The 57,671-nt window shown below is 56.0% G+C and carries 55 protein-coding genes (2 of these 55 only partly in view); 22 read left to right on the top strand and 33 right to left on the bottom strand.

What is annotated here, in order from left to right; genetic code table 11:
• Nucleotides 1-280 carry the 3' end of an HAD family hydrolase gene (locus AAC620_RS07290; protein WP_340243883.1) on the top strand. 347 nt of this gene lie to the left of the window's left edge, so 280 of the gene's 627 nt are visible here — the last part of the coding sequence; its start codon lies beyond the left edge, outside the window; it ends in the stop codon at nt 278-280.
• Entirely contained in the window at nt 277-1,200 is a 924-nt protein-coding gene (locus AAC620_RS07295; protein ID WP_340243884.1) for an ornithine cyclodeaminase family protein, read from the top strand. Before AAC620_RS07290 ends, AAC620_RS07295 begins: the two co-directional genes overlap by 4 nt.
• Here AAC620_RS07295 and AAC620_RS07300 read toward each other — a convergent pair.
• On the bottom strand, nt 1,197-2,474 hold the full coding sequence (locus AAC620_RS07300; RefSeq protein WP_445322452.1) for an MFS transporter: 1,278 nt from the start codon (nt 2,472-2,474) through the stop codon (nt 1,197-1,199). The genes AAC620_RS07295 and AAC620_RS07300 overlap by 4 nt on opposite strands.
• Before the next feature lie 99 nt (nt 2,475-2,573).
• Here AAC620_RS07300 and zapE point away from each other — a divergent pair, with 99 nt between their 5' ends.
• Entirely contained in the window at nt 2,574-3,656 is a 1,083-nt protein-coding gene (zapE, locus tag AAC620_RS07305; protein WP_340243886.1) for a cell division protein ZapE, read from the top strand.
• A 63-nt stretch (nt 3,657-3,719) separates the two neighbouring features.
• A complete protein-coding gene (locus AAC620_RS07310; RefSeq protein WP_317657133.1) occupies nt 3,720-4,337 on the top strand; it encodes a TetR/AcrR family transcriptional regulator in 618 nt (205 codons plus the stop codon).
• Here AAC620_RS07310 and AAC620_RS07315 read toward each other — a convergent pair.
• Complete coding sequence (locus AAC620_RS07315) at nt 4,334-4,840, bottom strand: GNAT family N-acetyltransferase (RefSeq protein WP_340243890.1); 507 nt, start codon at nt 4,838-4,840, stop codon at nt 4,334-4,336. The genes AAC620_RS07310 and AAC620_RS07315 overlap by 4 nt on opposite strands.
• Nucleotides 4,841-5,008: 168 nt before the next feature.
• Between AAC620_RS07315 and rimP the strand changes: the two genes are divergently transcribed.
• Genes rimP through infB form a run of 4 tightly spaced genes read left to right on the top strand, consistent with a single transcriptional unit; the run spans nt 5,009 to nt 10,343 of the window.
• Nucleotides 5,009-5,593 (top strand): ribosome maturation factor RimP, encoded by a 585-nt coding sequence (rimP, locus tag AAC620_RS07320; RefSeq protein WP_340243892.1) that lies wholly within the window; start codon nt 5,009-5,011, stop codon nt 5,591-5,593.
• A gap of 6 nt (nt 5,594-5,599) precedes the next feature.
• Nucleotides 5,600-7,195: a transcription termination factor NusA gene (gene nusA / locus AAC620_RS07325; protein ID WP_340243894.1), complete on the top strand. Its 1,596-nt coding sequence runs from the start codon at nt 5,600-5,602 to the stop codon at nt 7,193-7,195.
• A 23-nt stretch (nt 7,196-7,218) separates the two neighbouring features.
• Nucleotides 7,219-7,857 (top strand): RNA-binding protein, encoded by a 639-nt coding sequence (locus AAC620_RS07330; protein ID WP_340243896.1) that lies wholly within the window; start codon nt 7,219-7,221, stop codon nt 7,855-7,857.
• Nucleotides 7,854-10,343, top strand: a complete 2,490-nt coding sequence (infB, locus tag AAC620_RS07335; RefSeq protein WP_340243897.1) for a translation initiation factor IF-2 — start codon at nt 7,854-7,856, stop codon at nt 10,341-10,343. Before AAC620_RS07330 ends, infB begins: the two co-directional genes overlap by 4 nt.
• 47 nt (nt 10,344-10,390) lie before the next feature.
• On the opposite strand, the gene tspO is transcribed toward infB, so the two are convergent.
• The 3 genes from tspO to AAC620_RS07350 are packed head-to-tail and all read right to left on the bottom strand — an operon-like array spanning nt 10,391 to nt 13,488.
• Nucleotides 10,391-10,861 (bottom strand): tryptophan-rich sensory protein TspO, encoded by a 471-nt coding sequence (gene tspO, locus AAC620_RS07340; RefSeq protein ID WP_340243898.1) that lies wholly within the window; start codon nt 10,859-10,861, stop codon nt 10,391-10,393.
• An 18-nt stretch (nt 10,862-10,879) separates the two neighbouring features.
• Nucleotides 10,880-11,902: a 15-cis-phytoene synthase gene (crtB, locus tag AAC620_RS07345; protein ID WP_340243899.1), complete on the bottom strand. Its 1,023-nt coding sequence runs from the start codon at nt 11,900-11,902 to the stop codon at nt 10,880-10,882.
• Entirely contained in the window at nt 11,899-13,488 is a 1,590-nt protein-coding gene (locus AAC620_RS07350; RefSeq protein WP_340243901.1) for a phytoene desaturase, read from the bottom strand. The genes crtB and AAC620_RS07350 overlap by 4 nt, the downstream gene beginning before the upstream one ends.
• A gap of 171 nt (nt 13,489-13,659) precedes the next feature.
• On the opposite strand from AAC620_RS07350, the gene crtA reads away from it, so the two are divergent.
• The 4 genes from crtA to bchO are packed head-to-tail and all read left to right on the top strand — an operon-like array spanning nt 13,660 to nt 17,955.
• Nucleotides 13,660-14,382, top strand: coding sequence for a spheroidene monooxygenase (gene crtA / locus AAC620_RS07355; RefSeq protein ID WP_340243903.1), 723 nt, complete (start codon nt 13,660-13,662; stop codon nt 14,380-14,382).
• On the top strand, nt 14,379-15,383 hold the full coding sequence (bchI, locus tag AAC620_RS07360) for a magnesium chelatase ATPase subunit I (RefSeq protein ID WP_340243904.1): 1,005 nt from the start codon (nt 14,379-14,381) through the stop codon (nt 15,381-15,383). The genes crtA and bchI overlap by 4 nt, the downstream gene beginning before the upstream one ends.
• Complete coding sequence (locus AAC620_RS07365; protein WP_340243905.1) at nt 15,380-17,089, top strand: magnesium chelatase subunit D; 1,710 nt, start codon at nt 15,380-15,382, stop codon at nt 17,087-17,089. Before bchI ends, AAC620_RS07365 begins: the two co-directional genes overlap by 4 nt.
• Nucleotides 17,086-17,955 (top strand): alpha/beta fold hydrolase BchO, encoded by an 870-nt coding sequence (bchO, locus tag AAC620_RS07370; protein WP_340243906.1) that lies wholly within the window; start codon nt 17,086-17,088, stop codon nt 17,953-17,955. The genes AAC620_RS07365 and bchO overlap by 4 nt, the downstream gene beginning before the upstream one ends.
• A gap of 52 nt (nt 17,956-18,007) precedes the next feature.
• Here bchO and AAC620_RS07375 read toward each other — a convergent pair whose 3' ends face one another.
• The 15 genes from AAC620_RS07375 to bchF all read right to left on the bottom strand — a co-directional run bounded on the left by AAC620_RS07375 (nt 18,008) and on the right by bchF (nt 33,868).
• Nucleotides 18,008-18,451: a c-type cytochrome gene (locus AAC620_RS07375; protein ID WP_340243907.1), complete on the bottom strand. Its 444-nt coding sequence runs from the start codon at nt 18,449-18,451 to the stop codon at nt 18,008-18,010.
• A 91-nt stretch (nt 18,452-18,542) separates the two neighbouring features.
• A complete protein-coding gene (gene hemA, locus AAC620_RS07380; protein WP_317657119.1) occupies nt 18,543-19,754 on the bottom strand; it encodes a 5-aminolevulinate synthase in 1,212 nt (403 codons plus the stop codon).
• On the bottom strand, nt 19,751-20,590 hold the full coding sequence (gene puhE / locus AAC620_RS07385; protein ID WP_317657118.1) for a putative photosynthetic complex assembly protein PuhE: 840 nt from the start codon (nt 20,588-20,590) through the stop codon (nt 19,751-19,753). The genes hemA and puhE overlap by 4 nt, the downstream gene beginning before the upstream one ends.
• Nucleotides 20,587-21,705, bottom strand: coding sequence for a magnesium-protoporphyrin IX monomethyl ester (oxidative) cyclase (gene acsF / locus AAC620_RS07390; RefSeq protein WP_340243909.1), 1,119 nt, complete (start codon nt 21,703-21,705; stop codon nt 20,587-20,589). Before acsF ends, puhE begins: the two co-directional genes overlap by 4 nt.
• Nucleotides 21,702-21,998: a hypothetical protein gene (locus tag AAC620_RS07395; RefSeq protein ID WP_317657116.1), complete on the bottom strand. Its 297-nt coding sequence runs from the start codon at nt 21,996-21,998 to the stop codon at nt 21,702-21,704. Before AAC620_RS07395 ends, acsF begins: the two co-directional genes overlap by 4 nt.
• A gap of 3 nt (nt 21,999-22,001) precedes the next feature.
• Nucleotides 22,002-22,475 (bottom strand): photosynthetic complex assembly protein PuhC, encoded by a 474-nt coding sequence (gene puhC / locus AAC620_RS07400; protein WP_340243912.1) that lies wholly within the window; start codon nt 22,473-22,475, stop codon nt 22,002-22,004.
• Nucleotides 22,476-22,488: 13 nt separating this feature from the next.
• A complete protein-coding gene (gene puhB, locus AAC620_RS07405) occupies nt 22,489-23,127 on the bottom strand; it encodes a photosynthetic complex putative assembly protein PuhB (RefSeq protein WP_317657114.1) in 639 nt (212 codons plus the stop codon).
• 30 nt (nt 23,128-23,157) lie between these two features.
• On the bottom strand, nt 23,158-23,919 hold the full coding sequence (gene puhA / locus AAC620_RS07410; protein ID WP_340243914.1) for a photosynthetic reaction center subunit H: 762 nt from the start codon (nt 23,917-23,919) through the stop codon (nt 23,158-23,160).
• 26 nt (nt 23,920-23,945) lie between these two features.
• Complete coding sequence (locus AAC620_RS07415) at nt 23,946-25,367, bottom strand: PucC family protein (RefSeq protein ID WP_340243916.1); 1,422 nt, start codon at nt 25,365-25,367, stop codon at nt 23,946-23,948.
• Complete coding sequence (bchM, locus tag AAC620_RS07420) at nt 25,364-26,056, bottom strand: magnesium protoporphyrin IX methyltransferase (protein ID WP_340243918.1); 693 nt, start codon at nt 26,054-26,056, stop codon at nt 25,364-25,366. Before bchM ends, AAC620_RS07415 begins: the two co-directional genes overlap by 4 nt.
• Nucleotides 26,056-27,018, bottom strand: coding sequence for a ferredoxin:protochlorophyllide reductase (ATP-dependent) iron-sulfur ATP-binding protein (gene bchL / locus AAC620_RS07425; RefSeq protein ID WP_317657109.1), 963 nt, complete (start codon nt 27,016-27,018; stop codon nt 26,056-26,058). The genes bchM and bchL overlap by 1 nt, the downstream gene beginning before the upstream one ends.
• Before the next feature lie 11 nt (nt 27,019-27,029).
• The gene (locus AAC620_RS07430) at nt 27,030-30,590 is read right to left on the bottom strand and encodes a magnesium chelatase subunit H (protein WP_340243920.1); all 3,561 of its coding nucleotides are present in this window, start codon (nt 30,588-30,590) and stop codon (nt 27,030-27,032) included.
• Nucleotides 30,580-32,112: a ferredoxin:protochlorophyllide reductase (ATP-dependent) subunit B gene (gene bchB, locus AAC620_RS07435; RefSeq protein ID WP_340243922.1), complete on the bottom strand. Its 1,533-nt coding sequence runs from the start codon at nt 32,110-32,112 to the stop codon at nt 30,580-30,582. Before bchB ends, AAC620_RS07430 begins: the two co-directional genes overlap by 11 nt.
• The gene (locus tag AAC620_RS07440; protein WP_340243924.1) at nt 32,109-33,392 is read right to left on the bottom strand and encodes a ferredoxin:protochlorophyllide reductase (ATP-dependent) subunit N; all 1,284 of its coding nucleotides are present in this window, start codon (nt 33,390-33,392) and stop codon (nt 32,109-32,111) included. Before AAC620_RS07440 ends, bchB begins: the two co-directional genes overlap by 4 nt.
• On the bottom strand, nt 33,389-33,868 hold the full coding sequence (gene bchF / locus AAC620_RS07445) for a 2-vinyl bacteriochlorophyllide hydratase (RefSeq protein ID WP_317657104.1): 480 nt from the start codon (nt 33,866-33,868) through the stop codon (nt 33,389-33,391). Before bchF ends, AAC620_RS07440 begins: the two co-directional genes overlap by 4 nt.
• A gap of 211 nt (nt 33,869-34,079) precedes the next feature.
• Here bchF and AAC620_RS07450 point away from each other — a divergent pair, with 211 nt between their 5' ends.
• The 6 genes from AAC620_RS07450 to idi all read left to right on the top strand — a co-directional run bounded on the left by AAC620_RS07450 (nt 34,080) and on the right by idi (nt 40,588).
• Nucleotides 34,080-35,099: a cobalamin B12-binding domain-containing protein gene (locus AAC620_RS07450; RefSeq protein ID WP_340243926.1), complete on the top strand. Its 1,020-nt coding sequence runs from the start codon at nt 34,080-34,082 to the stop codon at nt 35,097-35,099.
• 21 nt (nt 35,100-35,120) lie between these two features.
• Entirely contained in the window at nt 35,121-36,557 is a 1,437-nt protein-coding gene (gene ppsR / locus AAC620_RS07455; RefSeq protein ID WP_340243928.1) for a transcriptional regulator PpsR, read from the top strand.
• Between the two features lie 97 nt (nt 36,558-36,654).
• The gene (gene chlG / locus AAC620_RS07460) at nt 36,655-37,569 is read left to right on the top strand and encodes a chlorophyll synthase ChlG (RefSeq protein WP_340243930.1); all 915 of its coding nucleotides are present in this window, start codon (nt 36,655-36,657) and stop codon (nt 37,567-37,569) included.
• A 4-nt stretch (nt 37,570-37,573) separates the two neighbouring features.
• Entirely contained in the window at nt 37,574-38,866 is a 1,293-nt protein-coding gene (locus AAC620_RS07465; protein ID WP_340243932.1) for a BCD family MFS transporter, read from the top strand.
• A 1-nt stretch (nt 38,867) separates the two neighbouring features.
• Nucleotides 38,868-40,052: a geranylgeranyl diphosphate reductase gene (locus AAC620_RS07470; RefSeq protein WP_340243934.1), complete on the top strand. Its 1,185-nt coding sequence runs from the start codon at nt 38,868-38,870 to the stop codon at nt 40,050-40,052.
• A gap of 2 nt (nt 40,053-40,054) precedes the next feature.
• Nucleotides 40,055-40,588, top strand: a complete 534-nt coding sequence (gene idi, locus AAC620_RS07475) for an isopentenyl-diphosphate Delta-isomerase (protein WP_340243935.1) — start codon at nt 40,055-40,057, stop codon at nt 40,586-40,588.
• Here the strand turns inward: idi and dxs are convergent.
• The 13 genes from dxs to AAC620_RS07540 form a co-directional block, all read right to left on the bottom strand.
• Nucleotides 40,585-42,534, bottom strand: coding sequence for a 1-deoxy-D-xylulose-5-phosphate synthase (gene dxs, locus AAC620_RS07480; protein ID WP_340243937.1), 1,950 nt, complete (start codon nt 42,532-42,534; stop codon nt 40,585-40,587). The two genes, idi and dxs, sit on opposite strands and share 4 nt — an antisense overlap.
• A 165-nt stretch (nt 42,535-42,699) precedes the next feature.
• Nucleotides 42,700-43,800, bottom strand: coding sequence for a photosynthetic reaction center cytochrome PufC (gene pufC, locus AAC620_RS07485; protein ID WP_340244283.1), 1,101 nt, complete (start codon nt 43,798-43,800; stop codon nt 42,700-42,702).
• A gap of 1 nt (nt 43,801) precedes the next feature.
• Nucleotides 43,802-44,803, bottom strand: coding sequence for a photosynthetic reaction center subunit M (gene pufM, locus AAC620_RS07490; protein WP_317657096.1), 1,002 nt, complete (start codon nt 44,801-44,803; stop codon nt 43,802-43,804).
• Nucleotides 44,804-44,806: 3 nt separating this feature from the next.
• Nucleotides 44,807-45,667, bottom strand: a complete 861-nt coding sequence (pufL, locus tag AAC620_RS07495; protein WP_340243938.1) for a photosynthetic reaction center subunit L — start codon at nt 45,665-45,667, stop codon at nt 44,807-44,809.
• Between the two features lie 139 nt (nt 45,668-45,806).
• The gene (pufA, locus tag AAC620_RS07500) at nt 45,807-45,962 is read right to left on the bottom strand and encodes a light-harvesting antenna LH1, alpha subunit (RefSeq protein ID WP_213674588.1); all 156 of its coding nucleotides are present in this window, start codon (nt 45,960-45,962) and stop codon (nt 45,807-45,809) included.
• 10 nt (nt 45,963-45,972) lie between these two features.
• Complete coding sequence (gene pufB / locus AAC620_RS07505; protein ID WP_213674587.1) at nt 45,973-46,125, bottom strand: light-harvesting antenna LH1, beta subunit; 153 nt, start codon at nt 46,123-46,125, stop codon at nt 45,973-45,975.
• 213 nt (nt 46,126-46,338) lie between these two features.
• Nucleotides 46,339-46,557, bottom strand: coding sequence for a cytochrome PufQ (gene pufQ / locus AAC620_RS07510; RefSeq protein WP_340243942.1), 219 nt, complete (start codon nt 46,555-46,557; stop codon nt 46,339-46,341).
• Nucleotides 46,557-48,035, bottom strand: coding sequence for a chlorophyllide a reductase subunit Z (gene bchZ / locus AAC620_RS07515; protein ID WP_340243944.1), 1,479 nt, complete (start codon nt 48,033-48,035; stop codon nt 46,557-46,559). Before bchZ ends, pufQ begins: the two co-directional genes overlap by 1 nt.
• Nucleotides 48,035-49,621 carry a chlorophyllide a reductase subunit Y gene (gene bchY / locus AAC620_RS07520; protein WP_340243946.1) on the bottom strand — a complete coding sequence of 529 codons (1,587 nt, stop codon included), beginning with the start codon at nt 49,619-49,621 and terminating at the stop codon, nt 48,035-48,037. Before bchY ends, bchZ begins: the two co-directional genes overlap by 1 nt.
• Nucleotides 49,622-49,627: 6 nt before the next feature.
• A complete protein-coding gene (locus tag AAC620_RS07525; protein ID WP_340243948.1) occupies nt 49,628-50,632 on the bottom strand; it encodes a chlorophyllide a reductase iron protein subunit X in 1,005 nt (334 codons plus the stop codon).
• Complete coding sequence (gene bchC, locus AAC620_RS07530; protein WP_340243949.1) at nt 50,629-51,564, bottom strand: chlorophyll synthesis pathway protein BchC; 936 nt, start codon at nt 51,562-51,564, stop codon at nt 50,629-50,631. The genes AAC620_RS07525 and bchC overlap by 4 nt, the downstream gene beginning before the upstream one ends.
• Before the next feature lie 133 nt (nt 51,565-51,697).
• Complete coding sequence (locus AAC620_RS07535) at nt 51,698-52,849, bottom strand: methyltransferase (RefSeq protein WP_340243951.1); 1,152 nt, start codon at nt 52,847-52,849, stop codon at nt 51,698-51,700.
• A gap of 3 nt (nt 52,850-52,852) precedes the next feature.
• Nucleotides 52,853-53,725: a polyprenyl synthetase family protein gene (locus tag AAC620_RS07540; protein ID WP_340243953.1), complete on the bottom strand. Its 873-nt coding sequence runs from the start codon at nt 53,723-53,725 to the stop codon at nt 52,853-52,855.
• 132 nt (nt 53,726-53,857) lie between these two features.
• Between AAC620_RS07540 and crtD the strand changes: the two genes are divergently transcribed.
• The 4 genes in view from crtD to hslU are tightly spaced (at most 46 nt apart) and all read left to right on the top strand, a layout consistent with a single transcriptional unit that may run on beyond the window.
• On the top strand, nt 53,858-55,399 hold the full coding sequence (crtD, locus tag AAC620_RS07545) for a 1-hydroxycarotenoid 3,4-desaturase CrtD (protein WP_340243955.1): 1,542 nt from the start codon (nt 53,858-53,860) through the stop codon (nt 55,397-55,399).
• On the top strand, nt 55,396-56,271 hold the full coding sequence (gene crtC / locus AAC620_RS07550) for a carotenoid 1,2-hydratase (protein ID WP_340244284.1): 876 nt from the start codon (nt 55,396-55,398) through the stop codon (nt 56,269-56,271). The genes crtD and crtC overlap by 4 nt, the downstream gene beginning before the upstream one ends.
• Nucleotides 56,272-56,317: 46 nt before the next feature.
• Entirely contained in the window at nt 56,318-56,872 is a 555-nt protein-coding gene (gene hslV / locus AAC620_RS07555; RefSeq protein WP_317657084.1) for an ATP-dependent protease subunit HslV, read from the top strand.
• Nucleotides 56,869-57,671: the 5' portion of an ATP-dependent protease ATPase subunit HslU gene (hslU, locus tag AAC620_RS07560; RefSeq protein ID WP_340243958.1), read on the top strand. Its footprint extends 511 nt past the window's final position; 803 of the gene's 1,314 nt are visible here — the first part of the coding sequence; its start codon is at nt 56,869-56,871; its stop codon lies off the right edge, out of view. The genes hslV and hslU overlap by 4 nt, the downstream gene beginning before the upstream one ends.

Here is a 57,671-nt window from a genome sequence, read left to right on the forward strand (position 1 = left end):
TGCCTATGCGCAAGAGCATTTCGATTTTCTGAACGAATTCGACCACGCCTATGTCTCTGGCCATATGGGGGTGATCAAACCCAACCCAACCATTTATCAAATGGTCGAGGATCATTGCAAAATCGCACCAGAGGCGCTTTTGTTTGCAGATGACCGCCCTGACAACATCACCGCGGCCGAGGCGCGCGGATGGAATGCGCATCTGTTTACAGCGCCACACGGATGGGCCGAAGTCTTGGTCGACCATGGCCTTCTAACCAAGGATGAAGCAGGACTATGACACAAGCCCCCTTCCAAATCATCGGGCCTGAGGCAGAAGCCAAGCTTGATTGGCTCAAACTTGGCGCGGCGTTGGAGGCGGGGCATATGCTACCGCGTGCGGAAATTACGGATAGTTTCCTCTATCGCGGCAAGGACACGTTGCTTAATCGTGCCGCATGGATAGACGGGCTTGGCCTCTTGGTGAAATCAGCCACAATCTTTCCTGAGAACGCCGCGCAAAATTTGCCCGCTGTGAATGGCGGTGCGGCGCTTTACAGCGATAAGAATGGCCTTCTTGAGGCTTTGGTCGATTTCCATCTTTTGACCAAATATAAGACCGCAGGCGATAGCCTGTTTGCCGCGATGAAACTGGCGCGACCTGAGAGTAAAACCATTTTGATCGTTGGCGCAGGCACAGTTGGCCGCTCTCTGCGCGCGGCTTATGGCGCGGGGTTTCCTGAGGCGCGCTTCTTGATCTGGAACCGCAATATAGCGCGGGCCGAGGCCCTTGCCCGTGATTTCTCCAATACGGATGTCGCCGAAAGCCTAGCGGATGCCGTGCAGCAGGCCGATATTGTCACCTGTGCAACCATGGTGACAGAGCCCATCTTGCACGGTGAATGGCTCAAGGCGGGACAGCATATTGACCTCATCGGGGCCTATCGCCCCGATATGCGCGAGGCGGATGATGCTGCGCTCAAAAAGGCGCGCATTTTTGTCGACAGCCGTGCCACCACGATTGAACATATTGGCGAATTAAAACGCCCCATCGCGGCGGGGGTGATCACAGCAGATGATGTTGTGGCCGATTATTACGACATCGCCTCTGGCGCCTTTGCGCGGGGCAATAACGCAGAAATCACGCTGTTCAAGAACGGCGGCGGCGCACATCTTGACCTCATGACCGCCGCCTATATCCGTGACGCGGTGAAGGGTTAGGCGGCCAGCGCCCGCTCGCGCAGGGGGCTTTCTTTCACGGGCAAATGGACGATGGCCGAAAGCAGCCCCACGCCAACACCCACCCACCAAACCGTGGTGTAGGTGCCATGCAGGTCATACATCCAACCGCCAAGCCAAACCCCGATGAAGCTGCCCAATTGATGGCTAAAGAACACGATACCATAAAGCGTGCCCATATAGCGCAGCCCATAAATGTACCCCACAAGTCCTGAGGTCAGCGGCACTGTGGCCAACCACAACGCGCCCATCGTAACCGAAAACACAATCACCGTCAGGGGCGTGATGGGCAACAAAATGAACGCCGCCGCAATAATGGTGCGGCCAAAATAGATGCCCGCAAGCAGGTATTTCTTAGAATAGCGTTTGCCCAAATAGCCCGCCAAAATCGTGCCACCAATATTGGCCAAGCCAATCAGCGAGATCGACACAGCCCCAAGCGCGGATGTGGTCGTGATGCCCAAAGAATGTAGGAAAGATCCAGGCTCGATCGGGCCGCAAAGTTCGGTCACAAAGGCGGGAAAATGCGCGGTGACAAAAGCAAGCTGATACCCACAGGAAAAGAAGCCGATAAAAATCAGACTGAAAGAGGGATCGCGAAACGCTTTGCCCAAAATCGCGCTCATGCTTTCTTCAAGTTCTGCCTTGGATAAGGGCGCGGGCGCGCGCAGCATAGGAAGGAATAAAAGCGCGGCCAAAATTGCCGCTGCAAAGATCAAAAAGACGCTTTGCCATGGCATCACCGCCAACAGCGCCTCTGCCACAGGCGCACCAAAGACCTGACCTGCAGAGCCCGCCGCAGTCGCAATGCCAAGCGCGAGTGAGCGATGCTCATCCGATGCGGCGCGGCCCACAATCGCCAAGATCACGCCAAAGCCCGTGCCCGCAACGCCAAAGCCCACAAGAATTTCCAAAAGCTGATGCGCGCCGGGCGTGATTGCATAAGCCGAAAACACCAAGCCCGCCGCATACATCAAAGCGCCAATGATAATGGCTTTGCGATCCCCAAATTTCTCGGCAATCGCGCCAAAAATCGGCTGCCCCACGCCCCAAGCAAGGTTTTGAATGGCAATGGCCAACGAAAATTCGGCGCGCAGCCAACCAAATTCGTCCGCTATGGGAATTTGAAAAACCCCAAAACTTGCCCGAATGGCAAAGCTGATCATAATGATAAAACAGCCCCCGATGAGGACGGGGGTGAAAATCGAATTGCGCTGCATCTTCATTTGTCCTGTCAAAGGCCGCAGGCCTGTCATGCTGCGACAGAGATTGCGCCGCAAGCCCAAGAGCGTCAATGCTGATTGCGCATGCAATCCCTCTGGCCAGAGGGGCCAGAGATGTCCTAAGAGGCGCTTATGTCGCAACATTTAACCGCCATATACGACACCCGCGTCAGCGAAGGCTTACTGCGCGCAGACCCCGCACAACGCGAGGTTTTGCATCGGTTTGAATCCTTGCGCGAAACGCTTGAGGCGCGGCCAAAATCAGGGCTTCTTGCACGTTTCTTTCAGGAAAAACCACAATCTGGCCAACATAGTCGTGGATTTTATGTCTGGGGCGGGGTTGGGCGCGGGAAATCCATGATTATGGATTTGTTCTTTGCACACACGGCGATTAACGGAAAGCGCCGCGTCCATTTTCACGCCTTTATGCAAGAAATCCAATCAGCCCTGCACGAGGCGCGTAAAACAGGCACAGATGATGCGTTGAAACCCGTGGCCGAGGCGATTTCAAAAGACCTGCGCCTGCTGTGTTTTGATGAGATGCAAATCACCGATATCACCGATGCCATGATTGTAAGCCGCCTCTTTGAGGCATTGTTCAAGGCAGGGGTGAGCATCGTCACCACCTCCAATCGCCCCCCAAAAGATTTGTATAAGGACGGGTTGAACCGACAGCTGTTTGTGCCGTTCATCACGCTTTTAGAGCAGGAATTAGAGGTGATTGAAATGCAATCACCCACCGATTACCGCCAAGACAGATTGTCAGGTGAAACCACCTATTTCACACCCATCACCGCCGCCACGCGCCAAAGCCTTGATAAGATTTGGCACGATCTGACCCATGGGCAGGAAGAACCCCTCGATTTAGAGATCAAAGGCCGCCATGTCGTCATCCCGCATTATTGGGCGGGCATGGCCCGCGCCGATTTCTGGGAGCTGTGCGGCAAACCTTTAGGCGCGGGTGATTATTTGGCGCTCACCGGGGCGGTGAAATTGCTGATGTTGGAAAACGTCCCGCGTCTTGGCATCGACAATTTCAACGAGGCAAAACGCTTTGTCACCCTCATTGATGCGCTTTACGAGGCAGGTATCCGCGTGATCTTATCTGCCGATGATGTGCCAGAACATCTTTATGCCGAGGGCACGGGCAGTTTCGAATTTGAACGCACCGCCAGCCGCCTGCGCGAGATGCAATCGGCGGATTGGGGCCAATAGATCGCGGCAAGGCTTGCAAAAACTGAACTGATCGGTTTACAATGAGGTCAGGGAGTATGCGCCATGAACATGCAAGCACAGACACGCAAAGGTCGGAAATTCGATCAAGTCATTGATGGCGCACGTAATATTTTCCTAAGCCAAGGGTTCGAAGGGGCAAGTGTCGATGTGATCGCGCGCCAAGCGGGCGTGTCCAAAGCCACGCTTTATTCGTATTTCCCCGACAAACAAGCGTTGTTTATGGCGGTTCTGAACCAAGAATGCGACCTGCAACGCCGCGCGCAAATGGATATCGAATTTCTGCAGCGCGATGTGCGCGATGCCTTGCACCATTTGGCCTATTCGATGCTTGAATTCCTGATGTCGGACGAAGGTGTCTCGATCTTCCGCGTCTGCGTGGCTGAAGCCCAAAGATTCCCCGAATTGGGGCGCGCTTTCTATGAAACAGGCCCTTCAACGGCCATGTCGCATGTCGCAGGCTATTTTAGCACGCCAAAGGTGGGCAACATGCTGGATATAGATGACCCCATGAAGGCGGCGGATTTGTTCATGAAGCTGTGCCGTGGTGATCTAATGCTGCGCCGTCTTTTATGCGTCAGCAGCGAAGCCACCCATGAAGAAGTGTCCGAAGCCGCAGATGAGGTGGTGGCTACATTTATGGCACGGTATCGCAAGGCCTAATCTACAAGGGATTTGAACATCACAAGGGCGTCCACCAATCCTTTGCTTGGATGATCAAAGGCTTGTGGCAAACGGCCCACAATCTCGAAACCTGCCTTTTGCCATGTCGCAACCGCACGCGTGTTTTCCGAAACGACAAAGTTATACTGCATCCCGCGATAGCCTTTGGCGCGGGCAGTCTGGAGCGAATGCGCCAACATCACGCGCGCAATCCCGCGCCCCTGCGCCGCTGTGGCAGTGATATAGCCACAATTGCAGATATGGGCGCCGCCGCCCGCCTGATTGGGACGGATGTAATAGGTGCCAACGACCTCACCCCCGTGTTCTGCTATGAACACCGACTTTTCGGGGGCTGTCCAAAAGGCCAAGGCATCGGCCTCGGATATGTCAGGGTCGACTGTATATGTATCACCCGCCCGAAACACAGGCAGCAACAGGGATACAAGCGCCGCATCATCTTGGGCCGTTTTTGGACGAATTGTGATTTCGGTTTTAGCGTTCATGTCGCGCAAATGGCCACGCCGCGCCCCAAAGCGCAAGATGGCAGCTTGCTATAACCCCCGATTCTCTCTATATGACGGATCAACAGGTGCTTGGGGGTCCAAACTCCACGCTCCACCCTAGATGCTTCCGCGGGCCCTGTGGCCCGTTTTTTTATGTCCATAGGTCTTATGTCCAACCTGATCGCAAAATCGAGCATTGATCGCCGCATGGCTGAGATCATCACCCCTGTCATCGAAGATATGGGGTTTGAACTGGTGCGCGTGCGCCTGATGGGCGGCGAGACAAAAACCCTGCAGGTGATGGCAGACCGCCCCGATGGCGGGATCAATGTGGATGATTGCGCCGATATCTCAACGGCGATTTCGGCAAGCCTTGATGTCGAAGACCCGATTGAGGGGGCATATAACCTCGAAGTTTCTAGCCCCGGTATCGACCGCCCGCTGACGCGGTTGAAGGATTTCGATATCTGGCAGGGCTATGAAGCCAAACTTGAAACAAGCGAAATGATCGATGGCCGCAAGCGCTTTAAGGGCGTTTTGGCGGGGATCGAAAACGATGAAGTGCTTATCAATGTTGAACAAGGTGGCGAGACAGTCACCCTTGGCCTCAATTTTGACTGGCTTTCAGATGCGAAGCTCGTTCTGACCGATGACCTGATCGCCGAGATGCTGCGCCAGCGCAAAGCCTCGGGGGTCATTGACGAAACCCAATTTGATGAAATCACGCAAGAGCCCGAAGAGGCGGAGGACTGAAAATCCATGGCTATTACATCAGCAAACCAACTTGAGCTGTTGCAAACAGCAGAGGCCGTTGCCCGCGAAAAGATGATCGACCCCGATCTGGTCATCGTGGCAATGGAAGAAAGCCTCGCCCGCGCCGCGAAGTCGCGTTACGGCTCGGAATTGGATATCCGCGTTTCGATTGATCGCAAGACAGGCCGCGCGACATTTACCCGTGTCCGCACTGTGGTTGAGGAAATCGAAAACCATTTCATTGAAATGACACTGCGCGATGCGCGTGCCTATAAGGCAGATGCAGAAATCGGTGACGAGATCATTGACGAAGTGCCCCCTGTTGAAATGGGCCGTATCGCCGCGCAAAGCGCCAAGCAGGTGATCCTGCAAAAAGTGCGCGAAGCTGAGCGTGATCGCCAATATGAAGAATTCAAAGACCGTGCAGGCACAATTATTAACGGTGTCGTAAAGCGCGAAGAATATGGCAATGTGATTGTCGATATTGGCCGTGGCGAGGCCGTTTTGCGCCGTAATGAAAAAATTGGGCGCGAAAGCTATCGCCCCAATGAGCGCATCCGCTGCTATATCAAAGATGTCCGCCGCGAGGCGCGCGGCCCTCAGGTCTTCCTCAGCCGCACCGCGCCCGAATTCATGGCGGAATTGTTTAAGATGGAAGTGCCTGAAATTTACGATGGCATCATTGAGATCAAGGCCGTTGCCCGTGACCCGGGCTCTCGCGCGAAGATCGCGGTGATTTCCTACGATAACTCGATTGATCCCGTTGGTGCTTGTGTGGGTATGCGCGGCAGCCGCGTGCAGGCTGTGGTGAACGAGTTGCAGGGCGAAAAAATTGACATCATTCCATGGAATGAGGACGCCCCAACCTTCCTTGTAAACGCGCTGCAACCTGCCGAAGTGACCAAGGTGGTTTTGGACGAAGATGCAGGGAAAATCGAAGTGGTTGTTCCTGACGAACAGCTGTCTCTTGCTATCGGGCGCCGTGGTCAAAACGTGCGTTTGGCAAGCCAGTTGACAGGGCTTGATATCGACATCCTCACCGAAGAAGAAGAAAGCGCGCGCCGTCAGGCCGAATTCGCCGAACGCACCAAGCTGTTCATGGACACATTGGATTTGGACGAATTCTTTGCCCAACTTCTGGTATCCGAAGGCTTCACCTCTTTGGAAGAGGTTGCCTATGTCGAGCAAGAAGAATTGCTTGGCATTGATGGTGTCGATGAAGCAACCGCAGACGAGCTTCAGGCCCGTGCGCGTGACTATATCGAAGAGCAAAATCGCAAAGCCCTCGAAAGCGCCAAGGCGCTTGGTGTCGAGCAAAGCTTGATCGATTTCGAAGGGCTAACACCACAGATGCTTGAGGCGCTTGGCCAAGATGGGGTCAAAACGCTGGAAGACTTCGCAACCTGTGCTGATTGGGAATTGGCAGGCGGTTGGACAACCGTAAACGGCGAGCGCGTCAAAGATGAAGGCGTGCTTGAGAAATTCGATGTCAGCCTCGAAGAAGCCCAGAATATGGTCATGTCCGCCCGTTTGTCCTTGGGTTGGGTGACCGAAGAAGACCTTGCATCTGACCAAGAAGACGCAGGCGAAGAAGAAGAGTAAGCCCGATTTCAGGAGCCAAAACCATGTCCCGTGGCGGTGCCACCAAAACCAAAGACACGTCCGAGCGGCGCTGTATCGCAACAGGCGACACAGCGCCAAAGGCGGGGCTGTTGCGTTTTGTGGTCAGCCCTGAGAATGTGGTGACGCCCGATATCCTTGAACGCCTACCGGGCCGAGGCATATGGTGCAGCGCTGATCGCGCGGCGGTGGAATTGGCGGTCAAGAAAAACCTCTTCTCTCGCTCAGCCAAAGCGCAGGTGACTGTGCCAGATGATTTGGTGGGCACGCTTGAAACCCTGCTTGCGCGGCGCATTGGCGATTTGATTGCCTTGGCGCGCAAATCTGGTGATGCCGTTGCAGGGTTCGAAAAGGTCAAAGATTGGCTTGCCACGCGCCCTGTGCGGGTGCTGCTGCAAGCTTCGGACGGGTCTGAACGGGGCAAGTCCAAGCTTTGGACGCCTGAGGGCGCGCGTTACTTCGATTGCCTGACCGCTTTTGAATTAGGTTTGGCATTCGGGCGAGAAACTGTGATACATGGCGCGCTGGCGACTGGCGGACTCGGCGATCGTGTTGTAGAGGAAGGAGCAAAGCTGCAAGGGCTGAGGCCCAAAACCAGCTTGAACAACGGCAAGACCGTTGGGAAGGACAAGAAAGACGCATGAGCGATCAAGACGGAAAAAAACCACTCGGACTATCTGGCGGCGCCCGCAGCGGACGCGTGAACCAGAGCTTTTCGCGTGGACGCACGAAAACGGTTGTTGTGGAAACCAAGCGCAAGCGCGTGATGGTTCCCAAATCGGGTGCAGGCGGCAAAGATGATGGCACGGGTAATATGGAGGGTGGCAACGCTTCCGCCAATCCAGAACTCGAACGCCGTATGAAGGCTGTAATGGCCGCCAAGGCCCGTGAGGCCGAAGAAGAAGAACAGCGCCAGCGCGAAGAGCAAGAACGCGAAGAAGAGCGTCAGCGCCGCCGCGCCGAGGCCGAGGCCCGCGAACGCGAGGAGCGTGAACGCGAAGAGGCCATCCGCGCCAAGGAAGAAGAAGAGCGCCGCCGCCTTGAGGAATCAAAGGCCGCAAAGTCCCGTAAAGCGGACAGTGCCCCCGTGGTGACATCCCCCGCAGATCTGCCTGATCCTGCGGTGGCAGCTGCCCGCGCGAAATCAGCCGCAGCACCTGCGCGCCGTGATACGGATCGGGACGACAAGCGCGAGCGCGTCTCGAAAGGTGATCGCGACAATGATGGCCGCCGTTCCGGCAAGCTGAGCGTCAATCAGGTTTTCTCTGATGGCGAAGGCGGGCGTCAGCGCAGCCTTGCTGCCATGAAACGCAAGCAGGAGCGTCAGCGCCAGAAGGCGATGGCATCCCAAGGTGATCGCGAAAAAATCGTTCGCGATGTGCAAATTCCAGAAACCATCGTGGTTTCCGAATTGGCCAACCGCATGGCAGAACGCGTGGCCGATGTGGTTAAATCGCTGATGCAAATGGGCATGATGGTCACGCAGAACCAATCCATCGATGCCGATACGGCGGAATTGATCGTCAGCGAATTTGGCCACCGCGTGCAGCGTGTATCTGACGCGGATGTGGAAGATGTGATCAAGGTCGAAGAAGACAGCCCAGCCGAGCTGCAACCACGGCCACCCGTCATCACCATCATGGGCCATGTTGACCACGGCAAGACCTCGTTGCTTGACCGCATTCGCAAGGCCAATGTTGTCTCTGGCGAAGCAGGCGGGATCACGCAGCATATCGGGGCCTATCAGGTGCGCACCGAAAGCGGCGCGCTTTTGACCTTCCTTGATACGCCGGGTCACGCGGCCTTTACCTCCATGCGGGCGCGTGGGGCGAATGTCACGGATATCGTGGTGCTTGTGGTTGCCGCCGATGACGCGGTGATGCCGCAGACCATCGAAGCGATTAACCACGCCAAGGCGGCCAAAGTGCCGATGATCGTGGCGATTAACAAAATCGACAAACCCGCTGCCAATCCTGACAAGGTGCGCACCGATTTGCTTCAACATGAGGTGATCGTTGAGAAGATGTCAGGTGAAGTGCAGGATGTCGAAGTTTCCGCCGCCACTGGCCAAGGTTTGGATCAATTGCTTGAATCCATCGCACTTCAGGCCGAATTGCTTGACCTGAAGGCGAACCCTGACCGCTCAGCCGAAGGGGCCGTCATCGAGGCGCAGTTGGATGTGGGCCGTGGCCCTGTTGCGACTGTTCTGGTGCAACGCGGCACGCTGAAACAAGGCGATATCTTCGTTGTGGGCGAGCAATGGGGTAAAGTCCGCGCGCTGATCAACGATCAGGGCGAGCGCGTTAAAGAAGCGGGGCCATCCGTTCCTGTTGAGGTTCTGGGCCTGAACGGCGCACCCGAAGCGGGTGACGTTTTGAACGTGGTGCAAACCGAAGCACAAGCCCGCGAGATCGCGGATTACCGCATCCAAGTTGCCAAAGACAAACGCGCCGCAGCAGGTGCAGCAACAACCTTGGATCAGCTCTTGGCGAAGGCCAAGGCGGATGAAAACGTCAAAGAATTGCCCATCGTGGTCAAAGCTGACGTTCAAGGTTCGGCCGAAGCCATCGTTCAGGCGATGGAAAAAATCGGCAATGACGAAGTGCGCGTGCGCGTTCTGCATTACGGGGTGGGCGCGATCACAGAATCCGATATCGGCTTGGCCGAGGCTTCGGGTGCGCCTGTCATGGGCTTTAACGTCCGTGCCAATGCCCCTGCGCGCAATTCCGCCAACCAAAAGGGAGTGGAAATCCGCTATTACAGCGTGATCTATGACCTTGTGGATGATGTGAAGGCGGCAGCCTCAGGTCTGCTTGGTGCTGAAATTCGTGAAAACTTCATCGGCTACGCCCAGATCAAAGAGGTGTTCCGCGTCTCTGGTGTTGGCTCGGTTGCGGGCTGTCTGGTCACCGAAGGTGTCGCGCGCCGCTCGGCGGGTGTGCGCCTGTTGCGCGATGATGTCGTGATCCACGAAGGCACGCTGAAAACGCTGAAGCGCTTCAAAGACGAAGTCAAAGAAGTGCAATCGGGTCAAGAATGCGGCATGGCCTTCGAGAATTACGATGACATCCGCAAGGGCGATGTGATCGAGATTTTCGAACGCGAAGAAGTCGAGCGTAAGCTCAGCTAAGCTGTTCGGAACATGACAAAAAAGCGCGCCCCGCGGGGCGCGTTTTTTTATGCCGATCCTTTGGCAACCTCAGGATTCAACCGCCAAACCTCAAAATTCAACGCGCCTGCAATAGTGACCCAAAGCAGATAGGGCGCAATCAACGCGCCCGCGAGCGGATCAAGCACCCAGAAACTCAGCATTGTGCCGCAAACCGCAACCCACAGCGCGCTGAGGATGACCATACCCGCGCGAATGCGGCGCAAGCCAAAGAAAACGGGGCTCCATAGCGTGTTCAGCGCGATTTGCAGCGCCCAAAATCCCATCGCATGGCCATTTTCCGCCACCAATGCCACGCGCGCCGCTGCATAGGCGGAGGCGACATAAAGCACTGTCCAAGCAACGGGAAAAAGCCAATTCGGCGGCGTGAAAAATGGCTTTCGCAAATCCCGATACCACGCGCCTGGGGGAAACATCGACCCCGTGGCCGCAGCAGCAGCGCAGGCGGCAAAAAATAATATGAAAACAGACCAATCCATGACAGGTCAGTTAGCGCGTTATGGGTTCGGTTCCAGTATGCGCCTACGATCTTGCGCCTCTAATTGCGCCAGAACAGATATGACCTGATCACTCCATCCTGCGCGATCTGGTTGCCGCTTGGCGGCGGCATCGACCAAAAATCGGGTTTCTTCCAAAGGGGGGGCATAAAGCATCGGGCTGCGCGGCGCCAAAGTGATGATTGCGGCCTGAATCGCAGAATAGCTGAGCAACCCAAATTTTTGTCGCGCCGTTGTGAAAGCGCGTTGCGTGACACCATCATACCCGCGCCGCGCCACAGCACCGCCAATCGCATCATAGCAGTGCCGCGCCGCCAAAATCCCCGCACGGCTGATCAAGGGCAGTTGGGACACACCCGCCTCGGAGCGTTCATAAAGCCTGCGCGCCTCAGCCAAGAGCCTGCGATTGATCCGCCGAAGGGCAGGGGAAATACGCGGATCTGCGAGAAAGCGATCAAGGTTAACACCTTCCTCCTCAAGCCAATCTAGGGGCAAATAAACGCGCCCCGCGCGGGCATCTTCGCCCACATCGCGGGCGATATTTGTTAATTGCATGGCCACGCCCAGATCACAGGCGCGCGCCAATGCATCGCCCGAACGCACCCCCATCAATACGCACATCATCGCCCCGACAGCCGAGGCAACCCGTGCCGAGTAACCACGCAAATCTGACAAGGTGTTATAGCGCCGCTCGGTCGCATCCCATGCGAGGCCCTCAAGCAGGGCTTCGGGCAAGGCGCGGGGCATTTCGAAATCCTGCACCACCGCAGCAAAGGCGCGATCAGCGGGACAGTCGACAGGCCGCCCGCGATAGATACGATCCAACCGATTACTAAGATCAAGAACGGCATGTGCCTTGTTCTGACTGAAATCCACTGCATCATCGGAAATACGACAGAAAGCATAAAGGGCCAGCGCAGGATCGCGCACAGTGCGCGGCAAGATGCGCGATGCAATATCGAAGGAATGCGACCCTTCGGCAATTGCCCCGCGGCAATAGGCAAGATCCTGATCGTCAATCATTCTGCGGCCATCTTTATCTCATGGCCAGATGAGACGGAGACCGCATCTGGCACCAGTTTTGCCAACACTTCAGCCGATGAAATGACCCCAGGCAAACCCGCCCCAGGATGCGTGCCTGCCCCAACGAGATAGAGACCTTCCGCCTCCTCCGACACGTTATGGGGACGAAAATAGGCGCTTTGCAGGATACGCGGCTCGATTGAGAAGCCAGACCCGTTGGGGGAAAGATAGCGACTTTCAAAATCTGCGGGGGTCAGCACCTCGGAGGCGGAAAGATGCGCGCCCAAATCAGGCAAGAGTTGATCTTCCAAAACCTGCTGCACCTTTTGGCGATAGGCTTCGCCCATCTTGGCCCAATCCACAGGATCATCAAACCCCAGATGCGGCACAGGTGAAAGGGCGTAGAACGTATCATCCCCCTCTGGCGCGCAGCTTGGGTCAGTCACCGAGGGGCGATGAACATAAAGGCTCATATCTTCGCTAAGTTTGCCTTTGATAAAGATATCTTTGACCAAACCACGATACCGCGGGCCGTTGAGGATCGTATGATGACCCACATCCGCCCATTTGTTGCGCGTGCCGCGTGTTCCGAAATACCACACAAAAAGACCCATCGACCAACGCGCGCGGGTTAATTTACCATCCGTCCAACGGCGGCGGGGGCGATTGCGCATTAAATGCTTATACGTATGACCCGCATCCGCGTTTGAGACGACAATATCCGCCGCAAGAGCCTCGCCCGTGGCAAGGCGGACACCTGTGGCGCGGTTATCGTGAAAGGTGATTTCATCCACAACGTGATGAAAGCGAAGCGCGCCGCCTTGATCCTGAACAACGCGGGCCATGGCCTTGGCAATCGCGGCGACACCGCCCATCGCATAATGGACACCGAATTCCTTTTCGAGATGGCTGACCAAGATATACATCGAGGTCACGTTAAACGGATCCCCCCCGATAAAGAGTGGATGAAAACTAAACGCCATCCGCAGTCGTTCATCCTTAAACCGCTTTGCCGCATGCGCATAAACCGAGCGATCCGCGCGCAGCATGCCGAATTTTGGCAAAACCTTGATCAAGTCCCACAGCTTGTGCATGGAACGGCGGCCGAGATCTTCGAACCCAAACCAATAGCGCGCGGCGCTGTCCTGCAAGAACCGCTCATAGCCCTTGGCATCTTGCGGCGAAAGGCGCGCCACTTCGGCGCGCATCGCATCGGTGTTTTGGTTGGCGGTAAAATGTGACCCGTCAGGCCAACGGATTTCGTAAAATGGCTCAATCGGGCGCAGATCAACATCCTGATCGAAATCGCGCCCGCAAGCCGCCCATAATTCCCGAAACACTTGCGGCACGGTGACAATGGTCGGGCCGAGGTCAAAGCGATGCCCGTTCTGGTAGAGCGCAGAACCACGCCCCCCCGCCATATCCAATTTATCAATGACCGTGACGCGATAGCCCTTCGCCCCCAACCGCATGGCCGAGGCCAATCCCCCCAATCCCGCCCCAATCACAATCGCATGAGGGCGAGCATCGCCCGCATTTGGGGCAAAGCCTGATCGAGGGTCGCTATGCACTCGGTGGTCATCCATCATAGGCCCTATCGTAAACTGTCTAGTTTAATTTACAACATGAATTCACAGCTAAAGCCGATCACGAATAGAAGCGCACCAATAAAACAAAAGAAATCATGGAAATATATTGTTCTCTTTCCTTTATTGGCTAAATCTGTCACTATTAGTTGACAGATAAAAAGATCGACCATGCAATCTGTAACGCTAAGCTTATTTCGATTTGGAACCGTCTCCGCACGGATGTGGGCCTTTGCCCAAATGGCAACGGCACGATTCGCCTTGCGCCGTGAGGCAGGGATCGGGTTTTTCAAATTGCTTGGCTCAGGCACGGGTGAGGGATTTACGCCCATTCCAAATGTTTCGGTTTATGCCATTCTTGCCACTTGGCCCGACCATGTGACCGCACAATCTCAGATTGCAAAAAGTCCAACCTTCCGCCGCTATCGCGCACATGCAGTCGAAGATTGCACCCTGTATCTCACCCCCAGCACAGCGCGGGGGGAATGGGATGGGCAAGCGCCGTTTGTGACCGATTCTGAGCCAACAAACGGCCCGATTGCGGCGCTGACCCGCGCCACAGTAAAACCCCTAAATGCGCTGCGCTTCTGGCGGCGCGTCCCTGATATTTCGCAGGTCATTGGCGATGATCCTAACGTTCTGTTCAAGATCGGCGTTGGCGAAGTGCCTCTCCTGCATCAGGTCACGTTTTCAATTTGGCCAGACACGCAAACCATGGCGCGTTTTGCACGCCATGACGGCCCGCATGCCCGCGCCATAAAAGCCGTGCGCGATGGCGCATGGTTCAAAGAAGAACTCTACGCCCGCTTTGCCCTAAAAAATATAGAAGGCACGTGGGAGGGCGGCTGCCCCCTGCAATCCCGTATCCCGACCTATGAAAGGCCCATTATATGAGCCACGCTTTTCCTTTTTCTGCCATCGTAGGCCAAGATGCGATGAAACAAGCCATGCTTTTGACCGCTATTGATGCGGGCATTGGCGGCGTTTTGGTTTTCGGGGATCGCGGCACGGGGAAATCAACCGCCGTGCGGGGCTTAGCCGCTTTGCTACCACCGATTAAGGCGATAAAGGGCTGCCCTGTGAATTCTGCCACTGAGGCAGACATACCTGATTGGGCCAATGTTGCGGATCGCGAAGTGGTCGAAAAACCCACACCCGTGGTCGACCTGCCGCTTGGCGCAACAGAGGATCGCGTGGTCGGGGCCTTGGATATCGAAAAGGCGCTCGCCAAGGGTGAAAAGGCCTTTGAAGCAGGCCTTCTTGCGCGGGCCAATCGCGGCTATCTCTATATTGACGAGGTCAACCTGCTCGAAGATCACTTGGTCGATCTTCTATTGGATGTGGCGCAGTCTGGCGAAAATCTGGTCGAGCGAGAGGGTCTCTCAATCCGCCACCCTGCCCGATTTGTTTTGGTGGGTTCGGGCAACCCAGAAGAAGGCGAATTGCGGCCCCAACTTTTGGATCGTTTCGGCCTTTCCGTTGAAGTTAAAAGCCCAAAGGATATCGACACACGCATTGAGGTCATCAAGCGCCGCGATGCCTTTGATCAAGATCGTGCCAAATTTTTGAAATCATGGGCGAAATCGGATGAGGCTATCCGCAAATCCATCATTGCCGCACGCAAACGCCTGTCAAAAATCCGCACAAGTGATGAGATCTTGAAGGATTGCGCCGCCCTGTGCCTTGAACTTGGGTCAGACGGGTTGCGCGGCGAATTAACCCTGTTGCGCGCCGCCCGCGCGCAAGCCGCGTTTGAGGGATCCTCCGAAATCACACGCGCCCATTTGCGGGCTGTTGCACCCATGGCGCTGTCCCATCGCTTGCGCCGCGACCCGCTCGATGAGGCAGGCTCAACCACACGCGTGATGCGCACAGTCGAGGCTGTGCTGCCATGACAACAGCACAGGACAGATGGGCCAGTTTCAATCTGGCCATCGCCCTGTTTGCGATTGACCCCGCGCCCCTTGGGGGTATTTGGCTTCGGGCCCGCGTTGGCCCCGTTCGGGATCGGATTATTCAGGCTCTAAACACCGCTTTAGAAACTGATTTTTTTCCGCGCCTTCACCCAAATATCAGTGATGAGGCCCTGTTTGGCGGGTTAGACCTAAGCGCAACCTTGGCAACTGGGCGCCCTATTCAAACAGAGGGACTTCTCAACAAGGGCGGCACAGTGATCCTGACAATGGCCGAACGTGCCGAATCCGCGCTTTTGGCACGATTGGCGGGGGCGTTGGACGCTGAGACAGGCTTGTCGATTATTGCCCTCGATGAAGCCGCCGAAGAAGGCGAAGGGTTGGGGCATAGCCTCAGTGATCGCCTCGGGCTGCACCTGCAGCTTGATGCCATTCCACAATCGGCGGCGCAGGAAATGGAATTTGACAGCGCTGCTTTGGCCGAGGCGCGTGCGCGCTTGCCCCATGTGCGACATGCGCCTGACGATTATCGTGATCTGTGCTTGGTGGCTGAGGCGCTTGGCGTCACATCTTTGCGCGCCGTTCAGCACGCGCTGCGCCTTGCCCGCCATTCGGCGGCCTTGATGGGGTCGGATCAGGTCGAACAGGCGGATCTGCAACTGGCTGTGGAATTGGGCCTTGCCCCACGCGCCACGCAAATCCCCGAAACGGCCCCACCTGAACAATCGCCCCCACCACAACCACAAGAACCCGAGGCGCAAGAAAACCCATCTGACCCCGAAGATCCGCAAAAGGAGGGGGAGGATCTTCCCCCTTTCGAGGCGTTGATCGAGGCAGCAAAGGCCATGCTTCCGCCCGACCTCTTGGCACGATTGGCAGCACAGCGCGCCGCACGGCAAAGCAAGGGCAGCTCAGGAACGGGCAACCGCAAGAAGGGCAATCATCGTGGCCGCCCCGTTGCCTCGCGCAGTGGCGAATTGGGGGGCGGCGCGCGGATTGATTTAATGGCAACCTTGCGCTCTGCTGCCCCATGGCAAGGGCTGCGCGCCCAAACGACAGCGCCCAAGCCGCGCGGCCTGCATATCCGCAAAAGTGACATCCGCGTAAAGCAGTTTGAACAAAGCTCTGACAGGGTGATTATCTTTGTGGTGGATGCGTCTGGCTCTAGCGCGATGTCCCGCATGGCCGAGGCCAAGGGGGCGATTGAGTTGATGTTGGCAGAGGCCTATGCGCGGCGCGATCATGTGGCCTTGGTTGCGTTTCGCGGCGCAGGGGCGGATATTTTGTTGAACCCCACGCGATCCCTCGTGCAGACCAAACGCCGCTTGCAAGACCTACCAGGTGGGGGCGGCACACCGCTTGCCGCAGGGCTGAAATCGGCCCTTGATCTGACGGTTCTCACAAGTGGAAAGGGAATGACGCCGTCCATTGCGGTTCTGACGGATGGGCGCGCGAATGTCAGTCTGGATGGCAGTGCAAATCGCGCGCAGGCGGGTGAAGATGCAAACAGTATGGCAAAGGCCCTGCGCGGTCGCGGTGTTCCCGCGATTGTCATCGACACAGGGCAACGCCCAACGCGAGGGCTGGATGATCTGGCCAAGGTAATGGGCGCGGCCTATGTGCCGCTTCCGCGCGCAGATGCCAAATCCCTCAGCGCCGCTGTCGAGGCGGCATTGCCAAGCGCATGAGCGGGCTTTCGGATATTCCAAGCAACTGGCCATGGCGCGCCCATAGCCAAATCATCGCGTCACATCCGCATCGGTGGCATGTGCAGATTATGGGCACAGGCCCTGATCTGGTTTTGATCCATGGTGCAGGCGCATCTACGCATTCTTGGCGGGCCATGATGCCACTTTTGGCACAAACTCATCGCGTCATTGCCTTTGATCTACCAGGTCAGGGCTTTAGCCGTGCTGGCACCCGCAGTCGGTCATCCCTGTCCTTGATGGCGCAAGACGTTTTGCGGCTGCTGCAGGGCCAAGGCATCACGCCTGAGGTGATTATTGGCCATTCTGCGGGGGCCGCGATTGCCTTGCAGCTGATGCTGCTTGCGCCTGACACTGCGCAAGGGGTCGTGGCGATCAACGGGGCGCTTGAGAATTTCTCTGGCGCTGCGGGTTGGCTCTTTCCGATCATGGCAAAAATGATGGCCATGAACCCGCTGACGGGGCTTTTCTTAGGCTCAGGGATGAGTGACCGCAGGCTGATTGCGATTTTGCAAACAACAGGCTCAGAACCTGACGCAGAAACCTTGGGCCATTATCGCGAATTGATGCGCAAACGCGCGCATATCGAGGCAACTTTAGCAATGATGGCGCAGTGGGATTTAGAGGTGCTGCACCGCAGCCTTCCCCTGATCACTGCGCCAATCCTGTTCTTGCATGGCGCTAAGGATCAAGCAGTTGCACTAGAGGTCGCGCAGCGCGCCCAAGGAATGGTGCCGCAGGGCGCCCTGAAGGTGATTTCGGATGCAGGGCATCTTTTGCCTGAATCACATCCCGCCGAGGCGGTTGATGCGATCACCGATTTCGTCCAATCGCTTCGCAAAAAATGAAAAAGGGCAGCTCAATGTCTGCCCTTTTCAATGCCGTCACAAAACGATGCGGTTACTGCGCCGCAAGGCTTGCGAGATATGCATAGACGTTTTTCGCGTCATCTTCGTTACGAGCACGGAACGCCATAGCACTGCGTGCGCGGTTGTCACCGGTTGCTTCCTTCAAAAAGGCGGTCGGGTCTTGCACATAGGCCACAAACGCCTCTTCCGTCCAAACAACCCCTGCTTCACCTGCCGCGGTGATAGATGGAGAATAACGGAAATCTTCGATCGATGCCGCAGGACGACCTGCAACGCCGTAAAGATTTGGGCCTGTGCGGCCATTGCGGCCTGCCAGAGTTTCACCTGCATCGTTTGCCACCACGTGGCAGGCGACACATTGATTGAAGACACGCTCACCTGCAGCCGCATCACCTGATGCGCCATGGCCATCCGCCAAGGCGGACGTTGCAGCGCATAGTCCTGCGACTGCTGCGATGATTGCAGATTTTTTCATGGTTCTCTCTCCCTCGGTTAAAGGTAACCGCTCAGCAACCTAGCCCTTTTTCAAGCCGCTCCAAGGGCAATTTACAGAAAACTTGTCACATCTACGCGACTGCATGCGAAACAGCACATTGTTTCCAGAGTGTTTTCAGGGCCAAAACGAGATATTCGATGTCCTCATCCGTGTGCAAAGGGCCAGGGGTAAAGCGCAGGCGCTCGGTGCCTTTGGGAACTGTAGGATAATTGATTGGCTGCACATAAATGCCGAATTGTTCCATCAAAATATCCGATAGCATTTTGCATTTCACGGGGTCTTTCACCATCACAGGGATGATGTGGCTGTCATTGTGGACATGCGGGATGCCTTCGGCATCAAGACGGGCGCGCAAACGGGCAACTTGGCGTTGCTGCATGTCGCGCTCATAGCTTGAGTTTTTCAGATGATGAATCGAGGCGCGCGCGGCCGCCGCAACGGCAGGGGGCAGAGCAGTTGTAAAGATAAACCCGCTGGCAAAGCTGCGGATGAAATCCACCAATGCATGGCTGCCCGTGATATAGCCACCAACCACACCATAGGCCTTGCCAAGCGTGCCTTCGATCAGGGTGATGCGATCCATCAGCCCTTCGCGCTCGGCCACACCGCCGCCGCGCGGGCCATACATGCCGACCGCGTGAACCTCGTCAATATAGGTCATCGCGCCATGCTTTTCGGCCACTTCAACGATCTCGCGGATCGGCGCAATGTCGCCATCCATCGAATAGACCGACTCAAACGCGACAATCTTGGTCGCATTGGCGGGCAATTCTGCCAATTGCCGATCCAAATCGGCAACATCGTTGTGCTTCCAAACCCGCTTTTCGCATCGTGCATGACGGATGCCCTCAATCATAGAGGCGTGATTCAACGCATCCGACAAAATCACCGCATTCGGAAGACGGCTGCCCAAAGTCGACAGGGCGGCCCAATTTGAAACATAGCCCGAAGTGAACAGAAGGGCCGCTTCCTTACCGTGCAGGTCAGCCAATTCCGCCTCGAGCAATTTGTGGTGATAGGCATTGCCCGAGATATTGCGCGTGCCGCCTGCACCTGTGCCGCAGGCCTCGACTGTGTCGATCATTGCCTTGATCACATCGGGGTGTTGGCCCATGCCCAAATAGTCATTCGAGCACCAAACAGTGACTTCTTCTTGACCTTCGCCGTGATTTTGGACGCGGGGGAAATCTCCACATTTGCGCTGCAATTCTGCGAAGACGCGATAATTGCCCTCTTGTTTCAGGGTGTCCAACTGGCTCTGAAAGAGTTTGTCAAAATTCATCGCACGTCCTCATTTTGCAAAATAGCGATCTGGGGGCCGTCTTGGCCATTGCTTTGGCGAGACGGAAGCATCCACCGCCACAGCCGTTCATCGGGAAGGGGCAGAACCATGAACCAATGCTCTAACAAAGCGAGCATGGTCAGGGCTGCCAATAAAGCGAAACCAATCTCTTGCGACATGGTTTGCGCGCTCCAAATCCGCTCCATCCAACAGGCCGCGGCAAAGCTGAGGCCCGTGATCGAGAGCGGAAACAGCCAATTCATCCGCGCGGTGCGAAAGTGACTTGGCAAATGGTTCAGGGGTTCGGGAATGAATTCCACATTGATTTTCCGCACCCCAAGATAAAGGTTCAGCTTGGCGCTGATCCGCGCGAAAAACAGAATTGCGAATGTCCACATCCCAAAGGGGTTCACGGCATCCAGACTAAACAGGATCATCGTCACCATCATGAACACCAACAGAAGCTCATGATAGGCAATGGTGCCCCATGCGCGGATAAAGCGTTCCCATTCAGGAACCCCATCCCTCAGGCGGTTGCGATTGGGGCCCGTGATGACACCCGTCAAAAAGGCAAGCTCGATCCACCCCCAAAGCGCGATGGCAGATAAAAACGCCACATAAACCCCGGCTAGGCTCTCGTCATAGCGGGATTCCAAGAACCCAACCGCCCCCAAGATCAAAAAGGGCAGGTTCATCAAAACGGCCCAAATTCGGGCCTGACGGCCTGCCTGATCAGCGCGCCGCACAACCAAAAGGATTGCCCCTGTGGAAAACCACCACAGGAACAAGGCGACCAAGGCGGCCACCCAAGGATTATGCAGCGCAGCCGCGATCAATAGACGGGCTCCATCCGCGTGCTGACAGGCACGGCATGAGATTTGGCAGGGATCGTGAACAGGTTCACAAAGGCCAGACCCGCACGAATGCTTGCGCCAATTCGCTTGAAGAATTTGCCATGCGCCTTGGCATCGGCCAAATCCGCATTGGCGGCTTGCAAGGCCGTCAGACCTTTCTGCCAACGGGGATGATCAATGTCCAAAGTGATCGGGAAAATCTGCTTTGAGATGTCACTGGTTTTGCGGAACACTTCGTGGCCATACCAATCGGTATCTACACCCAAAGCCTCGTGAAAAGCGGGGCGTTGGTGGTCGCGCACATACATCGTTGCGAACACGGCAGTGAGGAAGAATTTGATCCACAAAACATTCACGCCGCGCGTCAGCTTGGGATCAGTTTTCATCAACAGCGCGAATGCCTCGCCATGGCTAAACTCATCGTTGCACCATTCCTTGAACCATTTGAAAATCGGATGGAATCGATGTTCAGGATGCGCCTCAAGATGGCGGAAGATGGTGATATAGCGCGCATAGCCGATCTTTTCGGACAGATATGTGGCGTAATAGATGAATTTCGGCTGGAAATAGGTGTATTTCTTGGCTTGCGTCAGAAAGCCCAAATTCACCGCAATCCCAGCTTCCCGCAGCGCGTCATTGATAAAACCTGCATGGCGGGCTTCATCACGGGCCATCAACTGGAACAATGTGGTGATATCCTCATTGCTGCCGCGCCGTTTCATTTCTTTGTAGAGAACACAGCCCGAGAATTCGGCCGTGCAGGAGGAAACCAGGAAATCAATGAATTCCTTTTTCAGCTTTGGCTCCATCCCATCCCAATCGATGTGATCCCAATCTTCGTTTTTCTTGAAATGGCCCTTATTGGGGTCGGATTTCATTTGATCAATCAGCTGATCCCAATCGCTGCGGACTGATGAAACATCAATCGCATCCAATTCGTCAAAATTGGTCGTGTAAAACCGCGGGGTCAAAAGCGTGTTTTGCATCGCAAGCGCGGTTGCGCTTTCACTGTCAACCACCGCTTGTTCGTAATTGCGTGCCGCCAAAGCATCTTCAACGGTGGTCGCATCTGCGGAATGTTTTGCTTGGACATTCATAGCGAAACCTCCTCTGAGAAACTAAATTCGCATAGCTCCATGAACTCGAAATCACCTGTCATTTTTGTCCAAAGCTGTTCGATTTTGCTGGCGCGGGTGATCGTGGCGGTGCGGGTTTCACACACCACTTCGCCATAAGGCGCCATCACTGGCGCGCCATGCACCAATACCTCGTCACCTGGATTAATGGTTGCGCCGTTCAAGAATTTCACATGCGCGTGCAGGCTTTCGAATTTGTGGCTCACCTCAACCTCGCAAGGGGCCGTTTCGGTCGTTCTGGTCATCCATCCCATGGGTCATTCCTCCATGATGCGGGCAAAAACCCGCTCGTTATCCGCGCCAAAGCCATAAAGCTCGGTGCGGAAATCCGTCAGATCATCGCGTAGGGCGAGGCGGCCATCAGCCATCCGAACCAAACGGATTGGATCACTGCCAGATGCGCCAACAGCGCCGCGGCGGCGTTCAAGCACGCGATAAATCCCCGCGACAAAGCCACCTTCCTCTTTGCTCAAGGTGACAATCACATTGCCTTCGGTATCCATCACGCGTGCTGATCCATCCATAGAGCCGAAAATCTGGATCAGACGCTCTTCCACAACGGGCAGTTCATCCGCGGATGGGGGCATTGCCGCGAGCGGGCGATCCGTCAGCTTGGCATAGGTCACGATGACAAGAACGCTCATGCACAGCACAAACATTGCGCGCACCAGTACCTTGGGCACCATTTCGCGGTCACGTTCGACCAGTTTGTCTTCAGGGCTCATTGCCATAATCAGATCCCCCTTATTCTGCCGCAACCGCGCCACTTGGCGCAGGATCACGTTTGACAACGGGTTGGCTGACCACGGTTTCTGCCGCCTCAGACAGGATCGCAGCCACGTTTTGCGCATCAGGAATGCAACGCAACGCAGGTTGGGTGTTTTTCATCACCCATGGCCGCACATGGGGCCATGTGTTCAAATAGGACAACCGCACATTGGATGGCATCAATTCCAAGGCAATCGTGCCAGTCCCATCCTTACGCAGTCCCAAATTCGCATTGGCCACCTGACGGTAGGGCAAGTTCAACGTCATCGTCAAAGCTGCACCAATCCGCATCGCAACACGGCGGTTCGTGATGGTGTAAACCGTTGCTTTGGCTTGGACATAGGCCACACCCAAAAGCAGAACCGCCACAATCGCGCCAAGCACCAAGAAGAAGGATGCAGCAATCGCACTGTCGGCCCATGAGGTGACGGCAGCCCCAGATGTGGTGCGCCAAGCGAAGAGGAATAGGAAATATCCAACGACCCACCAGAAACTCAGCGCATCTTTCGCCAGAGCAAACCAATGGGGTGCGCCCTGCCAAAGAATTTCTTCTCCAGCAGGGGGCTTTTCGGGCAAACCACGAACAGGCTCGGTCTGAAAGTCGTCATGTGGCATGGGTCGTCCTCCTTTAGAGGTGGTAAGAAATTACAAAAGCGGGTCTGTCCGCTCTTGGGAGGCGTAGAGCGTGCCGCCACCGTAGAAGCCTGAGATTTTATCTTCCTCAAGCAAGGTCACTTGATTGGGTGACTTAGTGACAGGGACTTTGGTGAACTGCTCTGCAAAGATCGAATTGACGACAACGCGGTCAGATTTGATCTTGGCCATCTGGATCGGAACCAAGCGGGCGGTTCCGTCAGCAACTTCAACCTCAAGATACCGCACCAATTGCTCGGGCGCATCGACCCACATATCGGTCACAGTGCCTGCTGCAGCGCCATCCCCCGCGATAACCGTAAGGCCACGCGGATCACGACCCGCTGAAATGCGGTAATCGTCCATCTGCCCCATAGGGACAATTTTCGGATGACCATGGCCGTCCAATTCGGGCAGGTCACGGCGCTTTGCCCAGCTTGCAGGGCCAACACCATCAACCATTGGATCGCCAGTGGGCTCAAACGGATAGCCATTCGCAGCATTGGTCTGACGCAGGGCCAGATTGTCACGCGCTTGCACATCCTTGCCTGGAACAGTGACTTCACCGCGGCCATGCATCAGTTTGAATGTCTTTTCCTTTGGCAAAGGAAAAGGCCCCTGATTGGCGGCAACGCTGCCATCATCATTCTCCAGCGGATAGCCTTCCCGCATATTTTCAGTTTGCAGATAGTAAATCAGTAGGGCGAAGAAGATCCAAAACAGCCAAATAGACAGGCTGGCCAGATCAAAATTGCCGAAAAATGCATTTTCCATGGATTTTATCCTCCTAGGTTCGGCGGTTACGTGGGCAGGTCGGCGAGCCCGATCTTGCCGGCCTCCCCGCGCGAGTATGTGCTTTGCGTCCGCACAAGCGGGCCCAAAGCGACAAGGGTGAAAAACAGAAGCAAAATTTCAAAATGATAGACGACCGAATAGCCCGTGGCGGGGCTATTCAACGCCTCGCCCAAGCCGCCGGAGATGGCGATCTGGTTAATCGTGTCACGCAGGCCACCCCCGATTGCGATGGACAGACCTGCGGCCGTTGCCTGAGCCGCGCCCCATGCGCCAAGCGCCAAGCCACGGCCCGCACTGCCCTCGGCGGGCATGGTCATTGCGGCGGTGAGCGTTGAAACTGAAAACAAGCCGCCGCCAAAACCAATGAGGCAGGCGCCCAAGAAGAACATAAATTCAGACGCCATCGGATTTGCAAAAATCACAGCGGAAAACGCGGCAAGCCCCGCCAATATCCCGCGCGCGCCCATCCGATAAGGGTTGATGCCATCTGACAGCCAACGCGCGGCCAACGCGAAACCAACCAAGGCCCCCGCTGACCATGTCGCGGTCAAAAGCGTTGTTTTCCATACGCTCAACCCAAGGATTTCGCCGCCATAAGGTTCGAGCAAGACATCCTGCATGTTGAAGGCCATGGTGCCAAGGAACACCACAACCAAAAGCCTGCCCGCAGGGCCGCCGCGCGCAAAATCGCGCCATGCATCGCCAAAACTTGGCGCAGGCTCTTCCCGCTCGGCCTTGGTCATCGGGCGGACTTTTTCCTGCTTCCAAAGGGCAATCATATTCAGCACCAAGGTCGCAACAGCCGCGCCTTGCACGACACGGATCAGGGTCAAGCCCGAGAAATCGCGCAGCAGCCAGCCAATCACGAGGGCTGAAACCGCCATGCCCACCAAATACATGACATAGAGCAACGCCACGACCCGTGGCCGTGTGTCCTCGGTCGCGCGATCTGCAGCCAAAGCAAGCCCTGCGGTTTGGGTCATATGCATCCCCAAACCCGTCATGACAAAGGCAAGCCCCGCAAGAACCTCGCCCGCAAAGGGCACCTCGTGCACAACATCACCGCCCAAAACCAACAGGCTTGCAGGCATGATCGCGAGACCACCAAACTGCCACAGCGTGCCAAACCACAAATAAGGGATCCGCTTCCACCCCAACGCACTGCGATGGTGATCCGATTTGTGACCCAAAAAGGCACGAAACGGCGCAATCAACACAGGCAAGGCGACCATGATCGCCACCAATGTTGCAGGCAATGACAGCTCTACGATCATCACGCGGTTCAGCGTGCCCAAAAGCATGACCCCCGCCATCCCAACGGAGATCTGAAACAGGGACAAGCGTAGCAATTGTGCCAAAGGCAACGCGTCACTCGCGGCATCTGCAAAGGGCAAGAATTTGGTGGAGATGCGAGACAAGGCGCTCATTTCACATACTCCAAACAAGAGGAGATATAAAACCCGCGCGAGACCCGCGCGACCTCGGAAATCGAGCCTGTTGCGCCTGTTTGTGACGTATGATGACGCAGATATTTCGCCGTATGCGGGATCATCACAGGCGAGCGATCCGAGCGCGGGAACAATTTTCCCAAACCCCAAAAGGCCATCAAAAACGCTGTGCGCGGCGCAACTGTGAACACCACCTTACCAGAAACGCGCGGACAGAGCTGCGCCAAGGCGCGGCCCAAATCTTGCGCCTCGTAATAGATCATCGAGTCCATCGCGATCACATGATCAAAGCTGCCCAAATCAGGGGACAGCATATCGCCTGCGCGAAACTCGACCTGAGATTGCAAAGTTTCTGGAAGGCGCTTTTTCGCGATTTCAACCAAAGAGGGCGAGATATCAATCGCGACTACATATGCGCCCCGCGCAGCCAGTTCAGCGGTCATCTGCCCCGCACCACAGCCCGCATCCAAAATGCGCAATCCCGTCAAATCCTCAGGCAATTGCCCAAGCATTATCGCGCGCATTTGATCACGCCCTTCGCGCACAGTTTGGCGCACGCGCGAGACAGGCGCGTCCGAGGTCAGCCGCTCCCACGTTTTGGTAGCGGTTCTGTCGAAATATTCTTCAACACGGGCGCGGGTCGCGCCATATGTCGGCGTTGCGACCATCAATCAAACCCTAGCAATTCGAAGATACGCCGATCCTCCAAGGGTTCAGGCGCAAGTGGTTCTGTGCCAGCCCAAAGCGTTTCAGCCAAACGGATATATTCTGCACGGCATTGCACGATATCCTCATCATCGGGCATCTCGAACAATGTCTTTTTCTTGAGGCGGGAACGGCGAATGGCATCCACATCAGGCATATGGCCAATGCGGCGGAACCCGACCTCTGAACAGTAACGATCCACCTCATCGGTATCGCGCGAGCGGTTCGCGACACACCCCGCAAGGCGGACGTTGTAATTCTTGGATTTGGCCTGCACTGCCGCAATGATGCGGTTCATCGCATAAATGCTGTCAAAATCATTCGCTGTGACGATCAAGGCACGATCTGCGTGCTGCAAGGGGGCTGCAAAACCGCCGCAGACCACATCGCCCAGAACATCAAACAAGACGACATCCGTATCGTCTAACATGTGATGCTGTTTCAGCAGTTTCACTGTTTGACCCACAACATAACCGCCGCAGCCCGTGCCAGCGGGGGGGCCGCCTGCCTCGACACACATGACGCCATTGTAACCCGTGGTCACGAAATCCTCGGGGCGCAGTTCTTCGGCGTGAAAATCGACATCCTTCAAGATATCAATCACAGTCGGCTGCAAATGCCCCGTCAGGGTAAATGTGCTGTCATGTTTTGGATCACAGCCGATTTGCAAAACACGCTTGCCCAATTTGCTGAACGCGGCAGAGAGGTTTGAGGAAGTTGTGGATTTGCCAATCCCGCCCTTACCATAAACCGCAAAGACCTGCGCGCCTTCGATCTTCAGGCTTGCATCCTGATGCACCTGCACCGACCCATCCCCATCCTCGCCCTTGCGCAAAATTGGGGGGGTGGCCAGGCCCCGCTTGGCCAGTCCTTCGGCCTCTCGCGCGTTCGCGCGGGCGGCTGGGGGATTTTTATGGTCAAGCATCGTGGTCTCTCCTATTCCGCTGCAACATCCAGGCCTTCGAGTCGGTCTTCCAACTCATCGGCACTGGCCTGAAGCGCGGCCAAAGTTTCATCATCGGGCTGCCAGTAATTGCGTTCAAACGCCTCAAGAAGGCGGTTTGCCATCCGCACAGAAGCCTGCGGGTTCAGCGCCGACAAACGCCGCCGCATCTCTTCATCCAAGACAAAGGTTTCGGACAGGCGTTGATACACCCAAGGTTCGACCTGTCCTGTGGTCGCCGACCACCCAAGCGTGTTGGTCACTTGCGCTTCAATCTGGCGCACGCCTTCGTGGCCATGTTTCAACATCCCTTCGAACCATTTCGGGTTCAGACTGCGCGACCGCGTCTCAAGCGCCACTTGGTCTTGCAGGCTGCGCACGATGCCCGCACCGCGGGTTTGATCTCCGATGAACACGGGCGCATCGCTGCCTTTTGCGCGTTTAACAGCACGCGAAATGCCGCCCAAAGTGTCGAAATAGTGATCAACCGTGGTGACCCCCAATTCGACCGATTCAAGGTTCTGATAGGCCAAATCAACATCGCTTAAAGCGGCCTGAAGGAGGCTTGCGTTTTTCTTGGCTTTCCCGTCACGGCCATAAGCAAAACTTTTGCGGGCCTCATAGGCATCGGCCAGTTCGTCCTCTTCACCCCATGCGCCACTATCGACCAAGGCGTTGACATTCGACCCATAGGCCCCTTCGGCGTTTGAGAACACGCGCAAGGCAGCGTCTTCGATATCGCAGCCCATTTTCTGCGCATAATCGAGGGCATGGGCGCGGATGAAATTTTCTGCGCAAGGCTCATCCGCCGTTGCGGCCTTATAGGCCGCTTCTGCCAACATCCGTGTCTGAAGGGGAAGAAGGTCGCGGAAGATACCCGACAGCGTCATCACAACATCAATGCGCGGACGGCCCAGTTCGGTAAGCGGGATCAAATCAGCCCCGCAAAGGCGCCCATATCCATCAAATCGGGGGACAGCGCCCATCAGCGCCATCGCCTGCGCAATCGGCCCACCATCAGATTTAATGTTATCAGACCCCCAAAGAACAATCGCCACCGAACGGGGCAAATCACCCGCCGCATCAAGCAAACGCTGCGCTTGTTTCGCACCGTCCTGCATCGCAAACGCGGTGGGCATACGGAACGGATCAAAGGCGTGAATATTGCGCCCCGTTGGCAAAACATCAGGGCTGCGGATGAGGTCGCCGCCTGCAACAGGCGCGATATAGCGCGCCGATAGGGCGCGCATCAGCGCAGGCAATTCGTGATCCTCTTGCAGCAAGTGATCGACCCGATCCAACGTTTCAGGGTCTGTTTCGGCCATCACGCGCAAATGTTCCGCCCGTTCCGCATCCCCCATGGGGCGGCCCATGACATGCAAGCCGTCTGGGATCAGCGCCGTTTCCGTTTCAAGCAGGGTCAACCACAGATGATCGGGGTCGCTGCCATCCAAATCGACCGCTTCGGCCTGCATCGCAATCAGCGCGGCAAGGTCGGCGCGCTCATGCGCATCAGGAGCAAGACTGCGATAGCGCGACAGGCTATCTTTTAGCTCGGACAGGCCCTTATACAGACCCGAAGCCGCCAAAGGTGGGGTCAAATGCGTGACTGTAACGGCATTAGAGCGCCGCTTGGCCAACGTTGCCTCTGACGGGTTATTTGACGCGTAAAGATAAATATTCGGCACTTCGCCGATTAAACGATCAGGCCAATCACGCGCGCCAAGCCCCGCCTGTTTTCCAGGCATGAACTCAAGCGCGCCATGCATGCCAAAATGCAAAATCGCATCTGCCTTAAACGTATTGCGCAACCAAAGATAAAATTGCGCAAAGGCATGGGTGGGCGCAAAACCTGTCTCAAACAACAGGCGCATTGGATCACCTTCATAGCCAAAGGTGGGCTGCACACCGACAAAAACATTGCCGAAATGGGCGCCTAAAATGAACACACCGCGACCGTTTGACTGCACCTTACCAGGCGCGGGGCCCCACGCCGCTTCGATCGCGGCCAAGGGGGGCGTGTTGCGCAAGATCGTGTCTGCATCAACAATATCGGCCACATTGGCCTCTTGCCCATATTGCGCCGCGTTGCCCTTAAGAACCGCTGCGCGCAGATCATCGACCGAAGCGGGCAGATCAACCTGATAGCCTTCGGATTTCAGGGTCGAAAGCGTGTTATAGAGACTTTCAAAGACACTGAGATAGGCCGCGGTTCCCACAGCGCCCGCATTGGGCGGAAAACCGAAGAGAACAACTGAAATCCGTTTGTCACGGTTCGCTTTGCGCCGCAAAACCGCCAGACGTGCGGTTTTTTCTACCAATGACGCGATACGCTCATGGCACGGGGCCATCGCCTTTTGACAGGCACTGGCTTGGCACATATGGCTGCACCCTTGGCAACCTTCCGCACCATGGCGACCACCAAAAACAGTCGGATTTGTCGCGCCATCAATCTCGGGCAGCGCAACCAGCATCGTAGTCTCAACTGGGCCAAGCCCGCCACCTGATGCGGCCCATTGGCCCAAAGTCTGAAATTCAATCGGATGCGCGGCGATATAGGGCAAATCGAGATCGCGCAGCACCTCAACCGCCGCCGCGCTGTCATTATAGGCGGGGCCACCAATGAGGCTAAAGCCCGTCAACGACACCATCGCATCCACGCGGTCATTCGTGAAATACTCAGAAATTGCAGGACGGCCATCCAACCCACCCGCAAAGGCGGGAACCACGGCCAAACCTGCGGCCTGCATTTGACGGATCACGCCATCATAATGGGCGGTGTCAGATGCCAGAATGTAAGAGCGCATCATCAACAAGCCGACTGTCGCAATCGGATTTTCAGGCTGGGGCAAATCAGCGAGATCGGTGGTGATGCCATTATGCGGCAAGTCGGGGTGATAGAGCCCAAGTTCTGGGTAATCAATCGGCGCTTCCGCCTCTGCACCATGAAGATCAGATTGGCTGGAATAGCGACCCACCAAGAAGCGGATCATTTGCTCGACATTATCATCCGAGCCACCCAACCAATATTGCATCGTCAAAAACCATGCGCGCAAATCCTGCGCCTTGCCGGGAATAAAGCGCAGAATTTTTGGCAATCGGCGCAGCATAGTCATCTGCTTATGCCCAGAATTCGCGTTTGGTTTGGATGAACCACGCAGCTTTTTCAAAAGCTTCATCGCGCCTGAGGCGGGCTTGAGCATATCCAACTCGCCCATACGTGTCAGCGATACGACCTCTTTGGCCGAGATCACCCCAATCATCGCATCACAGGCATCACGGCGGGCCTGCAAGTCGGGCAAGATTGCGGTGATATGTTCTTCAATGAACAAAAGATTGGCGACAATGATATCGCCATGGCGCACAGCCAAACGCGCCTCTTCCAAGGCGGCGGGGTTCTCGGCCCATTCGGCACTGGCATGGACGGAGACAGACAGCCCTGGAAACTCGCCCGACAACCTTTCGCTGACGCGGGCGGCAGGGCCTGCCGCATGGCTATCCAACGTGACGATGACCACGCGATAGCCGGGGATATGATCGCCATCACCGCGCATAATGGGCCTTCGCCTCATAAAGCGTATCTACGCTGATCTCAGACATGCCGCGCTCGGCTGCGAATTTTTCGGTATTCCGCTTGGCCTTACCCCGCACAAAGAACGGGATTTTCTTCAATTCTTTTTCCGCACAAGCAAGCCAAACCATGACATCGGAGCCCGTGTCTTGTGCGCGCTCGTGAACCTCAGGCGTGGGGGCAGTGGGGGCCACAGCCTTACCCCCGTGGTGACTGGCGCCTGCGTCATCATGGAATTCGAAATCTTCGCGGAACATGGTCAGCAAATGTTCCTCAAGACCCATCACAAGGGGGTGAATCCATGTATCGAAAATGACATTTGCGCCTTCCCATCCCATTTGGGGCGAATAGCGGGCAGGGAAATCTTGCACATGAACCGGGGCCGAGATCACGGCGCAGGGGATACCCAAACGCTTGCCGATATGGCGCTCCATCTGGGTGCCAAGGATCATCTCGGGCGCAGCTTCTTCGATGGCTTGCTCAACGGCAAGATAATCGTCACTGATTAAGGCCTCTAGACCAAACTCTTTGGCCAAGGCACGGATGGGGCGGGCAAATTCGCGATTGTAGCAGCCAAGCCCAACCACCTCGAACCCCATCTCATCACGGGCGATGCGGGCGGCGGCCTGCACATGGGTCGCATCCCCGAATAGAAACACGCGCTTGCCCGTCAGATAGGTGCTATCGACTGACTTGCTCCACCAAGGTTGGCGCAGGCGGGTTGTGTCGATTTTTGGCTCTACACCGCAGATTTGAGCCAGTTCATTCACGAAATCATGGGTCGCGCCTACGCCAATCGGCACAGTTTTTGTGTAAGGTTGATCGCAGACCCGCTCAAGATGCCGTGCCGCTGCCTCGGCATGCTCAGGATACATCAGGATATTGGCATGGGCCGCGCCCAATCGCGCGATATCCTCAGGCGTTGCACCAAATGGGGCAACAACATTCACGGCAATGCCCATTTGTGCCAGAAGATGTTTGATTTCTTCAATATCGTCTCGATGCCGAAACCCAAGCGCCAAGGGGCCAAGAAGATTGACCGAAACGTCCGCACTGCGCGGCATGGGTTTGGCCAAGGCTTTTACGATTTGAAAGAACGTCTCATCGGTGCCGAAGTTTTCTTTGCGCTGATAAGACGGCAGTTCCAATGGGATCACAGGGATAGGCAGACCCATGGTTTCTGCCAAGCCACCGGGATCATCTTGGATCAATTCCGCGGTGCAAGAGGCCCCCACAATCATGGCTTGAGGCACAAACCGCTCATAGGCCGCGCGGCAGGTATCGCGGAAGATGCCCGCAGTATCTGCGCCCAAGTCGCGCCCCTCAAATGTTGTATATGTGACAGGCGGGCGGTGGTCGCGCCGCTCAATCATCGTGAATAATAAATCCGCATAGGTGTCACCTTGCGGCGCGTGCAGCACATAATGCAGACCGCGCATCGCGGTCGCGACACGCATGGCACCAACATGGGGTGGGCCTTCATATGTCCAGACGGTCAATTTCATCGCGCGGCCCCCTGCTCGAGGATCGCGCGGCGGCGCAAGGGGCGTGAAAAGAGCCCTGCCAAATCCCCCGCCTGCTCGTAAAAATGGACGGGGGTAAAGACCAACTCAATCGCCCATTTTGTGCTCAGACCTTCGGCCTCAAGGGGATTTGCCAAACCCAGACCGCAAACCGTCAAATCGGGGCGCGCAGCGCGCACGCGGTCAAGTTGGACATCAACATCCTGCCCTTCTGAAATGCGCGGCCCCTCAGGGATCAACGCCAAATCAGGGCCAACCAAGCCACGATGGATATAGGGTGCGCCGATCTCAACGGCCTCCATTCCACATTCACGGGTCAAGAACCGCGCGAGTGGGATTTCCAACTGGCTGTCGGGCATGAAGAACACGGATTTCCCACGCAAAGCCGCGCTTGCATTCTCAATGGCCTTGCGGGCGCGGGCGCGGGGGGCATCCGTAACACGGGCAAAGGTGGCATCATCTACGCCAAACTCATCGGCGATGGCGCGCAGCCATAGGGTTGTGCCCTCCTCCCCAAAGGGAAACGGCGCCGTAATCCGCCGCGCGCCGCGCCGCTCAAGTGCGGCTGTCGTGTCACCCAAAAACGGTTGGAGGCAGGCAAAGACGGTATTTTCACCAATCTCGGGCGCACCCTCAGCACGCGAGGACGGCAGAACACGGATCGGGCCAATGCCCATCTCCGACAAAAGCGTGACGGCCTGATCTTCGACCACATCGGGCAAGGCGCCAACCAAGACCAATTCCCGCGCTTGGCTTTCCTTCAGAACAGGCACCATCGCGGCAAGGCAAGCATCCTCGCCTTGGGTAAATGTGGTTTCAATCCCGCTGCCCGAATAATTCAGCACTCGCACATGGGGGGCGTGGGCGGTCGTCAAACGCTCGGCCGCGCGGGCAAGATCCAACTTGATCACCTCAGAAGGACAAGATCCCACAAGGAAAAGCTGCTTGATATCAGGACGGCGCGACAACAGCCGTGCAACCTCGCGATCCAATTCGTCATTGGCATCTGCCATGCCCGCCAAATCGGTTTCTTCGAGGATTGCTGTGCCAAAACGGGGTTCGGCAAAAATCATCACACCCGCGGCAGATTGCAAAAGATGCGCGCAGGTGCGGCTGCCGACAACGAGGAAAAACGCATCCTGCATTTTACGGTGAAGCCAAATGATGCCCGTGAGGCCGCAGAATACCTCGCGCTGTCCGCGCTCTTTGAGAACGGGCGCATCGGCGCAGCTTTGGGCCTTGATCGGTGCAGGGGTGTTCATCTGTCCCCCTCCAGCCGTGCTTGGCGCAGCTTATAAAGGAACTGCGCCGCGTTGATCACATAGGCCGCATAGGCCGCGAGCGCGATCCACATCTGCTGAACCGCAGGCACCTCTTGGATCAAAGCCGCCACATAGGCCAAATGCAATGCGATCACGAGAAAGCTGACCACATCCTCCCAAAAGAATGCGGGGGCGAAAAGATATTGGCCAAACACCACTTTTTCCCAAATCGCGCCTGTCACCATGATGGTCAAAAGCACCGCCGTTTTGGCAATGATGGAATATGTGGCGAGGTCATAGCCCGCGCCGGTGATCAAGAATCGTCCGACCAGCGCAAGCGATACAAGAAAGACAACAAATTGAATCGGCGCAAGAATCCCCTGAACCAATGTCCAGATGGTTGCGTCACGCCTTGCGCGCTCATCCACGCTGTAAAGCTTGCGTGACGGGCTTGCTGTCAGACTATCCGATGGCATTTGTCTTTGATTCCAGTCTGTCAATTAAGGAAAGGCTAGCCCTCAAAGGGCTAAAGTGTCAATTAAAACTTACAGTCTTGAACTTGACAGTCGCCAGTTTTGCAAGGGCAATGGCCCTGTGACACGAGCGCTAATTTCCCAATATTTTTTGCATCCAAGGCGCCCATCGGCGCTTTGGCGCTTGTTGACGCAAGGGAATTGTCAATTTTCTTTGACAGATGCGGTCGTTTGCGAGACACTTGCAGGCGAAACAACTGCCCTTGAGACAGGGCAGCGGTTGTGCAACACACGCGGCAGACAGATGACGGGCCGCGACTATAGCGGCCAATACAAGGAAAAAGATCGCCCCGATCTTTTAACACAGGCCAGTAAGACTGCCTTCTCTTCAGTCTTGTTGGTGGTGAGGAGCCGAATGACCCAAGACGGTGACGCTACGTCCCGCAAAGGGACGGAAAAACGCACGGCAGAAATTACTTCGCTGGCCAAGGCCGCGATTTCTGTTTTGGCGCGTCAATCAGCACCCACCCCCGAGGGCCTCGCGCGCCGCCTGGAAACCTTATCAGAGGCATTCATCTCGCCCGAAGAAGCGCATCGTCACGATGCCCTCACCAAGCTGGCCCAAGAAGGTGTCAGCATCGAGGATACCATTGACTATGTCATTCCCGCGACCGCCCGTTTGATGGGGTTCCGATGGGCCAATGACAGTTTGAGCTTTGCCGAGGTTTCCATCGGCTCGGCCCGATTGCAGGAAACAGTGCGTGGACTGACCACGCAGCAACGCCGCGAGATTGTTAAAAACCGCGGCACGATTCTATTGGTTGTTCCGTATCCTGAGCATCATACGCTCGGTGTATTTGTTGTTGCCGATCAGCTTAGACGGCGTGGTTACGATGTTCATATTTCCGTGTCTCAACACGCACGGCAGGTTGCCGAGCGGGTGAAGCGTTTTAAGTATGACATGATAGGTGTCACGGCGGCTGGGCGCAGAACGCTTGCATCCGTAAAGGATTTGGTGGAAATAATAAAGCAGAGCGTTCCTCGTATAACGCCCGTCATCGTGGGGGGGTCTATTGTAGACTCTGGCCTCGATACGGTCGGCATCACAGGGGCGGACTTCGCGACCGCTGATATCGAAGCTGCGCTTGAATTTTGTGGGCTAATAAAAACAGACGTTGAGCCCGCCGAAGCGTTGCAAGGCACTGAACGAAACGATGCGACCGAGAACAGGTAACGGAAACGGACGGAACGTCGTATGAACACGCGCGGAACAGATTTTTGGGATCAGCCCGCAGGCCCGCCTATCGCGCCTGAGCATTTTAACGATATTGTCGCGACTGCGGCGGATTTAGCGATTGTGCTAGACACATCTGGTCTTGTGCGTTCGGTTATCACCAATCCCCTGAACCCCAGTTTGGGCCGACTCGACCATTGGAAAGACCGCGATATTCGCGAATTCATGGCCGAAGATTCGCTATCCAAACTAGAGGCACAGCTCGAGGCCTATCGGGGCGGCAAGAAAAACAAAGTCGAAGCGATTGAGGTCAATCACTACGACAATGCCAGTTGGGAATTCCCAATTCGCTACACGCTCCACAAAACGGGGCGGGATGATATTATTCTCATGCTTGGCCGCGATCTGCGCCCAATTGCGGAATTGCAGCACCGCTTGGTCAAAGCACAGCTTGCCCTTGAAAAAGATTACGAAACCCACCGCGATTACGAAACGCGCTACCGCGTGATCATGGAAGCCGCGCGCGATGCACTGATTTTAGTGGATGTGAATTCTGGTCGGATCACCGACCTCAACACCGCCGCCGCGCAGGCGCTGGGTGGCACAGCTGATAGTCTAACTGGCGCCACCTTTGCCACTGAATTTGAAGGCAAACGGCGGGTTGAATTCATCGAAACCTTGGTGGCGCGTGCAGGCGACAGCATCGGTGGGCCGATGATTGTCACGACCAAGCGACAGAATAAATCTGTATCGCTTTATCCATCGCTGTTCCGTGCTGCGGGCGACAATACATTGCTCTGTCGGATTGAAGTTGATGGCACCTCTGAGGTGATCGCTGCCGAGCTGTCTGAGGCGATGGCAATCCTCTATCAACATGGTGCAGATGCGATTGTCTTTACAGATAACCATGGCACCATAAAATCTGCGAATGACGCGTTCCTTGGCCTCTGCGATGCTGCGCGGCTGAGCGATATTCGCGGGAAATCCCTCAGTGAGTTTTTGATCCGCGGCAGCGTTGACATGAAAGTGTTGATCGACAACGCCTCGCGCGCGGGGAAAATGCGGGTTTATTCCACGCGGCTTGAGGGCAGCTATGGCTCACAGCTTTCGGTCGAGATTTCTGCAACTCACATGATGGGTCAATCCATGGGCGGTTTTGCCTTTGTGATCCGTGACACATCTCGAATGGAAGTGGTGCGCGAGCCAAGCTCACCGCTTCCTGCAGGCGCGCCTGTGGGTGATGATGCGATGCGCAATGTGATGGACTTGGTGGGATCCGCACCCCTCAAGGAAATTGTCGCAGCAACCACCGATGTGGTTGAGAAAATGTGCATCGAAACCGCCGTAGAATTGACCGATAACAACCGCGTTGCAGCCGCCGAGATGTTAGGCCTGTCGCGTCAGTCACTCTATGTGAAACTGCGCAAATACGGGCTTTTGAACAAGAACGGCCAGTAAATCCCCCTTAAAACTTGGGCATCGCGCGTCTTTTAGCGCGCGCGTCAAGTATAGTTTACACTTGCCGAGTCGCTTACTGTCAGTGTAAATTGACAGTATGAGCGTAACGACCGACACGCATACCCGCCAGACCCCGCGTGCCTTTCCTGAACCACGCGCCGTCTTGACGCTCCTTAAACCCATTACATGGTTTCCCCCAATGTGGGCTTATCTTTGCGGGGCAATTTCCGCAGGAACGGCAACTTCGGGCCATTGGTTGGGCTTGGCTTTGGGTATTATCTTGGCGGGGCCGATTGTCTGCGGGATGAGCCAAGCAGCCAATGATTGGTGCGACCGTCATGTGGACGCGATCAACGAACCCTATCGCCCCATCCCTTCGGGGCGCATCCCTGGAAAATGGGGATTGTGGATTGCAATTTTCATGTCAGGCGCCGCCGCCATCATCGGGCTTGCGCTTGGCCCTTGGGGATTTGGCGCAACGCTTGTCGCGATCGCCGCTGCTTGGGCCTACTCCGCCGAGCCAGTGCGCCTGAAAAGATCTGGCATTTTGGGGCCTGGATTGGTTGGTCTGTCCTATGAAAGCTTGCCTTGGTTCACTGGCGCTGCGGTTTTATCGGCTGGTGCGCCGTCTTGGCCTATCGTGATAACGGCGCTGCTATACGGGATTGGCGCGCATGGGATCATGACGCTCAATGACTTTAAGGCCTTGGAAGGCGACCGCCAAATGGGCGTGAATTCGCTGCCCGTAACCCTTGGCCCACGCCGCGCCGCATTGGTGGCGGCATGGGTGATGGCCATTCCTCAATTCATCGTCATTCTTTTGATGTTCCACTGGGACAGGCCCTGGTTCGGCTTTTTCATAACGGCCTCGCTGTTGGCGCAAATCGCCGCGATGCAGGTTTTGATGCAAAATCCAAAAGAACGCGCGCCTTGGTATAATGCCACAGGCGTCTCGCTTTATGTCTCTGGCATGATGATCGCGGCCTTTGGCCTGCGCGGCTTGGGGGGATAGCGGCATGAGCCTGACATGGGTGCAGATTATTCGACTTGGGTTTATTCAGCTGTGTCTTGGCGCAATTGTGGTTTTAACAACCTCGACCCTAAACCGCCTCATGGTTGTGGAATTGGCCCTGCCTGCGATCCTGCCCGGCCTCTTGGTTGGGTTGCATTACGCCATTCAAATCACGCGACCCCAATGGGGTTATCGCTCGGATACAGGCCGATCGCGTAGCCGTTGGATCATCGGGGGCATGGTGATTTTGGCGAGCGGCGCAAGTTTGGCGGCTTTTGCGCTGTCGCTTTTTGCAAGCCATTACATGCTCGGCCTATCCGTCTCCATCTTGGCCTATGTGATGATCGGTGTTGGGGTTGGGGCATCTGGCACATCACTATTGGCGCTTTTAGCAACCGCAACCGACCCTGCACGCCGTCCTGCTGCGGCCACCATCACATGGCTTTTGATGATATTCGGCATTGCCGTAACCGCTGGGGTCGCTGGTCAATTCCTCGACCCCTATAGCCATACGCGACTGATGGCTGTGGTCAGCGTGGTGTCATTTGGCGCGGCGGGTCTGACGATTTTGTCGATCTGGGGTATTGAAGCGAAGGTCACCGCCCGCGCCGAAGAACAATCCGCGCCCTTTTTGGAGGGCTTGCGCGAAATTTGGGCCGAGCGCAAAGCGCGCCATTTCACGATCTTCGTGTTCCTCAGCATGTCTGCCTATTTCATGCAGGAATTGATCCTAGAACCCTATTCGGGCCTCGTGTTTCACTTCACCCCAGGTCAATCAACCTCCCTTTCTGGCGCACAAAATGGCGGCGTGTTTTTGGGTATGGTCTTGGTGGGCGTTGCAGGAACCGCGCTGCGCCTTGGCAGCCTCCGCCAATGGGTGGTGGGGGGATGTTTAGGGTCTGCTGCCGCGCTCCTCGTGATTGCATGGCTTGGTCAAGTCGGGCCAAGCGCACCGCTTTTGCCCGCTGTGGTGGCCATGGGATTTTTCAACGGCGTTTTCGCTGTCGCGGCCATCGGGTCTATGATGGCGCTTGCAGGCGAAGGCCGCACCGCACGCGAAGGCACAAGAATGGGCCTTTGGGGGGCAGCCCAAGCAATTGCCGCAGGGTTTGGCGGTCTGATTGGTGCCGCCCTTGTTGATCTGGCGCGCCCTGTGATGGGCGATGCCGATGGGTTTGCCGCCGTGTTTTTATTCGAGGCCGCGCTTTATATCGCATCCGCCCTTATGGCGGCACGCGTGATTGCAAGCCCCACGCAACCCAGACTTTCCACGCCCCTTTCAGTGCCAGGAGAATAAAATGGATTATGATGTTGTTGTCGTAGGGGGTGGCCCGTCAGGCGCGACCGCTGCACATGATCTGGCGCTGTCTGGCCATCGTGTCGCTTTGTTGGATCGCGCGGGACGGATCAAGCCCTGCGGCGGCGCAATCCCACCCCGCTTAATCGCTGATTTCGACATTCCAGACGCGCAGATCGTGGCAAAGATCACAACGGCGCGGATGATCTCACCAACAGGGCGCAAAGTGGATATCCCGATTGAAAACGGCTTTGTTGGCATGGTGGATCGGGAAAATTTCGATGAGTTCCTGCGCGTCCGCGCCGCCGATGCAGGGGCCGAGCGATTCACAGGCACCTACACAAAGATCGAACGCGATGCACAAGGCACACATGTCATCTATCGCGACAAAGAAACAGGCGACATCCGCCGTTTGACCTGTGCGGTGGTCATTGGGGCGGATGGCGCGCGCTCGAACGTGGCGCGGGACGAGGTCAAGGGCGGTGATCGCATTCCTTACGTCATTGCCTATCACGAAATTGTCGAGGCCCCCGAAGGCGGCACCGATGCCTATGACCCTGATCGTTGTGATGTGGTCTATGACGGACGGATCAGTCCTGACTTTTATGGTTGGGTCTTCCCACATGGGAAATCCGCATCCATTGGCATGGGGTCGATGGATAAGGAGGTTGATTTGAAAAAAGCCACCGCTGATTTGCGCGCGTTTTCACATCTGGCCAATTGCAAAACCATTCGCCGCGAGGGGGCGCCTATTCCCCTCAAACCGCTCGACCGTTGGGACAATGGGCGCGATGTCGTGCTTGCGGGCGATGCAGCAGGGGTGGTTGCCCCCTCTTCGGGCGAGGGAATTTATTATGCCATGGTGGGTGGCCGTGTGGCGGCCACAGCCGCCGCAGCAAAACTGCAATCAGGCCGTATCAAAGACCTAGATCTGGCGCGGCGGTTGTTCATGCGCGAACATAAGGGCGTGTTCAAAGTTTTGGGTGCGATGCAAAACGCCTATTACCGATCCGATGAGCGGCGTGAGCGGTTTGTCAGCCTGTGTCACGATATTGATGTGCAGCGCCTGACCTTCGAGGCCTATATGAACAAGAAACTGGTCAAAGCGCGGCCTTTGGCGCATATCAAGATCGGTGTTAAAAATCTGGCCCATTTGACGGGTTTAATTTCTGCGACACGTGTGTAGCGATGGATGATGTCATGATCCCCGCATGGATCGGGGATGAGCTAAAACCTGTAGACAAGCTGTTGGCGCATCAACGCGGACTGCGTCATAAAGCGATTTCCGTCTTTCTGATGCGCGGGACAAAGGTATTGATGCAGCGGCGCGCCTTGTCGAAATACCATACACCTGGGCTCTGGACGAACACCTGCTGCACCCACCCACATTGGAACGAAGACGCTCTTAGCTGTGCGCAACGCCGTTTGGGCGAGGAACTGGGCCTGCCCATCATTGCGTTGGAAAAGCGCGATCGCGTGGAATACCGCGCGGATGTTGGCGGCGGGCTCATCGAGCATGAACTTGTCGATATATTTGTCGGCGCGTTGCCCCCTCAGATTGAGCCAACACCCAATCCCGATGAGGTGGTCGATATTGCTTGGATGGATCTCGATGGTCTATCCGCCCGCGTCAAAGCAGCGCCCCAGAGCTTTACCCCGTGGCTCAGGATCTATCTTGAGGAACACGCGGCGAAGATTTTTGGCGCTGACGCAAAGGTCTAGCGTTTCAATTTTGCGACTTTGCTGTCTTGCTCAAAATTCGGCGCGGCAATGCCAAGCGCAGCCAAGCCTGTGCGCATAATATCATCAGCCGCCAATCCCGCATCGCGATACATCGCCTTGGGGCTTGCATGTTCAATGAACCGATCAGGCAAATGCATGGTGCGGATAGACACGCCACCATCCAAACGCCCCGTGGTGGCAAGATGATGTAAAACTAAGGCACCAAACCCCAGTGCAGAGCCTTGTTCGACAGTGACAATAGCCTTGTGATTGGCAACCAGATCATTGACCAAATCTGTATCCAGCGGCTTGGCAAATCTTGCATCTGCGATGGTGACAGAGATACCGCGTGCGGCCAAGGCGGCGGCAGCTTCCTGCACTTCGGACAAATGCGCCCCAAGGCTGAGCAAGGCAATGTCACTGCCTTCTTGCAGAATGCGGCCCTTACCAATTTCCAATATCTGCCCGTTTTCAGGCATGGCAACGCCAGTGCCCTCGCCGCGCGGATAACGCAGCGCAATTGGCCCATCGTCATAGGCGACAGCGGTCGCGATCATATCGACCAACTCCGCCTCATCCGCACAAGCCATCACCACCATATTGGGCAGGGCCGCGAGGTAATTGATGTCAAACGCGCCTGCATGTGTCGGGCCATCGGCGCCCACCAATCCTGCGCGATCAATCATAAAGCGTACGGGTAAATTTTGTAGCGCCACATCATGCACAATCTGATCATAACCGCGCTGAAGGAAGCTCGAATAAATCGCACAAAATGGCTTGAGGCCACCTGCGGCCAAAGCGGCGGCAAATGTCACCGCATGCTGTTCCGCAATGCCCACATCGAAAATGCGATGCGGCATGGCCTGCTGCATCACGTTCAGACCCGTGCCGCCTGGCATGGCGGCTGTGACACCCACAACTTTTGGGTCATTCTGCGCCTCAGCCAAAAGACGTTTGCCAAAGACACCCGTGTAACTGGGCGCATTGGCGGTGGCCTTTTGCTGAACACCAGTTTTCGGATCAAACTTCGCCACACCATGATAGCAATCATCCGCCATTTCGGCAGGCGCATATCCCTTGCCCTTTACTGTCACCGCGTGGATCAAAACAGGGCCTGTTGCATGAGTTTTCGCATGGCGCAGCGTCTCAAGAAGCGCGTCCATATCATGACCATCAATCGGGCCGATATAGTCAAAACCTAGATGCTCAAACAGGTTTTCCCCATGCGGCAAGTCGCCAATTTGCGCTTTTACCAACTCCCGCGCGCGGGTCGCGCCCGCACGAAATGGCTCGGGCAAAAGGGGCACCATACCATCGGCAATATCCTTTAATGCCGAAAGCGGCGAATGTTTCGCCAAATCTTGCAGATAGCGGGACATGGCCCCAACAGGGGGCGCAATGCTCATATCATTGTCATTCAAGATCACGAACAAGCGCCGCCCTAAATCGCCCGCGTTGTTCATGGCTTCATAGGCCATGCCTGCGGAGATCGAACCATCCCCGATAACGGCAATCGCATCACCAGTGGCCTCACCCAATTCACGCGCCATGGCAAAGCCCAGCGCCGCCGAAATTGAGGTTGAACTATGCGCCGCACCAAACGGGTCAAAAGCCGATTCACTGCGTTTTGTAAAACCTGACAAACCGCCCTCTTGGCGCAAGGTGCGGATACGATCACGCCGACCTGTCAGGATTTTATGCGGATAACATTGATGCCCAACATCCCAGATCAGCTTGTCATAGGGGGTGTTGAACACGGCATGGATTGCCACGGTCATCTCTACGACACCAAGGCTTGATCCCAGATGGCCGCCCGTTTCCGACACGGCCGAAATTGTTTCGGCCCGCAACTCATCCGCGAGGCGGGCCAATTCGTCATCGCTCATGCGGCGCAAATCTGCGGGGCTATGAATACGATTAAGAAGCTCGGTCGTTGGTCGTGTCATCTTTCCAGCCCTCCCAAGCCAGAAAAAACCACGGGTGGGGAAACCCCAAACCCGTGGCAAGGCGCACCTACGAAGGGACGATAGGTGAGTTCTGATGGTCTGATCTGTTCTGCGATATAGGGTCTATACCGCAGAACAGGGTCTTATTTTGGCCGCAGCCAAACATCACTGAAAGGCCGAATAGTCAGGCTCGCCCGATGTTGTGGCAAGCTCGGGCCAATTCGCGATCACGTTCAAGCCACGCAGCGGACGCTGCTGCCTTTGGTGACAGGTGCGACAGGCCAGTTTCGGCACATCACCATGCACAGGCCCTAGTCGTTCTGCGGGCAGAACATCAGCCAATGGCAGGATGTAGAGGTCAAGCGCCTCTTGCACCATCTGAATGCCAAGCGTTGCGGTCGCCCATTGTGGGGTGACCTGTGCCGCATCGTAGAAAGCCCGCGTGTTGTGACAGAAGGTGCAGTTCACGCCCAACGAATTCGCAATGTAATTCATGAAGGCATAAGTGCGTTCTGCATGTTGGATCAGCGGATCCCCGTCCATCTGCTGCACGCGCGAAGCCAGATCATGCACACCGATGCGGTTATACTGACCGTCTTCGTTCAAGAGCAGATAGGTTTCCAGATAATCCGAGGGCAATGATGTCGAGTTTGACACAATCGTCACACGGTTCTGGTTTGCCGACCAACCGCCTGCGTTTTCGTTCACAGGCGACACTTCGAACCAGATATTATTTGGCACGGGTTGACCACGGTGGCAGGTGTAGCAGGTGACACCCACTTCCGCATTGGCGTTAACGTGCCCCCCCCAGAATTCGTTAATATTCTGGGTCATCTCGATCATATTCCGCGCCACCACGGTTTGGTAGTTTTCCTCGCCTGCAAAGAGATCGGGGATACCTGTCCAAATACGCATTGCCTCGACCAATCGGTCATAGTTCTCAGGTGTCAAATAACCCAAGGTTGGCTCTGCATCTGCACGCACGATACGGATCGGGCGCGCATTGGCTTCGGGAACAATTGGCTCGGTGGTGTAGAAATTATCCGCGTCAGGATAAGAGGCCGCCAAGTCAGCTTGGAATTCAGGCACACCCATCCCTGTCCCGCGCGGGCCAGTTTGCAGCGTGTCTGTTTTGAACGGCTGACCGATGGTGACCAATGCTGCTGCGGCAAAGACCGCGGCACCCACCACCCCGACCAAAATGGCAGGGCCATAAATATTGGTCGGGTTTTTCGAGTTCCATTCATTGAACCATTTGGGGAACATCTCAGTTTCCTCCCGTGGTTTGGCCAAGGAAGCCTTCATAGCTGCCATAGGCCTCGTAGCCATAGGGTGCGAGGTATTCTGGTGCAAAGTTGTGCTCTTGCGCCCAGATGAACCAATTATCCACCACGGTTCCTGTCAAAAGGATGCCGATGCCACCTGTGATCGGGGTCAAAACCGCAAACCACCAAGCCCAACGGTGAATCCCCTCCATTGTGGCGTTAAAACCCATCGTCCAGCGCCAGAACAAGGCCGCGCGTTCAGATGCCGTGCCACGATCATAGATCTGTTCCAATTCGCGGTCGCCGCCAAAGCGCGATACCGCCAGAATGGTCGCGCCATGCATCGCAAAGAGCAGAACCGAACCATAAAGGAACACAATCGAAAGTGCGTGGAACGGGTTATAGTAGAGGTTCCCGTAACGGATTGAGAAGGCTGTCGTCCAATCAAGGTGTGGGAAAATGCCGTAAGGCACTGCCTCACTCCATTGGCCCATCAAGACGGGACGGAACAGACCCAACACAAGGAACAACCAAATCGCTGCCAAAAAGGCCCAAGCGATATGTTTGCCCATCTTATGCTGCTCAGCCAAAAGATAGGTGCGCAACCACCAAGACATCACCGAAACAAGCAGAAAGAAGCTTGCGATGATATACCAGCCGCCTTCGTTCAGCGGTGGAATGCTTAGACCATATTCAGGCCCAGGAGGTTCAAGCGCCAACCAGAACAGCTGACGAATAAACTCGGGGATCGACCAACCCACTTGGGACAGCATGTTGAGGCCAACAATGTTGAACCACAGCAAACCTGTCGCCAAGCTGATCGTGCCTGCCCAACCCAGATAGACGGGGCCAAGCTGCGCGTTGCCAATCAAACCTGCGAGGGTCGAGAAGGAGGCCGACTTCGTGCGCTCGGCCGCCAAGTTGTTTTCATTGTCCATCCCCATCTCGGGATGGCCCTGCACCTGCACTTGCGTGAAGATGTTTTGATATTCGAAATAGGCCATGGTTTACATCCCTCCCGAAACCGCGTGGATCGGGCTTGGATCTGGCCAGATCGGCAGCGTCAGCCACCAATTCCACCATTCCGGCCAACCGCTTGTCCAAACGGGGCCAGAGATCACGATACAAACCGCGCTCCAGAAACCAGCATTCAAAGCCAGCAACAGACCCAAGCGGTGGATGCCCAAAGTGCCGATGGAATAGCCGATGAAATCACGGAAGAACGTGTCTTCGTGATCAGGGCTTTTCGCTTCTTCACCTTTTTCAGGGTTCGCCGCGGATAGGATCAAACCACCATGCAGCGCCAAGGCAAAGGTCGTGGTGAAGAAGAAGGTCACCGCGATCATATGGGCTGGGTTATAGTGGAAATGCAGATAGGAATACCCTACGTTGGATACCCAATCAAGGTGGCTAAAGATGCCGTAGGGGAAGCCATGTCCCCATGCGCCAAGCAACAAGGGGCGCACAACAACCAATGTCACATAAGCCAAAATCGCGAAGCTAAAGGCAAATGGAACATGATAGCCCATGCCAAGCTTTCGGCTGATTTCAACTTCTCTTAAGGCCCAAGATACAAAGGCACCAACGGCACACATCGTGATGATTTGCCAAAGGCCGCCTTCGAGCAGCGGGGCCATGCCCAACCCGTATGAGAGGTCAGGTGGGGCAATATTGATCGTCCAAGGGTTGAACGTGCCTTGCATGGCCGCCCCCCAGAAGATCAGGATGGTTCCAAGGGCAGCGAAGAAGATCGTGGTCACCCCAAAGAAGCCCACATAGAAAGGGCCAACCCAGAAGTCGAACAGATCGCCGCCAATCAGCGTCCCTCCGCGGACGCGATATTTTCTTTCGAAGCTTAGCAAAGCCATGCGTCTGTCTCCGCGTTTGGCGGCTTTGGATCATCTCCACTTAGCCGTCCGTTATTGGTCGGTTAGCTGCGGGCGGGCAGCCCGCCCGCAGCGATGTCATAAGGCATATCAGGCGCGCCGCAGGCGGCGGGCCTAACTCTTACATGCCTGCTGCAGCTGCAGTCTCAAACCAGTTGAGACCCGAGCTCAGAACCACCAAGTGGATCATTGCAGCGAGCAAGAAGAGAAAGACGCCCTGAGCCACGAAGACGCGGCGCGGGTCGAAGATCAGCCAGATTTTGTAAAATTTGGACATGTCTTTCTCCTCAGCCGAACCACGGGCGCCAGATATACGTGGCGATATGAGCAAGCAGGGCGATACCTGCGAACAGCCAAAGGCCGCTCATATACACCGAGTGGAGCTCTTGCGCCTGCTCGTCGGTCAGACCTGTAAAGGACAGATCGGTGTTACCAGCCATGAACTTTCCTCCGGAACGTTTGACTAGTGCCGCACACCCTGCGGCCGGGCCCCGACAAAACCTCATTGTCTTGTCGGCATTCCACCCACGCGGGTAGTCATCCCGCATTGGCGAACTTGTGTCGGCTCCGGTCGTCACGCCGAGAATGTTATCGTCTCACCTATGCGCCTCGACCGGGTCTAATCAGTCTCGAACGGCGGCTGAGTGAGAGGATCAGGCCGAAAAAATAATCGGCGTGATAATCCGCGCTTGGCTCCAAGCGCGCTTTACGGGGCCTTTTTCCGTCAAGCTTCCTGTGCGCAGCGCAGCCAAGCCCCAAGTGAGCGTGGCAAGCGGCAAGGTCGCGAGAAAAATGATCCCGAAGTAAATCATGAACTCCGTTTTGGGCGGCTTTGACCGCGCAATCTGGGTGTTGGAGCTAATATCTGTCATTATACGCCTCCCTCGTTCAGCGTCTCAAAACGGCGCGGCGCGAGTTGCGCCACCGTTTCTTTCACGACCCGCTCAGCCCCGCTTTCTAGCGCGGCTTTTTCTGCGGCATCGCGTAAGGTTTTGGCCGCCGAAATCCGTGTCAAAACGGGGTGTTCGGCAACAATTTTGTCGAGCAACGCCTGCGCATCAGCGTCCCATGGGAAATCGCGGCGCAATGTTGTCGGGGTTGCTTTGGCGCTGTCCATCTCGCTGCCAAGCGGAAGAATATGGAACAGGGCATCAAACAGGCTGTTGCAGATTTCCTGCAAGAGATAAGTCGCGCCTGCATATCCCATGAAGGGCGTGCCTGTGGCGCGGCGGATCGCGGCGCCAGGGAAACTTGCAGGGATGAAAGACGGGCGAGGGCCATGGCCCGCGCTCATTTCCGCGAGATACATCTTCTCGTTGATGGATCCCATCAAGACCAAGGGACGCTTTGCAGAAATCAGGCTGCGCACTTCGTCATTGTTGGTTTTTTTGCCTGCTGTGCGTGCCACCGCAAAGGCACAGGGCAACCCAAGATCACTTTCAAGGAAATGCCGAATGCCGCGGGTATAGGTTTCGTTCGCCACGATGCCAAAATTGGCCGTTGCAAAGAAATCTTGCGTGACCGACCGCCACAAATCCCAAACAGGCTTGAGGGTCGAATGCTTTTCGCGGGTGATAAAAGGCTCGGGATCTAGGCCCAGCATCTCGCCCAATTGGCGCAGGAATTTCGTGGTCGACTCAACCCCAATGGGCGCTTGCAAATAGGGCTTGCCCAATACCTCGGCCAAACCGCGCCCAAATTCGCGATACATCACGATATTGGCATCCGCGTTAACCAAGTTGCGCATTTCGGCCAAATGGCTGCCCAATGGCATGACCATATTCACTTCGGCCCCGATACCTTCCACAAGGCGGCGAATTTCATGCAGATCAGAGGCCATATTAAAGGTGCCATACATCGGCCCAAGAATATTGACCCGCGGCGCAGACCCTTCTTCACGCTGTTTCTCGGGCGGCATACGCCCCTTGGTCATGCCAAATTCCGTGAAAATCCACGTCATGGCACGATCTGCGGCCTCCCATTGATCCTCATCAATGGTGCGCGGCAAAAAGCGTTGAATATTGGTGCCTTGCGGTGTGACCCCCCCGCCAATCATCTCGGCAATCGAGCCCGTGACAACAACGGCAGGAAGCGCGGGGTCTAGCGTGCCCCAAGCGCGTTTCATCGCGCCCTCAGTGCCATCACGGCCCAATTCTTCCTCGCCAAGACCCGTGGTCACAATCGGCAATTCATGGGGTGGCAAAGCATCGGTGTAATGCAGAACCGATGTGACGGGCAGGTTTTCACAACCCACTGGGCCATCGATGACCACTTGCAATCCTTTGACGGCGGTAAAGGCGTAAACCGCCCCCCAATATCCGCCCGCGCGATCATGATCTTGGATCAACATCAGATCATCTCCTGCGCTTTGGCGGCACGGGCCGCTTTGTCGAGTTTTTTCTGATGCGTGGCGCGAAAATCAGGCCGCTCATTTGGGCTGCCTTCCCAAATGCCTGCTGTATCCGCGTGACCGACACCTTCAAAGAAGGCGCGCATATGATCCATGCGGTCTTTGTTTGACATGGCAGCGTTGACCACCTGCGCCAAAGACCCTGCACCCGCTGGCCCCATCAAAGGACGCGCGGAAATCAAATTGGTGAAATACAGGCTTGGGATGCCAAGCTCTTTGCCCTTCTGCACAACAGGGGTCGTGCCGATGGCAAGATCAGGCTTGATGGCTTCCATCGCGGCGCAGTCATCTTCGAGACTTGCGCGGAATTTAACCTTAACGCCCTTGGCTGTTAGCCAGTCCAAATCAGGCTCTGACCATGGTGTTTTCGGGCAGGCCGTGCCAACATAGGGCACATCGGCCCCACTCTCGATCAGCAGGCGCGCGACCAAAAGCTCTGACCCCTCATAGCCCGACAAGGTGATCGTTCCGTTGATCTTTTGGGCGGCAAGCGCACCCTTGATCGCGGGCAAAAAGGCGTTTTGCGCAGCAGCAATCTGATCCGCCGCAACACCATAAGCCGCACCAATCGCAGACAGCCATGCGGCTGTGCCGTCATATCCAACGGGGGCGCTGCCAATAATCGTGCGGCCTGCGGCCTGAAATTCTCGGATGGCGGATGTGTAAAACGGGTGGATTGCTGCCACCACTTCGCTATCCAAGGCAGAATAGAGCTCGCGCCACTCACGGCAGGGAACGACCGGACCTGCCGCCAGACCGAGCGGCGCGAGCATCCCACCAATCCCAATGGGATCGGCTGGGAACATCTCGCCCAACAGGGTCACTGTCGGGCGATCTGATTTGCCCGAAACAGGGGCTTGGACGGGGCCAGCCTCCACCTCTTTACGGGCATAATTCAACATAGCGCCTGCAAGCACATCTTTGGCTTCGGCATGGGTGGGAATTCCAAATCCTGGCACATCAATGCCCACGATCCGAACACCGTTGATCTCCTGCGGCAGGAGACGCAGCGGAACACCGGAGGCGGTCGGAACGCAAAGATTGGTCACCACAATCGCGTCATAGCGCGCGGGATCTGCCATCTCGTGAACGGCATCCCGAATATCCTCGAAGAGTTTGCCCGTAACCAAACTTTCCGAGTTGAAAGGCACATAGCCGACTGAACGGCGCGCGCCATAAAAATGGCTGACAAAGCTGAGGCCATAGACACAGCAGGCCGAGCCAGACAAAACCGATGCCACGCGGCGCATCCGCAACCCTACGCGCAAACTGCCAAAGGCAGGGCACATGCTTTGGGGTTTGTCATGCGGCCCCTGCGGGTAATCGCGGGCATATTGATCAAGGATTTCGGATTTCCCCGCCATGCGCGCGGCGGCTTCCATTTCGGCCGCCCCTGCGTGGCAACCCATACCCTGCCCCAATTCGGGCGGAGTCTGCCTATCCGAAGCGGCAGATGCATCAGCGCGATCTTGGCCGAGGATTACCTCGGCCTCATCGGCGGCATCATATCTCACTTCTTCGGACATTCTTCCTCAGACCTCATCATAAATTACTTCAAGCGACTTTTTCGGCGCGGCGTTCTTGCCGCGCATATCGGCTTCGGTTGCGGGCTCTAGGACGATGCCCGCACCAGTATCCTTGCCATCGAAAAGGCTGATCAATTCATCTTGGCTCAGTGCCGTTGGTCGCAACGGCGGCGCTTCGCCGACATTTTCACCCAACGCCGCAAAAAGCGCGCCCCATTGGCTTTGGTTCGTCCCAACGATTTGGTAATTCGCAGATTTTTTGCGCAGATCATCATCCGCAGGGATCGAGGCCAAAACAGGAATATTCACCGCATCGGCAAAGGCCTGAGCCTCGCCCGTGCCGTCATCTTTGTTGATGACCAAACCCGCGACACCCACATTGCCGCCCATTTTGCGGAAATATTCCACTGCCGAGCAAACATTGTTCGCCACATACAGAGATTGCAGATCATTTGATCCAACCAGAATCACCTTCTGCGCCATGTCACGGGCAATCGGCAGGCCAAACCCGCCGCAGACCACATCGCCCAAGAAGTCGAGCAGGACATAGTCAAAATCCCAGTCATGGAAGCCTAGCTTCTCAAGCAGCTCAAAGCCGTGGATGATCCCACGCCCACCACAGCCGCGGCCAACTTCTGGCCCGCCAAGCTCCATCGCGTAGACACCGCCACGCTTGAAGCAGACATCCCCGATTTTCACCTCCTCGCCCGCCAATTTCTTTTTGGTCGAGGTTTCGATGATCGTTGGGCAGGCTTTGCCGCCAAAAAGTAGGCTGGTCGTATCGGATTTCGGATCACAGCCAATCAACAGAACCCGCTTTCCTTGCTCGGCCATGATATGGCTGAGATTGGCAAGGGTGAAACTTTTACCGATGCCGCCCTTCCCATAAATCGCAATGATCTGCGTTTTCTTAGTGGGTTCGCCCTGAGGCACTTCGAGGGTCGGCTCTTGCTGCGCCTCATCGCGCAGGCGGGCATCGAAATCCTTGAGATTGGGAACATCGAGGGTCATTCTGGCTTCTCCCAATTCAAAATCATTTTCAGGCAAGCGGCATCTTCAAAGGCTTGAGGATAGGCGAGGCTTGCCTCTGCGGCGGGCAGTTGATGCGTGATCAAACCACCAAGGCTAAGCTGTCCCGCTTCGATCAAATCGCGGGTAGCGACCAAGTCGGCGCGCGTCCATTCCGCCGCGATCCGCAGCCGCGCCTCACGCATGAAGGCGGGCGGAAAGGCGAATTCGAGAGATTCGGGATAGAAACCTGCCAAGACGACTTCACCGCCCTTGGTCAGGCGCCCAATCATTTCATCCAACAACGCCGCCACGCCCGAAGCATCGTAGATGCAGCGATAATCACGGCGCGTATCATCGGTGGAATTGGTAACGAGATATCCCTCTGCGCCTGTAACACGGGCAGGATTAACCTCCCATACAGTCGGGGCGGGGCCGCCCAGCGCCAAAGTAAGACGCGCCAAGAGACGACCAAATACGCCATGACCCACGATCAGATCAGGCAAGTCATGGCCCGCGAGCGCATGATAGGCAGTGGCAGCCAAAGCCAAAAGCGCACCTTCGGGGCCGCTTGCACGATCAATGCGCACGGCGCGCTCTGGCGCAGTGACCAACACGGAAGACGCACCGCCAAACAGGCCACGCACATCGCCGTAGCAATTCGCGCCCGGCACAAAAACATGATCACCAACCGAAAATTCGCAATTTTTCGGTGTTGAAACGACCTCACCAGCGGCTTCATAGCCGGGGATCAGGGGATAACCCATGCCTGGGAAGGGCGGCATGCGGCCAGACCAGAACAGTTTTTCGGTTCCTGTGGAAATGCCAGAGTGACACACGCGCACAACCATATCCTCTGGCGAAGGCGCCACGAGGCTAACCTGTCCGAGCCCTATTTTCTTTGGCCCTTCGAGTATGACGGCGGTCGCGTGCACGGTCGCACTTCCCCTTGGTTTTCGGATCAAATCGCGCCTCAAGACGCATTGAGATTCCACTATGAGTCATCTGTCAGTTTAATATTACAGCACTGTATGTCAATTAAAATGGACAGTTTATACAAAAAGATTGTCAGCTTTTGTTGACAGTCTTTTCAGCTGTAACGATCCGCGTCACAAATGGACGCCCCGTTTTGACGGGCGAAACCCGCGCAAACCCTGCTTTCGACAATAATTCGCCGATTTGGGCGGCACTGCGGACTGTGCCTGTGCCCATCGCCATACAATAGAGCGCGAAATACGCATCCGCGCTGCGATCTGGCGTTTGCCCGCCTGACATCGGCTCGGCGATGACGATCTTACCGCCTTCGGGCAAAGCGGCATGAGCCGATTTCAGCAATCGAAGCACGGTTTCATCCTCGTGATCGTAAAGAACACGAATAAGGGTGATGAGATCAGGCCCAATTGGCAAAGGATCATCGCGGAAACTGCCCGAGACAATCGTGGCCCGCGCGGCAATGCCTGCGCGCTCAAACCGATCTTGTGCCAGTGCCGCCACCTGCGGCAAATCAAAAAGGGTCACTTGAACATCTGGATGCGCCTTGGCACAGGCCGCCAAGAACACACCCGTGCCACCCCCGATATCCATGACATGCTGCGCCTTCGCAAAGGACAGGCTTGCGAGGATTTCGTCACTTACAAGATTTTGAGTCTTAGACATCAAATGCGAATAGCGCTCTGCCGTAGCAGGATCTTCCGCCGCAGCGGCCCCAAAAACATAGGGCCAAAACCGTGCAAGGTCTGGGTCTGTTTCCCCCCGAAAAAACCCTTCGGCAGGGCCCAAATCGCGATATAGAATATCATGGTGCAAGATCATGTCGCGCAGACCACCCACGCCATTGATCGCGGCCCCCAACCGCGCCAAGGCATAGCGCCCATCCCGCAAACGGGTCAAAAGCCCAAGACTGGCTGCGGCTTGACATAAGACAGAAATCCGTCTTTCGGGCGCATCAATCTTTACGGCCAATTCGGCAGGATAAGCAGGGCAGGCGCGCAAATGGCGTGGCAGATCAAGCGCAACAAAGGCCTGCAAAATCTGGCTATAGGTAAAGCCTGCCACCAAATCAAAGAGCCGCTCGCCATCCCGTTTTGCAGCCGCACGCGTAAAGAGGGAACGCGCTGCCCATGATTGAAATGCAGCTGAACCCACCAAATCCAAATAGCGCGCGCGCCATTTATCCCAAAATCTTGGGCGCGGTTCGTCACTTGGGGAGATAGCAGCCATATCTCATTCGGCCGCGTGATGTGCGGGCAAAACAGGCGTAAGCCGCTCTGCATATACGCGCACCATGTCACACAGCGCCGCTTCACCCGCACAAGACGGAATCGAGGCAATCGCGCCAGATAAAATATCCTCCAACCGCGAAACGGCGCCGCGCACGCCCAGTTGTGAAACAGCATTAGGTCGCCCGTTGAGATCGTCCTGACCCACGGGCTTACCCAAGGTTTTTTCATCGTAAAGCGCGTCACGCAGATCATCGGCAACTTGGAACGCCTCGCCAATCCGAGCGCCCAGTTCTGTCCAAGGTTCGGGATCTTCCCCCGCAGCAGCGGCACCCATTTTGGTGGCGGCAACAAACAATGCGCCTGTTTTCGACCGATGATAGGCGGACAGGTCTATCTTATCCTCGCTTTCCCAGCCTTGGCCTGCGCAAATTCCATTGGGCATGCCTGTGGCTTGGCTGAGGATTTTGATCATCTCAACTGCACGCTGTGGATCATCCACCGCAGCACGGGCCAAGACCTCAAAGGCCAAAACAATCAGCGTATCACCTGCGAGAACCGCAATGGGTTGCGAATAAGCGATATGCACCGTGGGCTTTCCGCGCCGCAAATCCGCATTGTCAAAACAAGGTAGGTCATCATGAACGAGGCTGGCGCAGTGGATAAGCTCAATCGCCGCGCAAGCCGCGTTTGAAAGATTCGGCTTATCATCCCCGCAGGCCTTCGCCACCGAAAGGGAGATGGTCGGCCTGATCCGCGCGCCGCCCGGATTGACGGCATGATCCAAGGCTTGCGCCAATTTGCGTGGTGCAGGCTCTTTCACGGCTAAAGAGAGGGCAGCAGAGATCGCTGATTCTATGCGGGCGGACAGGGACATGGTCACTCAGCCTTCATCGAGGTTTGCGCGGAGGATCCCACGCATATGTAAATTAGACTGGACAGTTTGCGGGAATATGTCAACAATATCTGACATAATCTCGAGAGTGGCCCGAATGAAAGACGCAACACTGTGACCCGCCCTATTGCACCTGTCAGGCCCCGCGCCGTGGTGATCGGTGCAGGTATGGGCGGTCTTTCAACCGCGCTGCGCCTCGCGCATGCGGGATGTCAGGTCACAGTCTTTGATGCGATGCCCCATGTCGGCGGCAAAATGCGGCAAGTGCCATCTGCTGCGGGGCCGATTGATGCGGGGCCAACAGTGGTGACGATGCGCCATGTGTTTGACAATCTGTTTCAAACATTAGGTTTGAGGCTTGAGGATCATGTGACGCTAACACAGGATGACATCCTTGCCCGCCATTTCTGGCCAGATGGCAGCGCGTTAGATTTTCATGCTAATCTCGAAGAAACGCTTACAGCCATTGATCGCTTTTCAGGCTCCAAGGCGCGCGGCGAGTTTCTCAAATTCCACCAAGATACGGCCGCGCTTTTTTCAGCATTCGAAGGGCCAATGATGCTGCGCGCTGATCCGCGACAAACGGATTTGACGCTCACGGTTTTGAAATCACCGCATCTGCTGCGCGCAATGGCCCCGCATCAAACTTTGGCGCAGGCGATTTTTAAGCGGTTCAGCGATCCCCGTTTGGCACAAGTTTTTGCGCGTTATTCCACCTATGTTGGCGGCAACCCTTATCTTAGCCCCGCGCTGCTTTCGCTGATTTGGCAATCCGAGGCGGCGGGCGTGTGGCGGGTCAAAGGCGGTGTGCATCAACTGGCCCGCGCGATGCAGAATATCGGGCAATCCATGGGTGTCGAGTTTCAGCTTGGGCAATCCATCGAGGCCATTACAAAAGATGCGGATCATGTCACTGGCGTCACCCTTTCAGATAGTCGGCATGTGGCGGCAGATATTGTGGTGTTTAATGGTGACCCACGGGCGATTCATATTGGGCTGCTGGGCCAAGACCACGCACCCCGTGTAACGCGCGCGCAGGTCGAACCGCGCAGCCTATCTGCCTATGTTTGGAGTTTCGCCTCCCGCGCTTGGGGCAAGACCCTGGCCCATCACAACGTATTTTTTGGTGATGACCAACGCAGCGAATTTGACCCTATCGAAAATGGTGCGCTGCCGCGTGATCCAACACTTTATATCTGCGCTCAGGATTCTGGGCTCAACTCTAACACAGATACGGCGCTGCAAAGATTTGAAATTATCATGAACGGCGCGCCAACCGAGGCCCCAACAGAAAGGGAGGTGGCCGCATGTCGTCATCTGACATTTCAAACATTAGCGGATCGCGGGCTGATCTTTCCCGACCCGATCCCCGACAGCGCATTGATGACACCACAGGATTTCGCAACGATGTTTCCCGCCTCGCGCGGATCCCTTTACGGGCTGAGCCCACATGGAATGACGGCAGCATTGAAACGGCCACGGGCGCGGACGTCTCTCAAGGGTCTATACTTGGCGGGGGGCGGTACCCATCCGGGGGCGGGAATTCCGATGGCTTGCCTCTCAGGACGGCACGCGGCCGAGGCGATCTTGACGGACCATGCTTTAACCTTGCCGTCCCGCCCAACGGCTATGCGTGGTGGTATATCGACGGCATAAGCGATGACGGAACCAAGGCTATTTCAATCATCGCCTTCATCGGGTCAGTTTTCTCGCCGTGGTATCGTTGGTCGGGGCGCAAAGACCCCGAAGATCATTGCTGCTTGAATGTTGTCACCTATGGCAAAGGCGGCCGTTGGACGATGACAGATCGGGGCCGAGATGCGCTAGAGCTTTCGGAAACGCAAATGAAAATAGGCCCTAGTCACCTGTCTTGGGACGGGTCAGCCCTCACCATTCATATTGATGAACGCACAACACCACATGGCGGGCGGTTGCGCGGCAAAGTGACACTAACCCCTCGTGCAGTGACGAATGTGGAATTACCGCTCTGCAATGATGGCGCGCATATTTGGCGCCCTTTCGCACCCGTTGCCGATATCCAGGTTCGTCTCGAAAATGCAGGTTGGTCATGGTCTGGGCATGGATATTTTGATGCCAATTTTGGCACTCGCGCCTTAGAGGAAGATTTTGATTACTGGACATGGGGCCGCTTTCCAACGCGAGAGGGCGCTTGTTGTTTCTATGATGCAACGCGCTGCGATGGCAGCAATCTTGCGGCCGCCATTGCCTTTGATGAAACAGGCAAGGCATCACCCGTTGATGCGCCGCGCACTGCAAGGTTCAAATCCGCTTTTTGGGGGGTGCACCGTGAAACCCGTGCGGATCCAGATTTTGCCCCACATGAGGTTCGGCCCATGTTAGACGCCCCATTTTACAACCGTGCCATGGTGCGAACCAAAATCAATGGTGAGACCGTGACAGGTGTTCATGAATCGCTTGATCTTAATAGATTTCGCAAAGCGTGGATGATGCCGATGCTGGCCTTTCGTGTGCCCCGCCGCAAAAATTGGCCGAAGCGGTGGTTGTGATCTGATCGTGTCGCTTCCATATTGGGCGGAACATGAAAGGGTAAACATGTCGAATAGTTTTCCAGATTGGCATGGCACAACCATTATCGGTGTGCGCAAGGGTAACGAGGTTGTGGTTGCAGGTGATGGTCAGGTCAGTCTTGGCCAAACCGTGATCAAAGGCACAGCACGCAAAGTCCGCCGCCTTTCCCCGGGTGGGTATGAGGTGGTCGCAGGATTTGCAGGATCGACTGCAGATGCGTTTGCCTTGCTTGAGCGTCTCGAAGCAAAGCTTGAGGCAACACCAGGCCAATTACAGCGCGCCAGTGTTGAATTGGCGAAAGATTGGCGCACGGATAAGTATCTACAAAAGCTCGAGGCGATGTTGATCGTCACAGATGGATCCGAGCTATATGTCATCACGGGCGCGGGCGATGTTTTAGAACCAGAACACGGGATTGCCGCGATTGGGTCAGGCGGAAATTACGCATTGGCCGCGGCCCGCGCGATGATGGATAGCGATAAATCCGCCGAAGATGTGGCCCGCCGCGCAATGGAAATTGCGGCTGATATTTGCGTCTATACCAATGGCAACCTCACAGTAGAGCGGATCGCAAAATGACCGACCTGACCCCCCGCGAAATCGTATCGGAATTGGATCGTTTCATCATTGGGCAAGCCGATGCAAAGCGCGCGGTGGCGGTTGCCCTGCGCAATCGGTGGCGGCGCAAGCAACTTGGGGATGATTTGCGTGATGAAGTTTACCCAAAAAATATTCTAATGATCGGGCCGACTGGTGTGGGTAAAACAGAAATCAGCCGCCGTTTGGCGAAACTGGCCCGCGCCCCGTTTCTCAAAGTTGAGGCGACAAAATTTACAGAGGTGGGCTATGTCGGTCGTGATGTCGAGCAGATCATCCGTGATCTGGTCGATGCCGCGCAAATTATGGTGCGCGACCATATGCGCGAAGAAGTTACGGCCAAGGCGCACAAAGCCGCCGAAGATCGTGTGATCGAGGCGCTTGCGGGCGCCGATGCGCGTGACCAAACCCGCGAGATGTTCCGCAAGAAACTCCGCTCAGGGGAATTGGACGACACTGTCATTGAATTGGAAGTTGCGGATCAATCCAACCCAATGGCCATGTTTGAAGTTCCAGGTCAGCCGCAAATGGGGACAATGGGCGGCGGCATGAACCTTGGTGATATATTCGGCAAGGCCTTTGGCGGGCGGAAAATCCGCAAGAAGATGACTGTGGCGGCGAGCTATGAAATCCTTATCGGTGAAGAAGCTGATAAGCTTTTGGATCAAGAAACAGTCACGAAAGAGGCCATTCGGGCCGTTGAAGAAAATGGCATCGTCTTTATTGACGAAATTGACAAGGTCGCCGCGCGCGCGGAAACCCGCGGGGCGGATGTCAGCCG

Source organism: Roseobacter sp. HKCCA2468 (assembly GCF_037805105.1).
GTDB lineage: Bacteria > Pseudomonadota > Alphaproteobacteria > Rhodobacterales > Rhodobacteraceae > M30B80.

Bases quoted from the DNA above. Each gene is read 5' to 3' on its own strand.
- ppsR (WP_340243928.1), top strand. From the start codon at position 35,121: ATGAACACGCGCGGAACAGATTTTTGGGATCAGCCCGCAGGCCCGCCT.
- AAC620_RS07540 (WP_340243953.1), bottom strand. From the start codon at position 53,725: ATGTCCCTGTCCGCCCGCATAGAATCAGCGATCTCTGCTGCCCTCTCT.
- idi (WP_340243935.1), top strand. From the start codon at position 40,055: ATGGATGATGTCATGATCCCCGCATGGATCGGGGATGAGCTAAAACCT.
- dxs (WP_340243937.1), bottom strand. From the start codon at position 42,534: ATGACACGACCAACGACCGAGCTTCTTAATCGTATTCATAGCCCCGCA.
- bchY (WP_340243946.1), bottom strand. From the start codon at position 49,621: ATGTCCGAAGAAGTGAGATATGATGCCGCCGATGAGGCCGAGGTAATC.
- puhA (WP_340243914.1), bottom strand. From the start codon at position 23,919: ATGGAAAATGCATTTTTCGGCAATTTTGATCTGGCCAGCCTGTCTATT.
- bchM (WP_340243918.1), bottom strand. From the start codon at position 26,056: ATGGTCGCAACGCCGACATATGGCGCGACCCGCGCCCGTGTTGAAGAA.
- pufM (WP_317657096.1), bottom strand. From the start codon at position 44,803: ATGGCCTATTTCGAATATCAAAACATCTTCACGCAAGTGCAGGTGCAG.
- puhB (WP_317657114.1), bottom strand. From the start codon at position 23,127: ATGCCACATGACGACTTTCAGACCGAGCCTGTTCGTGGTTTGCCCGAA.
- AAC620_RS07535 (WP_340243951.1), bottom strand. From the start codon at position 52,849: ATGGCTGCTATCTCCCCAAGTGACGAACCGCGCCCAAGATTTTGGGAT.
- bchB (WP_340243922.1), bottom strand. From the start codon at position 32,112: ATGAAATTGACCGTCTGGACATATGAAGGCCCACCCCATGTTGGTGCC.
- hslV (WP_317657084.1), top strand. From the start codon at position 56,318: ATGTCGAATAGTTTTCCAGATTGGCATGGCACAACCATTATCGGTGTG.
- chlG (WP_340243930.1), top strand. From the start codon at position 36,655: ATGAGCGTAACGACCGACACGCATACCCGCCAGACCCCGCGTGCCTTT.
- bchZ (WP_340243944.1), bottom strand. From the start codon at position 48,035: ATGTTGATCCAAGATCATGATCGCGCGGGCGGATATTGGGGGGCGGTT.
- puhC (WP_340243912.1), bottom strand. From the start codon at position 22,475: ATGGCAATGAGCCCTGAAGACAAACTGGTCGAACGTGACCGCGAAATG.
- pufA (WP_213674588.1), bottom strand. From the start codon at position 45,962: ATGTCCAAATTTTACAAAATCTGGCTGATCTTCGACCCGCGCCGCGTC.
- hemA (WP_317657119.1), bottom strand. From the start codon at position 19,754: ATGAATTTTGACAAACTCTTTCAGAGCCAGTTGGACACCCTGAAACAA.
- pufC (WP_340244283.1), bottom strand. From the start codon at position 43,800: ATGTTCCCCAAATGGTTCAATGAATGGAACTCGAAAAACCCGACCAAT.
- AAC620_RS07375 (WP_340243907.1), bottom strand. From the start codon at position 18,451: ATGAAAAAATCTGCAATCATCGCAGCAGTCGCAGGACTATGCGCTGCA.
- AAC620_RS07440 (WP_340243924.1), bottom strand. From the start codon at position 33,392: ATGAACACCCCTGCACCGATCAAGGCCCAAAGCTGCGCCGATGCGCCC.
- tspO (WP_340243898.1), bottom strand. From the start codon at position 10,861: ATGGATTGGTCTGTTTTCATATTATTTTTTGCCGCCTGCGCTGCTGCT.
- crtB (WP_340243899.1), bottom strand. From the start codon at position 11,902: ATGATTGACGATCAGGATCTTGCCTATTGCCGCGGGGCAATTGCCGAA.
- bchF (WP_317657104.1), bottom strand. From the start codon at position 33,868: ATGCCATCGGATAGTCTGACAGCAAGCCCGTCACGCAAGCTTTACAGC.
- AAC620_RS07465 (WP_340243932.1), top strand. From the start codon at position 37,574: ATGAGCCTGACATGGGTGCAGATTATTCGACTTGGGTTTATTCAGCTG.
- infB (WP_340243897.1), top strand. From the start codon at position 7,854: ATGAGCGATCAAGACGGAAAAAAACCACTCGGACTATCTGGCGGCGCC.
- pufQ (WP_340243942.1), bottom strand. From the start codon at position 46,557: ATGACAGATATTAGCTCCAACACCCAGATTGCGCGGTCAAAGCCGCCC.
- AAC620_RS07525 (WP_340243948.1), bottom strand. From the start codon at position 50,632: ATGACCCTCGATGTTCCCAATCTCAAGGATTTCGATGCCCGCCTGCGC.
- crtA (WP_340243903.1), top strand. From the start codon at position 13,660: ATGCAATCTGTAACGCTAAGCTTATTTCGATTTGGAACCGTCTCCGCA.
- pufL (WP_340243938.1), bottom strand. From the start codon at position 45,667: ATGGCTTTGCTAAGCTTCGAAAGAAAATATCGCGTCCGCGGAGGGACG.
- AAC620_RS07395 (WP_317657116.1), bottom strand. From the start codon at position 21,998: ATGGGATGGATGACCAGAACGACCGAAACGGCCCCTTGCGAGGTTGAG.
- pufB (WP_213674587.1), bottom strand. From the start codon at position 46,125: ATGGCTGGTAACACCGATCTGTCCTTTACAGGTCTGACCGACGAGCAG.
- bchI (WP_340243904.1), top strand. From the start codon at position 14,379: ATGAGCCACGCTTTTCCTTTTTCTGCCATCGTAGGCCAAGATGCGATG.
- AAC620_RS07310 (WP_317657133.1), top strand. From the start codon at position 3,720: ATGAACATGCAAGCACAGACACGCAAAGGTCGGAAATTCGATCAAGTC.
- rimP (WP_340243892.1), top strand. From the start codon at position 5,009: ATGTCCAACCTGATCGCAAAATCGAGCATTGATCGCCGCATGGCTGAG.
- AAC620_RS07430 (WP_340243920.1), bottom strand. From the start codon at position 30,590: ATGCGCGGTGATGGCGATCATATCCCCGGCTATCGCGTGGTCATCGTC.
- acsF (WP_340243909.1), bottom strand. From the start codon at position 21,705: ATGAATGTCCAAGCAAAACATTCCGCAGATGCGACCACCGTTGAAGAT.
- AAC620_RS07315 (WP_340243890.1), bottom strand. From the start codon at position 4,840: ATGAACGCTAAAACCGAAATCACAATTCGTCCAAAAACGGCCCAAGAT.
- AAC620_RS07415 (WP_340243916.1), bottom strand. From the start codon at position 25,367: ATGAGCGCCTTGTCTCGCATCTCCACCAAATTCTTGCCCTTTGCAGAT.
- bchO (WP_340243906.1), top strand. From the start codon at position 17,086: ATGAGCGGGCTTTCGGATATTCCAAGCAACTGGCCATGGCGCGCCCAT.
- AAC620_RS07300 (WP_445322452.1), bottom strand. From the start codon at position 2,474: ATGACAGGCCTGCGGCCTTTGACAGGACAAATGAAGATGCAGCGCAAT.
- bchL (WP_317657109.1), bottom strand. From the start codon at position 27,018: ATGCTTGACCATAAAAATCCCCCAGCCGCCCGCGCGAACGCGCGAGAG.
- AAC620_RS07350 (WP_340243901.1), bottom strand. From the start codon at position 13,488: ATGGATGACCACCGAGTGCATAGCGACCCTCGATCAGGCTTTGCCCCA.
- AAC620_RS07330 (WP_340243896.1), top strand. From the start codon at position 7,219: ATGTCCCGTGGCGGTGCCACCAAAACCAAAGACACGTCCGAGCGGCGC.
- AAC620_RS07365 (WP_340243905.1), top strand. From the start codon at position 15,380: ATGACAACAGCACAGGACAGATGGGCCAGTTTCAATCTGGCCATCGCC.
- nusA (WP_340243894.1), top strand. From the start codon at position 5,600: ATGGCTATTACATCAGCAAACCAACTTGAGCTGTTGCAAACAGCAGAG.
- AAC620_RS07295 (WP_340243884.1), top strand. From the start codon at position 277: ATGACACAAGCCCCCTTCCAAATCATCGGGCCTGAGGCAGAAGCCAAG.
- zapE (WP_340243886.1), top strand. From the start codon at position 2,574: ATGTCGCAACATTTAACCGCCATATACGACACCCGCGTCAGCGAAGGC.
- AAC620_RS07470 (WP_340243934.1), top strand. From the start codon at position 38,868: ATGGATTATGATGTTGTTGTCGTAGGGGGTGGCCCGTCAGGCGCGACC.